At 72.2% G+C, this 53,087-nt stretch carries 69 protein-coding genes (1 of these 69 only partly in view); 30 read left to right on the top strand and 39 right to left on the bottom strand.

What is annotated here, in order from left to right; all coding sequences use genetic code 11:
* The 21 genes from ACZ7MY_RS36395 to ACZ7MY_RS36295 all read right to left on the bottom strand — a co-directional run.
* Positions 1-340 carry the 5' portion of a hypothetical protein gene (locus ACZ7MY_RS36395; protein ID WP_499608816.1) on the bottom strand. The gene continues 290 nt to the left of window position 1, outside the view, so only the first 340 of its 630 coding nucleotides appear in the window; its start codon is at positions 338-340; the stop codon falls past the left edge of the window.
* Positions 341-424: 84 nt separating this feature from the next.
* Positions 425-955: a hypothetical protein gene (locus ACZ7MY_RS36390; RefSeq protein WP_499608813.1), complete on the bottom strand. Its 531-nt coding sequence runs from the start codon at positions 953-955 to the stop codon at positions 425-427.
* A 257-nt stretch (positions 956-1,212) separates the two neighbouring features.
* Positions 1,213-1,440, bottom strand: a complete 228-nt coding sequence (locus ACZ7MY_RS36385; RefSeq protein ID WP_499608811.1) for a hypothetical protein — start codon at positions 1,438-1,440, stop codon at positions 1,213-1,215.
* A gap of 55 nt (positions 1,441-1,495) precedes the next feature.
* Positions 1,496-1,732 carry a hypothetical protein gene (locus ACZ7MY_RS36380; protein WP_499608808.1) on the bottom strand — a complete coding sequence of 79 codons (237 nt, stop codon included), beginning with the start codon at positions 1,730-1,732 and terminating at the stop codon, positions 1,496-1,498.
* Between the two features lie 77 nt (positions 1,733-1,809).
* A complete protein-coding gene (locus tag ACZ7MY_RS36375) occupies positions 1,810-2,040 on the bottom strand; it encodes a hypothetical protein (protein WP_499608805.1) in 231 nt (76 codons plus the stop codon).
* A 133-nt stretch (positions 2,041-2,173) separates the two neighbouring features.
* Entirely contained in the window at positions 2,174-2,914 is a 741-nt protein-coding gene (locus ACZ7MY_RS36370) for a hypothetical protein (protein WP_499608802.1), read from the bottom strand.
* A gap of 100 nt (positions 2,915-3,014) precedes the next feature.
* Complete coding sequence (locus ACZ7MY_RS36365) at positions 3,015-3,356, bottom strand: hypothetical protein (RefSeq protein ID WP_499608800.1); 342 nt, start codon at positions 3,354-3,356, stop codon at positions 3,015-3,017.
* 131 nt (positions 3,357-3,487) lie between these two features.
* Positions 3,488-4,390 (bottom strand): hypothetical protein, encoded by a 903-nt coding sequence (locus tag ACZ7MY_RS36360; protein WP_499608797.1) that lies wholly within the window; start codon positions 4,388-4,390, stop codon positions 3,488-3,490.
* Between the two features lie 91 nt (positions 4,391-4,481).
* A complete protein-coding gene (locus tag ACZ7MY_RS36355; protein WP_499608794.1) occupies positions 4,482-4,796 on the bottom strand; it encodes a hypothetical protein in 315 nt (104 codons plus the stop codon).
* An 85-nt stretch (positions 4,797-4,881) separates the two neighbouring features.
* The gene (locus ACZ7MY_RS36350) at positions 4,882-5,268 is read right to left on the bottom strand and encodes a hypothetical protein (protein ID WP_499608792.1); all 387 of its coding nucleotides are present in this window, start codon (positions 5,266-5,268) and stop codon (positions 4,882-4,884) included.
* Positions 5,269-5,353: 85 nt separating this feature from the next.
* Positions 5,354-5,722, bottom strand: a complete 369-nt coding sequence (locus tag ACZ7MY_RS36345; protein ID WP_499608789.1) for a hypothetical protein — start codon at positions 5,720-5,722, stop codon at positions 5,354-5,356.
* A gap of 82 nt (positions 5,723-5,804) precedes the next feature.
* Positions 5,805-6,821 carry a hypothetical protein gene (locus tag ACZ7MY_RS36340; RefSeq protein WP_499608787.1) on the bottom strand — a complete coding sequence of 339 codons (1,017 nt, stop codon included), beginning with the start codon at positions 6,819-6,821 and terminating at the stop codon, positions 5,805-5,807.
* Positions 6,822-6,913: 92 nt separating this feature from the next.
* Complete coding sequence (locus ACZ7MY_RS36335) at positions 6,914-8,191, bottom strand: hypothetical protein (RefSeq protein WP_499608784.1); 1,278 nt, start codon at positions 8,189-8,191, stop codon at positions 6,914-6,916.
* Positions 8,192-8,413: 222 nt separating this feature from the next.
* Complete coding sequence (locus ACZ7MY_RS36330; RefSeq protein WP_499608781.1) at positions 8,414-8,713, bottom strand: hypothetical protein; 300 nt, start codon at positions 8,711-8,713, stop codon at positions 8,414-8,416.
* Between the two features lie 66 nt (positions 8,714-8,779).
* The gene (locus ACZ7MY_RS36325; protein ID WP_499608778.1) at positions 8,780-9,232 is read right to left on the bottom strand and encodes a hypothetical protein; all 453 of its coding nucleotides are present in this window, start codon (positions 9,230-9,232) and stop codon (positions 8,780-8,782) included.
* 93 nt (positions 9,233-9,325) lie between these two features.
* Positions 9,326-9,736, bottom strand: a complete 411-nt coding sequence (locus ACZ7MY_RS36320; RefSeq protein WP_499608775.1) for a hypothetical protein — start codon at positions 9,734-9,736, stop codon at positions 9,326-9,328.
* A gap of 66 nt (positions 9,737-9,802) precedes the next feature.
* Positions 9,803-10,471 (bottom strand): hypothetical protein, encoded by a 669-nt coding sequence (locus ACZ7MY_RS36315; RefSeq protein ID WP_499608772.1) that lies wholly within the window; start codon positions 10,469-10,471, stop codon positions 9,803-9,805.
* A gap of 104 nt (positions 10,472-10,575) precedes the next feature.
* Positions 10,576-11,295, bottom strand: a complete 720-nt coding sequence (locus tag ACZ7MY_RS36310; protein WP_499608769.1) for a hypothetical protein — start codon at positions 11,293-11,295, stop codon at positions 10,576-10,578.
* 77 nt (positions 11,296-11,372) lie between these two features.
* The gene (locus ACZ7MY_RS36305; protein WP_499608766.1) at positions 11,373-11,846 is read right to left on the bottom strand and encodes a hypothetical protein; all 474 of its coding nucleotides are present in this window, start codon (positions 11,844-11,846) and stop codon (positions 11,373-11,375) included.
* Between the two features lie 70 nt (positions 11,847-11,916).
* Positions 11,917-12,444, bottom strand: coding sequence for a hypothetical protein (locus ACZ7MY_RS36300; protein ID WP_499608764.1), 528 nt, complete (start codon positions 12,442-12,444; stop codon positions 11,917-11,919).
* A gap of 74 nt (positions 12,445-12,518) precedes the next feature.
* On the bottom strand, positions 12,519-12,881 hold the full coding sequence (locus ACZ7MY_RS36295) for a hypothetical protein (RefSeq protein WP_499608761.1): 363 nt from the start codon (positions 12,879-12,881) through the stop codon (positions 12,519-12,521).
* Positions 12,882-13,090: 209 nt separating this feature from the next.
* Here ACZ7MY_RS36295 and ACZ7MY_RS36290 point away from each other — a divergent pair, with 209 nt between their 5' ends.
* The 13 genes from ACZ7MY_RS36290 (at position 13,091) to ACZ7MY_RS36230 (ending at position 21,980) form a co-directional block, all read left to right on the top strand.
* Positions 13,091-13,522 carry a hypothetical protein gene (locus ACZ7MY_RS36290; protein WP_499608759.1) on the top strand — a complete coding sequence of 144 codons (432 nt, stop codon included), beginning with the start codon at positions 13,091-13,093 and terminating at the stop codon, positions 13,520-13,522.
* Between the two features lie 136 nt (positions 13,523-13,658).
* Positions 13,659-14,021, top strand: coding sequence for a hypothetical protein (locus ACZ7MY_RS36285; protein ID WP_499608757.1), 363 nt, complete (start codon positions 13,659-13,661; stop codon positions 14,019-14,021).
* Between the two features lie 84 nt (positions 14,022-14,105).
* A complete protein-coding gene (locus tag ACZ7MY_RS36280; protein WP_499608753.1) occupies positions 14,106-14,846 on the top strand; it encodes a hypothetical protein in 741 nt (246 codons plus the stop codon).
* A 128-nt stretch (positions 14,847-14,974) separates the two neighbouring features.
* Positions 14,975-15,670, top strand: a complete 696-nt coding sequence (locus ACZ7MY_RS36275; RefSeq protein WP_499608751.1) for a hypothetical protein — start codon at positions 14,975-14,977, stop codon at positions 15,668-15,670.
* A gap of 86 nt (positions 15,671-15,756) precedes the next feature.
* The gene (locus ACZ7MY_RS36270; protein WP_499608749.1) at positions 15,757-16,521 is read left to right on the top strand and encodes a DUF2786 domain-containing protein; all 765 of its coding nucleotides are present in this window, start codon (positions 15,757-15,759) and stop codon (positions 16,519-16,521) included.
* Positions 16,522-16,604: 83 nt separating this feature from the next.
* Positions 16,605-17,594 (top strand): phosphoadenosine phosphosulfate reductase domain-containing protein, encoded by a 990-nt coding sequence (locus tag ACZ7MY_RS36265; RefSeq protein WP_499608746.1) that lies wholly within the window; start codon positions 16,605-16,607, stop codon positions 17,592-17,594.
* A complete protein-coding gene (locus ACZ7MY_RS36260; RefSeq protein WP_499608743.1) occupies positions 17,591-18,277 on the top strand; it encodes a DUF6884 domain-containing protein in 687 nt (228 codons plus the stop codon). The genes ACZ7MY_RS36265 and ACZ7MY_RS36260 overlap by 4 nt, the downstream gene beginning before the upstream one ends.
* 87 nt (positions 18,278-18,364) lie before the next feature.
* Positions 18,365-18,649: a hypothetical protein gene (locus tag ACZ7MY_RS36255; RefSeq protein WP_499608740.1), complete on the top strand. Its 285-nt coding sequence runs from the start codon at positions 18,365-18,367 to the stop codon at positions 18,647-18,649.
* Between the two features lie 72 nt (positions 18,650-18,721).
* Positions 18,722-19,108 carry a hypothetical protein gene (locus ACZ7MY_RS36250; protein WP_499608738.1) on the top strand — a complete coding sequence of 129 codons (387 nt, stop codon included), beginning with the start codon at positions 18,722-18,724 and terminating at the stop codon, positions 19,106-19,108.
* A gap of 221 nt (positions 19,109-19,329) precedes the next feature.
* Positions 19,330-19,809, top strand: a complete 480-nt coding sequence (locus ACZ7MY_RS36245; protein WP_499608736.1) for a hypothetical protein — start codon at positions 19,330-19,332, stop codon at positions 19,807-19,809.
* An 8-nt stretch (positions 19,810-19,817) separates the two neighbouring features.
* Positions 19,818-20,426: a DUF262 domain-containing protein gene (locus ACZ7MY_RS36240; protein WP_499608733.1), complete on the top strand. Its 609-nt coding sequence runs from the start codon at positions 19,818-19,820 to the stop codon at positions 20,424-20,426.
* Positions 20,423-20,983, top strand: coding sequence for a hypothetical protein (locus ACZ7MY_RS36235; protein WP_499608731.1), 561 nt, complete (start codon positions 20,423-20,425; stop codon positions 20,981-20,983). Before ACZ7MY_RS36240 ends, ACZ7MY_RS36235 begins: the two co-directional genes overlap by 4 nt.
* Positions 20,984-21,086: 103 nt before the next feature.
* On the top strand, positions 21,087-21,980 hold the full coding sequence (locus ACZ7MY_RS36230) for a hypothetical protein (protein WP_499608729.1): 894 nt from the start codon (positions 21,087-21,089) through the stop codon (positions 21,978-21,980).
* Positions 21,981-22,311: 331 nt separating this feature from the next.
* On the opposite strand, the gene ACZ7MY_RS36225 is transcribed toward ACZ7MY_RS36230, so the two are convergent.
* Together ACZ7MY_RS36225 and ACZ7MY_RS36220 are read right to left on the bottom strand one after the other, a co-directional pair.
* Entirely contained in the window at positions 22,312-22,791 is a 480-nt protein-coding gene (locus tag ACZ7MY_RS36225; RefSeq protein WP_499608727.1) for an SAM-dependent methyltransferase, read from the bottom strand.
* A 19-nt stretch (positions 22,792-22,810) separates the two neighbouring features.
* Positions 22,811-24,202, bottom strand: coding sequence for an NsdA family TPR-like regulatory protein (locus ACZ7MY_RS36220; RefSeq protein ID WP_499608724.1), 1,392 nt, complete (start codon positions 24,200-24,202; stop codon positions 22,811-22,813).
* Positions 24,203-24,410: 208 nt separating this feature from the next.
* Between ACZ7MY_RS36220 and ACZ7MY_RS36215 the strand changes: the two genes are divergently transcribed.
* The 4 genes from ACZ7MY_RS36215 to ACZ7MY_RS36200 all read left to right on the top strand — a co-directional run bounded on the left by ACZ7MY_RS36215 (position 24,411) and on the right by ACZ7MY_RS36200 (position 26,599).
* Positions 24,411-24,878, top strand: a complete 468-nt coding sequence (locus ACZ7MY_RS36215) for a hypothetical protein (protein WP_499608722.1) — start codon at positions 24,411-24,413, stop codon at positions 24,876-24,878.
* Positions 24,875-25,123, top strand: coding sequence for a hypothetical protein (locus tag ACZ7MY_RS36210; RefSeq protein ID WP_499608719.1), 249 nt, complete (start codon positions 24,875-24,877; stop codon positions 25,121-25,123). Before ACZ7MY_RS36215 ends, ACZ7MY_RS36210 begins: the two co-directional genes overlap by 4 nt.
* Positions 25,124-25,273: 150 nt before the next feature.
* Positions 25,274-25,411: a hypothetical protein gene (locus tag ACZ7MY_RS36205; RefSeq protein WP_499608716.1), complete on the top strand. Its 138-nt coding sequence runs from the start codon at positions 25,274-25,276 to the stop codon at positions 25,409-25,411.
* A 3-nt stretch (positions 25,412-25,414) separates the two neighbouring features.
* Positions 25,415-26,599, top strand: a complete 1,185-nt coding sequence (locus ACZ7MY_RS36200) for a methyltransferase domain-containing protein (protein ID WP_499608715.1) — start codon at positions 25,415-25,417, stop codon at positions 26,597-26,599.
* Positions 26,600-26,705: 106 nt separating this feature from the next.
* Here the strand turns inward: ACZ7MY_RS36200 and ACZ7MY_RS36195 are convergent, their stop codons facing one another.
* Positions 26,706-27,608 (bottom strand): hypothetical protein, encoded by a 903-nt coding sequence (locus ACZ7MY_RS36195; RefSeq protein ID WP_499608713.1) that lies wholly within the window; start codon positions 27,606-27,608, stop codon positions 26,706-26,708.
* A 333-nt stretch (positions 27,609-27,941) separates the two neighbouring features.
* Between ACZ7MY_RS36195 and ACZ7MY_RS36190 the strand changes: the two genes are divergently transcribed.
* The 4 genes from ACZ7MY_RS36190 to ACZ7MY_RS36175 all read left to right on the top strand — a co-directional run bounded on the left by ACZ7MY_RS36190 (position 27,942) and on the right by ACZ7MY_RS36175 (position 31,424).
* Complete coding sequence (locus ACZ7MY_RS36190; protein ID WP_499608710.1) at positions 27,942-28,142, top strand: hypothetical protein; 201 nt, start codon at positions 27,942-27,944, stop codon at positions 28,140-28,142.
* Positions 28,143-28,768: 626 nt separating this feature from the next.
* Positions 28,769-29,446 carry an RNA polymerase sigma factor gene (locus ACZ7MY_RS36185; protein ID WP_499608707.1) on the top strand — a complete coding sequence of 226 codons (678 nt, stop codon included), beginning with the start codon at positions 28,769-28,771 and terminating at the stop codon, positions 29,444-29,446.
* A 74-nt stretch (positions 29,447-29,520) separates the two neighbouring features.
* Positions 29,521-29,829, top strand: coding sequence for a hypothetical protein (locus tag ACZ7MY_RS36180; RefSeq protein ID WP_499608704.1), 309 nt, complete (start codon positions 29,521-29,523; stop codon positions 29,827-29,829).
* Positions 29,830-29,912: 83 nt separating this feature from the next.
* Entirely contained in the window at positions 29,913-31,424 is a 1,512-nt protein-coding gene (locus ACZ7MY_RS36175) for a hypothetical protein (RefSeq protein WP_499608702.1), read from the top strand.
* A 48-nt stretch (positions 31,425-31,472) separates the two neighbouring features.
* On the opposite strand, the gene ACZ7MY_RS36170 is transcribed toward ACZ7MY_RS36175, so the two are convergent.
* From ACZ7MY_RS36170 to ACZ7MY_RS36155, 4 genes are all read right to left on the bottom strand, one after another.
* Positions 31,473-31,964: a single-stranded DNA-binding protein gene (locus ACZ7MY_RS36170; RefSeq protein WP_499608700.1), complete on the bottom strand. Its 492-nt coding sequence runs from the start codon at positions 31,962-31,964 to the stop codon at positions 31,473-31,475.
* Positions 31,965-32,021: 57 nt separating this feature from the next.
* The gene (locus tag ACZ7MY_RS36165) at positions 32,022-33,143 is read right to left on the bottom strand and encodes a peptidoglycan-binding protein (RefSeq protein ID WP_499608698.1); all 1,122 of its coding nucleotides are present in this window, start codon (positions 33,141-33,143) and stop codon (positions 32,022-32,024) included.
* 73 nt (positions 33,144-33,216) lie between these two features.
* Entirely contained in the window at positions 33,217-33,768 is a 552-nt protein-coding gene (locus tag ACZ7MY_RS36160; RefSeq protein WP_499608696.1) for a hypothetical protein, read from the bottom strand.
* 77 nt (positions 33,769-33,845) lie between these two features.
* Positions 33,846-34,442 (bottom strand): ParB N-terminal domain-containing protein, encoded by a 597-nt coding sequence (locus ACZ7MY_RS36155; protein ID WP_499608693.1) that lies wholly within the window; start codon positions 34,440-34,442, stop codon positions 33,846-33,848.
* Between the two features lie 510 nt (positions 34,443-34,952).
* Between ACZ7MY_RS36155 and ACZ7MY_RS36150 the strand changes: the two genes are divergently transcribed.
* The 6 genes from ACZ7MY_RS36150 (at position 34,953) to ACZ7MY_RS36125 (ending at position 38,568) form a co-directional block, all read left to right on the top strand.
* Entirely contained in the window at positions 34,953-35,828 is an 876-nt protein-coding gene (locus ACZ7MY_RS36150) for a hypothetical protein (protein ID WP_499608692.1), read from the top strand.
* Entirely contained in the window at positions 35,825-36,127 is a 303-nt protein-coding gene (locus ACZ7MY_RS36145; RefSeq protein ID WP_499608690.1) for a WhiB family transcriptional regulator, read from the top strand. Before ACZ7MY_RS36150 ends, ACZ7MY_RS36145 begins: the two co-directional genes overlap by 4 nt.
* Before the next feature lie 80 nt (positions 36,128-36,207).
* Positions 36,208-36,504 (top strand): hypothetical protein, encoded by a 297-nt coding sequence (locus tag ACZ7MY_RS36140; RefSeq protein ID WP_499608688.1) that lies wholly within the window; start codon positions 36,208-36,210, stop codon positions 36,502-36,504.
* Positions 36,501-37,529, top strand: a complete 1,029-nt coding sequence (locus tag ACZ7MY_RS36135) for a hypothetical protein (protein WP_499608685.1) — start codon at positions 36,501-36,503, stop codon at positions 37,527-37,529. Before ACZ7MY_RS36140 ends, ACZ7MY_RS36135 begins: the two co-directional genes overlap by 4 nt.
* Positions 37,530-37,540: 11 nt before the next feature.
* Positions 37,541-38,377, top strand: a complete 837-nt coding sequence (locus tag ACZ7MY_RS36130) for a P-loop NTPase family protein (protein WP_499608683.1) — start codon at positions 37,541-37,543, stop codon at positions 38,375-38,377.
* Entirely contained in the window at positions 38,374-38,568 is a 195-nt protein-coding gene (locus ACZ7MY_RS36125) for a hypothetical protein (RefSeq protein ID WP_499608680.1), read from the top strand. Before ACZ7MY_RS36130 ends, ACZ7MY_RS36125 begins: the two co-directional genes overlap by 4 nt.
* Before the next feature lie 86 nt (positions 38,569-38,654).
* Here the strand turns inward: ACZ7MY_RS36125 and ACZ7MY_RS36120 are convergent, their stop codons facing one another.
* Genes ACZ7MY_RS36120 through ACZ7MY_RS36110 form a run of 3 tightly spaced genes read right to left on the bottom strand, consistent with a single transcriptional unit; the run spans position 38,655 to position 41,604 of the window.
* Positions 38,655-39,494, bottom strand: coding sequence for a hypothetical protein (locus ACZ7MY_RS36120; protein WP_499608677.1), 840 nt, complete (start codon positions 39,492-39,494; stop codon positions 38,655-38,657).
* Positions 39,491-40,393, bottom strand: a complete 903-nt coding sequence (locus tag ACZ7MY_RS36115) for a ParA family protein (RefSeq protein WP_499608675.1) — start codon at positions 40,391-40,393, stop codon at positions 39,491-39,493. The genes ACZ7MY_RS36120 and ACZ7MY_RS36115 overlap by 4 nt, the downstream gene beginning before the upstream one ends.
* Positions 40,394-40,413: 20 nt before the next feature.
* On the bottom strand, positions 40,414-41,604 hold the full coding sequence (locus ACZ7MY_RS36110) for a ParB/RepB/Spo0J family partition protein (RefSeq protein WP_499608673.1): 1,191 nt from the start codon (positions 41,602-41,604) through the stop codon (positions 40,414-40,416).
* 95 nt (positions 41,605-41,699) lie between these two features.
* On the opposite strand from ACZ7MY_RS36110, the gene ACZ7MY_RS36105 reads away from it, so the two are divergent.
* Both ACZ7MY_RS36105 and ACZ7MY_RS36100 read left to right on the top strand, forming a co-directional pair.
* On the top strand, positions 41,700-42,161 hold the full coding sequence (locus tag ACZ7MY_RS36105; protein WP_499608670.1) for a hypothetical protein: 462 nt from the start codon (positions 41,700-41,702) through the stop codon (positions 42,159-42,161).
* 111 nt (positions 42,162-42,272) lie between these two features.
* Positions 42,273-43,496 (top strand): ERF family protein, encoded by a 1,224-nt coding sequence (locus ACZ7MY_RS36100; protein ID WP_499608668.1) that lies wholly within the window; start codon positions 42,273-42,275, stop codon positions 43,494-43,496.
* Between the two features lie 74 nt (positions 43,497-43,570).
* On the opposite strand, the gene ACZ7MY_RS36095 is transcribed toward ACZ7MY_RS36100, so the two are convergent.
* From ACZ7MY_RS36095 to ACZ7MY_RS36075, 5 genes are all read right to left on the bottom strand, one after another.
* Complete coding sequence (locus ACZ7MY_RS36095) at positions 43,571-44,041, bottom strand: hypothetical protein (RefSeq protein ID WP_499608666.1); 471 nt, start codon at positions 44,039-44,041, stop codon at positions 43,571-43,573.
* A 287-nt stretch (positions 44,042-44,328) separates the two neighbouring features.
* Positions 44,329-44,745 (bottom strand): hypothetical protein, encoded by a 417-nt coding sequence (locus ACZ7MY_RS36090; RefSeq protein WP_499608664.1) that lies wholly within the window; start codon positions 44,743-44,745, stop codon positions 44,329-44,331.
* Positions 44,742-45,218 (bottom strand): hypothetical protein, encoded by a 477-nt coding sequence (locus ACZ7MY_RS36085; protein ID WP_499608661.1) that lies wholly within the window; start codon positions 45,216-45,218, stop codon positions 44,742-44,744. The genes ACZ7MY_RS36090 and ACZ7MY_RS36085 overlap by 4 nt, the downstream gene beginning before the upstream one ends.
* A 151-nt stretch (positions 45,219-45,369) precedes the next feature.
* Positions 45,370-45,696 carry a hypothetical protein gene (locus ACZ7MY_RS36080; RefSeq protein ID WP_499608658.1) on the bottom strand — a complete coding sequence of 109 codons (327 nt, stop codon included), beginning with the start codon at positions 45,694-45,696 and terminating at the stop codon, positions 45,370-45,372.
* 45 nt (positions 45,697-45,741) lie between these two features.
* Positions 45,742-48,756 carry a carbohydrate binding domain-containing protein gene (locus ACZ7MY_RS36075; protein WP_499608656.1) on the bottom strand — a complete coding sequence of 1,005 codons (3,015 nt, stop codon included), beginning with the start codon at positions 48,754-48,756 and terminating at the stop codon, positions 45,742-45,744.
* Between the two features lie 143 nt (positions 48,757-48,899).
* Here ACZ7MY_RS36075 and ACZ7MY_RS36070 point away from each other — a divergent pair, with 143 nt between their 5' ends.
* Complete coding sequence (locus ACZ7MY_RS36070; protein WP_499608654.1) at positions 48,900-49,157, top strand: DUF6372 family protein; 258 nt, start codon at positions 48,900-48,902, stop codon at positions 49,155-49,157.
* 96 nt (positions 49,158-49,253) lie between these two features.
* Here the strand turns inward: ACZ7MY_RS36070 and ACZ7MY_RS36065 are convergent, their stop codons facing one another.
* The 3 genes from ACZ7MY_RS36065 to ACZ7MY_RS36055 all read right to left on the bottom strand — a co-directional run bounded on the left by ACZ7MY_RS36065 (position 49,254) and on the right by ACZ7MY_RS36055 (position 52,885).
* The gene (locus ACZ7MY_RS36065) at positions 49,254-50,456 is read right to left on the bottom strand and encodes a hypothetical protein (RefSeq protein ID WP_499608652.1); all 1,203 of its coding nucleotides are present in this window, start codon (positions 50,454-50,456) and stop codon (positions 49,254-49,256) included.
* The gene (locus tag ACZ7MY_RS36060) at positions 50,456-51,418 is read right to left on the bottom strand and encodes a hypothetical protein (protein ID WP_499608649.1); all 963 of its coding nucleotides are present in this window, start codon (positions 51,416-51,418) and stop codon (positions 50,456-50,458) included. The genes ACZ7MY_RS36065 and ACZ7MY_RS36060 overlap by 1 nt, the downstream gene beginning before the upstream one ends.
* Positions 51,419-51,493: 75 nt before the next feature.
* Entirely contained in the window at positions 51,494-52,885 is a 1,392-nt protein-coding gene (locus ACZ7MY_RS36055; protein WP_499608646.1) for a hypothetical protein, read from the bottom strand.
* Positions 52,886-53,087 lie beyond the last annotated feature (202 nt).

The raw sequence follows: 53,087 nt of genomic DNA, 5'->3' as shown, positions 1-53,087 counted from the left end.
CGTCGTCGTCCTCGTCGGCCTGGTCGTCGCCGTCGGCGGGCGCGGCCGCCTTCCCCTCCGGGGCCTCGTCGTCCTCCCAGCCGGGCACGTCGTCCTCGGCGGTCTCCCCGTGGTCGATCAGGCAGTCACCGGCCGTCTGGTGCTCCTCCACCCACATGCGGGCCGCGTCGGCGCCGTCGAACGCGTCGAGCACAGCGGCCAGGGCCTCCACCTCCGTGCACGTCAGGTTCGGCGCGACGTGCATGGCGGTCATCGAGTCGGCGAACGCGCTGGCGAACTCGTGGGCGAGCATCGACGGCACGGTCAGCGTGGGCACGTAGATCGGATGAGAGTGCGGCATGGGGGTGGTTCTCCTGGGGCGGTGCGGGCGGTGCTGGCGTAGCGGGCCCGAAGGTTGCCGGCCACTGCGCACTACGTCGCGTGCTCACCCCACGGGCGCGTGCGCCGCCTGCTCCTTGCGCAGGTCGTTGTAGTACCCGCCGAACGGAAGGCCCGGATGCTGGTCGGCGGGGCCGTCCAGCTCCTCGACGTCGTCGGCCTCCTGCTCCCGCCACTCCACGAACGACGGGAGCTCTTGCAGGCGGGCCCGGGCGTCGGCCAGGTCGGCACCCACGACGACCCACAGGTACGGGGCCTCACCGTCGTGCCGCTCCCGCCCGGCCCACGTGAGCGTGAACGTCCGCCCGCACAGCGGCGAGCCGTACACCTCGGTCAGCCCGCGCATCACCTCGCCGAGCATCGTTTCGGCCTCCGCCGACTGCTCCGTGCGCACCTGGTCGAACGCCACCAGGGCGCCCTGCCGGATCGACCCCCCGTCCTCGGTCAGCAGGGGCGCGAGCTCACCCTTGTGGCGGGCGGTCATGGCCTGCCATCCGGTGATCAGGTCCCACGCGAGCGCGGTCGGGTCGGAAGCGAACAGGGGCGGGGCGGTGTTTTCGGCGGTGCTGGTGCTCATGGCGCCGCACCCTGCGGGCCCCGGTGGTCTTACGTCCCGCACTGCCCGGACACGGAAGCGCCCCGCCGACACGGGGGTTAGTCGGCGGGGCGCAGCTTGGGGGCGGCCCAGGGTTCGACCCATCCCGGGAGCACGGGGATCGCGCGGGCCGCCATGGAACGACCGGTGTTCCTCCGGCCGCTGCTCCATCGCGCACCCATCGTAGGCGCGCCCACGGAGAGCCGGGCCCACGCGGAGGCCGGCCCGCCCCCTCGGCGTCAGCCCTCGTACTGGTCGGTGTACTCCGGGCCGCCCGGCTCGGTCTCGCACCCCTCGTACTGGTCGGGCGTGCCGTGGCTGAGGACCAGGCCGTACGACTGGGGGACCAGGTCGCAGCCCTTGCCCGCCCACTGGTTGGCGAGGAACGTCCATGCGATGAGCGCCACGACTACGGCCGTGTACTTGGCCTGGCGGCTGATGCGGGGCTGTCTGGCGGTGTCGGTCATGCCGTGATTCTCGGGGCGCCACCCGGCTGGCATGGGCGGCGTGATGGGACCGTGATCATGAAACCGGCCCCTCGTCGTCGGCCTGGTCGTCGGTGGAGAGCGTGCCGGAGAAGGTGACCACGAACCCGGTGCCGTCGTCGGCCTGCCGGAAGTGCGTGCCCCACAGCAGGGGCGCGGCGCCGATCTGCACGGCGACCTGCTCCGCGATGGCTGTCAGCGCGGCCAGGGCGGTCACCGGGATCTCTCCGGGGGTGCGGAACTCGACGCTGACGGGGTGACCTTGGGACGGCACTGGGGCTTCCTCTCGGGGGTGATGGCGGGCGGGCGGGGAACGCGTGTCTCACTGTGAGACACGCGTCCGGGGCGGGCTCAGGCGGGCCACAGGAACACGGCAGGGACGGCGTCCCGGGGCGCCGCCATCCGGTCCTCCGGGCTGTAGTGCTCGCCCGTGTGAGCGTCCTCGGCGAGGTACAGGCCGAACGCAACGTCGTCGGCGGGCGCGTACCGGTTCCCCTCGGCGTCGGACGACAGGACCACCGGGGTTTCCCCGGGCAGGTCGGTCGACGCGGCGAGGAACGCGCGCAGGTCGGCGAGGTTCACGGGCGGGGCCTTCCCTGGCACTCGGCGCGGTGCTGCGCCACCAGCCGGGCGAACTCGACAGGGTCGGAGCTCTCCACGGGATAGTCGCAGCGGCCGCAGCGGAATCCGGCGCGGTCCCAACCGGGCGCGGCGCTCACTCGTCGTCCGTCTCGGCCAGGGCCTCCGCCGGGGTGATCTCCCCAACGCACAGGCGGCGGATCGCGTCGGCCATGTGCCAGTTGTCGCCGGGCAGTGCGTCCCCGAGCGCGGCCGCGAGCTGCGCGGCGACCGCCAGGCGCTCGGCCGCATCCGCCGGGGCCGGGGCGGGCTGCTCCAGGCGGCGCGTGATGGCGGCCGCCACCTGCCCGATCAGGGGCGCTCCCGTGCCCCCGCGGCGCCGGTACTCGGACTGCGCGGACAGGCGCATCCCCTCACCGACCGGGGTGTCGGAGCCGAACGCGTGCCGGATGGGCTCCGGGGCCTCGGCGAGCTCGCGCGCCAGGGCCACGATGATCGGGTCCTTGTCCAGGTCGGCATCCACCTGCGGGCCGGACAGGAGGGTGATGGGCTGGTTGTCGGCGAGCAGGTTGGCGCGGTCGAAGTCGCGGCACGGGCAGTCGCCCGGGCACGGGGCGAGGTCCAGGGGGATCCGGCCGCCCTGGTCCGCCGGGGTCACCTCGTAGGCGCGGATGTCGGCCGTGCCGTCCCGGTGCCGGGTGACCGTGACGACGCGGGCCATGTCGGCAGGCGGCGGCAGCTCCGGGAACACGTTGGCGCGCCAGTAGTCGCCGATGAGCTCCCGGGCTTCGTCCACGTCGATGCCGTCGCCGGTCATCGCCTCCACCAGGCGCTCATTCGCCCGGTGCTGTGCGGGGGTGATGGGGGTGCGGGTCATGCGGGGGTGTCTCCGTTCGGGGGGTGGCCGGCTGCCTGCCTCACCGGGAGGCAAGCAGCCGGACGGGCACAACGTCAGGCGGTGGAATCCGCGGGGGTGGTCAGTCGCAGGCTCCGGCGGCGCGGGCCTCGGCAACCTCGCCGACGGTCAGGTACCGGCCGGTGTCGATGAAGTGCTGGCGGGAGACGCTGGACTCCTTGTCGGCGTGGTCGTCGGTGGTGTTGCCGAACCGGGCGGGGTCGAGCAACCGGATCGCGGACGCCACGGCGGCGTTCCACTCCGTCCGCCAGGGCCCGTTGGCGATCAGGTAGTCCAGCGCTTCCGGCTCGGGCAGGTCGTCGGCCTGGTCGTCGCTGACGCGGGCGGTCTCGGCCCGGATGAAGCCGAACAGGTCGTCGGCGGTCTGCTCTCGCCGGGTGCGGAAGGTGTCGCTGCTGCTCACGGGGCGTTCTCCGTTCGGTGTGGATGGGGCCAGGAGCGGCCGTAGGCGGCCGCAGGGGCGCCGTAGGGGGCGCGGGGGCCCCGATGCCCGCCCGGCGGTCGCACAGGCGGGCACAGGGGCGTGTGGGGCCGTCAGAGCACGTCGAAGTCGCGGCTCGTGTGGTGCAGCACGGCCCCGGTGGTCAGGTCCACGGTCACGACGGACCACTCACCCAAGGTGTGCAGCTCGGACAGCTCCGTCAGCTCGTCCTTCGCGCCGGGGAAGTCCTCGCGGGAGACCGTGCCGTCGGCGTGGAACAGGCGGGCCCCGTCGTCGTCGTAGAACCGGCCGTTGTCCCACGTCGTGGTGTCGAACCGGACGTGCGTCACGGGCGCGGTGGACGCCAGTTCTCCGGCGGGGATCTCGGCCAGTCCCTCGCGGACGGCCTCCACCAACGAGGCCTGCTCCATGGGCTCCACGGCGGCCTCGCACGCTCCGATCACGTCGTGCAGCCGGAAGGCGTCCATGCCCGGCAGCGCGGCCTCAAGGGCGGCGGAGTCGGTCAGCAGCGCGGCAAGGAGCTGCGCGCGCTGCTCCGTCGGGAGCTTGCCCAGATCGACGGGCAACGGCCGGTCGCGCAGCGGCCCGTTCACCTCCTCCGGGGTGTTCAGGTCGATCTCCACGGCGCGGCTCGTCCCGTCGTGCAAGGACACGTCGAAGACGCACGCGATGCTGCCCGGGTCGCGGTGGACCGCCAGGGCCTGCCGGGCGGCGTCCTCCGGACTGTCGGCGTGCAGCTCCATCGCCCACGCCACGTGGTACTCCCCGGGGCCCGTCGGGGCCGGGCGGGCGTCCTCCCACTCCCCGCCAGGCATGCGGGACACAGGGATCAGGTGCGGGTACTTCTCCGCGTGCCACATGGCGGACTCACGGCTGAACGACGCGTCCATGACGTGCGTCTCGCGCGGCCGCATGGACCACAGCCGGAACTCCTCGGAGTCGTGCTCTGCGCAGGGGACGGCGGTGGCGGTGGTGCGGGGCTCGGGGGTGCTCATGCGGGGTGCTCTCCGTTCGGGTGGGGCCGCCGCGCATCGTGGGGTGCGGGGCGCGGCGGCCGGGGTGTTGGGGGCGGGCCGGCTGCTGCGCTCAGCGGCGGACGGCGGCGGGGACGGGCACGCAGTCCGGGCACACTCCGCTGGCGTTGAGCTCCTTCGGGAGGAAGTGCCAGCCGCAGTCTTCGCACGGGACGAAGTCCTCATCGCGGGGCGCCTTGAAGCCGAACGCGGTCATGACGTCCTGGATCGAGTCGAACAGGTCGTTGTCGGTGAGGTCCGGGTGCCCGATGCGGTACATCACGGCGGCCACGGCGCGGTGCGGGTCGGGCAGGCCGGACAGGCGGGCGAGGAAGGCGGCGGCGCGCATCAGGGCGCGGCGGGCGGCGGCGGTGATCCGGTGCAGCATGGCGGGTGTCTTTCGGTTCGGAGTGCGGGTCTTGGGGGCGGGGGCCCGCCCGGTTGCTGGCCGGGCGGGCAGGGGCGCGGCAGGGTCAGAACGGCAGGTCGTTGCTGTCCTCAAGGCGCTGGTAGCGGTCCACGATGAGCGCGGCCGCCCGGGCGTTGCCCTTGTCGCCCCGGTGCAGCCGGTCGACGTAGATGTCCAGGTCGGGGATCAGCCCGGGCACCGTGGCGTCCTCGACGGCGACGGCCTGCATGAGCCGGTTGGCGCGCCGGGTCAGGGATGCGGCGATCCGCTCGGTGGCGGCGGCCTGGTCGTGGACGTACGCGGCGTCACTCTGGAGCTTCCAGGTGTCCAGGTGGGCGCGGACGGTCGCGGCGGCCGTGGCCAGGGTCAGTGCCATGCGGCGTGCGCGGCGGATGACGCGTCGGGCTTCGGCGAGCTGGTACGGGCTGGGGGCGGTGGCGGTGGCGCTCATGGGGTGTGACCTTCCTCGGTGTTCGGGGTGCGGGGGGTGCCCGGCCCGCGCGGTGCTGGCGTGCGGGCCGGGCCGGAGCGGGGTGTCAGGCGACGGTGAGGGCGCGCCCGTCGGCGGTGCGCACGATGTGCTCGGCAGCGTGGTCGCGCTGGTAGCGGGCGACCGCGTCGGAGTGGGAGCGCCACGCCAGGTCGGCCCACCACTGGGCGTCGTCCTTGGCGGCGCGGGCGCTGTTCTCGGCGACGGCGGCCGCCCGGAAGCGGTCGGCGGCCTCGGTGGTGCCGGTGGAGCGCCACGCGGCGAACGCGTCGATCGTGGCTTCCTCGGCGGCCGCGAACCGTTCGGCGGCGACGGCCAGGGCCTCAACGGTGAAGCCCCATCGGGTCGCCAGAGAGACGACGTACGAGTCACGCATGGCGGCGGCGATCAGCGCGTCTCGGTCGACGTAGATCACGTCAGGTGCCTTTCTGCGGGGCTGTGCGGGGTGGTTGGGGGTGTCGGGGCCGCCCGGTGCTGCCGGGCGGCCCCAGGGGGCGTCAGGCGCCGCGCAGGGCGTCCGTGCGGGCAGCCGCGGGGACGATCAGCACGCGGTCGGCGGCCGCCCACGGGTCGCAGGCCTCCCACGGGTTGTGCGGCGTGTCCGGGGTGACCAGCCGCACGCCGCGCCCGACCTGGCGGCAGATGGCGCAGCACTCGGGGTCGAGCGGCGCGGGCGCGGCCGGGTAGGCGTTGACGAACCAGTCCGGGCCGTCCGACGTCCAGGACGCGAGCACCAGATCCCCGGGCTTCACCTCGTCGGCGCGCACGATCTGCTGCGTGCGCGGCATGTAGGCGACGGGCTCCCAGTCGGGGCCGGTCGGGCGGGGCGGGATGTCGGCGAGCCGGGCGCACTCCCCATCGGTGCAGCGCTGCGCGGCCTCGCACATCCGGAGCATGCCCCGCTCGAACGCCACGGCGGGGCGCAGCGTGTCGGTGTCGACGCTCCCTTCCTCGTTGGAGTCGAACGCGACGCGGGTCCGGTCCCGGTCAGGGTTGGTGGGGTGCGGCAGGTCGGCGACGACCGTGCCGGACTCGCCGTGAATCACGGAGATGACGCGCTGCCCGACGCCGTACGCGACCCGGGCGACGGAGGCCGGCGCGCTGCTCCCCATGGCGATGTTCGTCATCTCCGCGAGGGTCAGCGTGCAGTCGCGCCCGGCGTGGCGGCGAGCGTGGTGCAGGGCGTCGCGCGCCTTCTCCTCACTCAGCCCCTTGCCGACGGCGTCGGCGAGCATCCCCGCTTCCGTGGCGCGGTTGATGGCGACGTACCCGGCAAGGGTGAGCTCCCAGACGTGCCGGTCGTAGGTGACGCGGTCGGTGCGGATGGCGCGGGTGCCGGGGGTGATCTTCCGGCGGGCGATCCATCCCCAGCGGGCAAGAGACCGCTCGGTGCCGCCGTGAATGGTGAGGTAACCGTGCTCTCCGCGCAGCGTGGCGATGACGCGGCCGGGGTTGTCGGCGATCAGGAGGAGTGCGACCGCCTGAGCGGTGGAGGGCTTCGGAGTGCGGGTCACGGCAGGTGCCTTTCTGCGGGCCGTTGCGGGTGGTGGTGGGGTGTGGGGGCCGCCCGGTGCTGGCGGGCGGCCCCACGGGCTGTCAGGGGGCGTCAGTGGACGACGGGCAGGGAGGGGGCGGCGTCCAGAAGTTCGCGCTCCCACTCGGTCAGTTCGATCGGGCGCTCCACGGACCAGGTGGCGTACTCGTTGCCCTGCACGGCCCAGTAGTCCTCACGGTCGGTCACCCAGCCGCGCCCATCGGCCCACTTCTGCGTGCGCAGGAACGACGCGGGCACACGGCCGTAGGCGAGCGCTTCGGCGACGTTGGTGACCGTGCCTTCCCAGTGCCACACGCCAGGGGTCTTGGACGTCTCGGCGTCGAGCCGCACGCGCATGCCGTATTCGAGCACCACGTCCCCGGCGCGCAGCTCGGACGTGTTCAGGTGCAGCCTCTCGACCGGCACGGCGGGCGGCTGCGCGATCGGCTCGGCGGGCTGCTCCTCCTCCGCCGGGGCGGGCGGCAGAGCGAACACCACGCGGGAGACCCGGTCGTGCATGACCGTCCACCCGGCGGCGCGCATGTCGGCCGCGTACGTGGCGAGCTGGGAGCGCCACGGGCCACGGTCCGGGGTCTGGTACTGCCCCTTGACCAGGTGGGAGATGACGACCCGCCCATCCGAGCGCTGCCCGATCAGGAAGCCGGTCGCAGTCGAGATCTCCGGGTTGTAGTTGGCGTCGAGCTCCCCGGAGTCCTCGCGGTCGTTGCCCTTGAGGATCGCGGCGGCGGCCGCCGGGGCGTCGCCCTGCTCCAGCAGCTCGGCCACCTCTTCGGCCAGGGCGGCGGCGCGCTCCTCGGCGGCCAGGTCGGCCATGACCTGGCGGGCGTCCTCGGTGCTCGCGCCCCGGTCGATGGCGTTGTAGGCGGCCTGGAGCATCGTGGCGGTGGTGCGGTCGTCGATGTCGGCGTACATGTTGAACGTGCCGTCAAGGCTGGTCCACTGTGCCTGCCGGGTGATCGGGTCGTCGTTGTGCTCGCCCCGCTCGATCTCCAGCGCGGTCATGTCGCGGTTCTCGTCGGAGGCGGTGAACGCGTGCTCTGCGGCGTTGCACACCTGGGAGAAGGCGAACAGCTTCTTCCAGGCGGCCTCTTCGCGGGCGGCCTCCAGCTCGGCGGCCTTCTCGGCGGCGTAGGTGGCCTTGGCTTCCCGCCAGCGGGCGGCGTTCTCGGTGTCGCCCTTGATCTCCGACTGCCGGATCAGGCCGTCGATGGTGTGCGTGCCCTCGGGGGTCATGAGGCCAAGGCGGACGAGCACGGCCAGGGTGGCGGGGCGGACCTTGCCGCCGTCGCGGACGGCACGGGTCTGAGCGGGGGTCAGGCGGAGCGTCATCGGGTGCTGCCTTTCGTCGGTGTGCGGGGCCCGGGGTGGCTTGCTGGTTCCCTCCCGGGAGCTCAAACACTACACCATCGGAAGTGACACGCAACAGGGGGTGTCCGGGGGGTCGCCCGGGGTGCCGCCGCGCCACACTCCGGGCCGGTCGGCGACCCGCGCGCCCGCGCGATTGAGCACGGTCCCGAAAGTCCCGTCGAGCGTGCGGGCCGGCCACCTCACTCAGGCTGTGTGCGCAAGGTCGGGGAGCTCGTACAGGCGGGAGCGGGCGGCGGCGGTGGCTTCGAGCGCGGCTAGCAGCTCCCGGTGCTCGTCCGCGTCGAAGGTGTCGACGGCGTGGTCTGCCAGCAGGTCGGAAGCGCGTGCCATCACCAGGTGCAGCGCCGTCACTCCCAGGTCTGCGGCGTGCTGGGCGGTGGCGGCGACCGCACGGACAGCGGCGGCGGCCTCGCGGGCTTCCCGGGGGCCGGTGGCCTTCAACAGGGCGACGCTGGCAGTGCGCAGGGCGGCGGGGTCGATCACGGTCTCTCCAGTGGGCAACGGGCCGCGCCCCGGCGGGATGGCCGGGGCGCGGGAGGGATGGGGCGGTCAGGCGGACGCGATGCCGACGCCGTGCCACCACGGGGCGGGGCCTCCGTCGAGCGGCTTGCCGGTGGACAGGATCAGGGAGCGGCCCGGGGCGGCGGTGAAGGGAAGCGCCCCTTCGTCCAGGGCGACGGACAGCATCGCGGTGGCCACGCGGCGGGTCACGGTCGCGGTGTCGGTGCTGCCCCACTCGCCGACGGCCAGGTTGTCCCCCTCGGGGAGCATGCAGGCGGCGCGGAGCAGGCTCGCCAGGTCGTCCCCGGCGGCGTGCTTCACCTGCGGCCAGGTCAGCAGCGGCGGGGAGGTGACGGGGATCGGGTTGTCCGCGCCTGCCTCGATCGCGCGCATCGCGGCGACCTTGCGCTGTTCGGCGCGGCGGACGTAGTCGGCCATGAGCTTCGGGGTGTTGCTGACGTAGACGGCTCGGTCGGGGGCGGGGGTGGTGGTTGCGTCCATGGGTGGTGCCTTTCGTGTGCGAGGGGCCGCGGGGCCCCGTAGGTGGGGAACGTCGGAGCGGTGTGGGCTGTGACAGCGCGCAGGCCGGCGCGCTCAGCGGGCGGGGAGCGCGAGGGACGCGGCGGGAATGATGAGCACCGGGTCGTTGCGGAACCAGAACTCGCAGTTGCCGTCCTCATCGCGGGCGACCATCACGTACCGGGCGGCCGCGTCGACCTCGTCCTCTTCCACGTTGCGCTCGCAGTCCGGGCAGTCGCAGAACTCGGTGTACGGACGGGGCTCGGCAAGGCGCAGGAACTCGTAGTGCTCGGCTTCGCGGGGGCCCTGGTCGCCGTCGGCGAAGCCCGCGAGCAGCAGGTCATCCGCCTTCACCTCGTGGGCGAGCACCACCACGGCGTGGGCCAGGTCGACGCCTTCCCACATGGGGTCGTACGGGTCTCCGGTGGGCCGCTCGGTGATGACCAGCGGGGCCAGGACGGCGGGGTGATGGACGGTGCGGCGCATGGGGTGGTCTCCCGTTCGGTGGCGGGGCCCGCGCGGTGTGCTGCCACGCGGGCCCCGGAGGGGCGGTCAGGCGGCGGGCGTGGTTAGCGCGTCCAGGAGCGCGGCAAGTCCCTTGTGCACGGCCTCGGCGGGCAGGGCGGCCGCGCTGATGGCGGCCATGCCGTTGGGGTAGACCGTGACGGTGTCGCCGGTCTCGCTGCCGTACACGTCTTCCAGGCGGTGCCGTCCAGGCGCGGCGGCGGTCAGGTCTTCGGTGCGGCCACCCTCGGCGGCCATGAGCGGCGCCAGCTCCACGTGGGAGTAGGCGGCGTCGATGAACGCGCGGGCGGCGGCCGTCGGCAGCTTGGCTTCCACCAGCACTTCGGAAGCGGTGGCCATCAGGTACAGGCGGTGGCCGGCCGGGGCGTCCGCCCACGACACGTCGGCGCGGCCCCGGATCTGTCCGGGCAGGGCGAGGGGGCGCAGTCCGGGGAACGCGGCGGCGAGCATGCGGGCGGCGGCGACGGCGGCCGCGGTGGTGGCGGACTGCCAGGCGGTGACCGGGTCGACGGCCAGGGCGTCCGGCTCGTGGTCGATGTCGATGCCGAGACCGGTCAGCCACTCGCCGACAACTTCCATGGCGACCCAGGCGTCCCAGCCCTGCCCGCTCTGCGCGTCGCGCCACATGCGGGAGTACAGGCCGGTGATGGCGACGCCTTCGGGCGAGGTCACGTCGAACACGGGGGCGTGCGTCATGGTGGGATCTCCGATCTAAGTTACTTGCGGGTATGGGTGCGACCTGCGGTTTTCCCGCACTCCGGCCGCGCCGTGCGGGGGCGCGGCCGGGGTGCGAGGGGCTGTCAGCGGTCGCGGATGACGCGGAGCGCTTCGATCTCGGCCAGCAGGTCGGGCGTGATCGCGTCCGTGTTGGCCGAGGCGTAGTCGTCCCAGGGCCACCAACCGGCGATGTCGTACAGGCCGTCGGCGTCGGGGGTGATCACCCTGTCGCCCGACTCCGGCTCGTAACTGGCGTCCCAGGACATCACGATGGTGTCCCCGCGCCACTCGGCGGTCAGGCCGTACTCGCAGGCGACCAGGTCGCGGACGATGTCCTCGGCGGTGGCGCGGGTGAAGCGGAAGCCGCTGCCCTCGGTGCCCACCCATATGTGCGGGGTCAGCGCCGGGTACGGGCCGTCTCCGCCCCCGTCGACCACCACGAACGCCAGGGCTTCACGGACGGGGTCCGGGGTGTGGCCAAGGCAGTCCGAGGTGGTGCAGGTGCGGCCGCTGCCCTCCCAGTAGGCGCGGTGCGCGGCGAACCCGGGGGCCTCCCAGTCGTCCCCGGCGGTGTACTCCGGGCGCACTTCGGCCCAGTACCCGAACGCCTTGCGCAGGCTCGGGCGGCCGTACTGCTCGTTGTGCCCGTGCATCTTGATGTGGTCGATCCAGGACTCCCGGACGCGGTCGTAGCCGTTGCGGGACAGGTCGTAGCCGGTGCCCGGCTCGATGTCGGCCGGGTCGACTCCGGCGGCCAGGCACGCGGCGGTGCGGCGGGCCACCATCTCGGGGGTGTGGGACATGGGTGCTGCTCCTGTCTGCGGGTTGGGGTGGGCGGGCCGGCCGCCGCACAGTGCTGGTGTGCGGCGGCCGCCCCGGGTCAGAACTGGGGGGTCAAGCCCTGGTTGGTGGCGCGGTAGCGGAAGCGGCGCAGCGTCACGGCGGTGCGCGGGGTGTCCTGGTCGATGCCGAAGAACACGGGGTGCAAGCCGTAGTCCCGGACCTCGTGCGCCAGCGTGTGAAGGGCGTACACGTCGCCGGGCGTTGCGTCCGGTGCGGCGGCGGCCGCCCGTGCCTCCAGCGCCAGGCGGAGCAGGCCGAACACGCGGGGGGTGGAGTGCGTCCGCAGGTCGGCGATGCGCTCCCGGACCAGGGCCGTTTCCGAACGCCGGGTGATGGCGGGCCGGTCGGCGATGGCTTCGGCCTCCTGGAGCACGGACGGCATCAGCGCGACCGCTTCATCCAGCTCGGCCATGGTCAGCTCGTAGCGGCGCAGGATGACTGCCATGCGGTAGGCGGGGGCGAGGGTGAGGCGCAGCCGCTCGTGGTCGCTGACGATTCCGGTGGTGGGCATGGGGGGGTTCTCCGTTCGGTGTGCGGGCCGGCCGCCGCGTCGTGCTGGGGCGCGGCGGCCGTTGGGCGGGTCAGCAGTCGGGGAAGTCCAAGCCCCACCGCTCGGCGCGCTGACGGAAGTGGGCGACCTTCGCGCGGGCCCGCTTGGTCGGTCCGTCGATGCCGTAGAACTTCGGGTGCAGGGCGTGGTGCAGGGCGTCCCACGCGATGTCTTCGCACGCAAGCGCGGCGTCGGACGCGTGGTTGCGGGGCGAGGGCTGGCCGTCGAGTACGGCGGCGGCCTCGAATGCGTTCGCGGCGAGGACGCGCAGCGCCAGGGTGCGGGGGGACAGCCGCGTCCCGTAGCGGGCGAGCTCTCGCCGGGCGGTGCGGCCGCTGACTCGCTCGGAAATCTCGGGGCGGGTGGCGATGCGCTCGGCTGCGGCCATGGCGCGGCAAGCGGCGTGGGAGATCAGGGCGGCGCGGGCCGGGGTCATCTCGTAGTCGGAGATGCGGTTGGCCAGGCTGCGCAGGATCTTGACCAGGGCCCACAGGCGGGCCATGTCGCGGTCCGTCGGGTGGGCGGGGGCGGGCGGGTTGGGGAGGGTGAGAGGGAGCACGGTGGTTCTCCGTTCGGTGTGCGGGCCCGGGGCGGCCGAGTGCTGGTCGGCCGCCCCGGGAAGTCCGGGGGGTATCAGGCGGCGAGGGAGTAGCGCAGCGCGTCGAGCGCGGCCACGTACTCGGGCTTGCGCGGGTTGTAGGCGTTCACCAGGGCGGGGAGCTGCGCGCGGCTGTAGTGGCCGACGGGGCTCCACTTGCGGAAGCGGTGACCGTCCACGGTGCGCAGGGTCCGGCCGTGGCGGACGGGGGCGATCCCGATGCGCTTGGCGGCGGCGGACAGTCCGCTCGCGGCGCCCTTGATGGCCTTGACGTCGTCCACTCCGGCGGCGAGGAAGTGCGTCGCCAGTGCGCGGCCCCGGAGCAGGGACGCTTCAAAGCGGGTCTCGGCGGAGCGGCGGCGGAGTGCGGCGCGGGCGTCGCGGGCGCGCTTGTTCATCGGCGGGGGGTGCCTTTCGTGCGGGCCGTTCCCGGCGGGAACAGCGGGTGCGGGGCCGGTCGGTGCGGTTGCTGGCCGCTCCGGTCGGTGCACTGGCAACGCTAGTCGATCAACCCCCGAACGCACAACCCACGGAATTGACACGGATGGTGTACCGTGCCGGACCGGCGGTCAGCACCCGCCGACTCCCGCACCCGAAAGGCGCGCTCATGTCCTCTTCTCTGCCTGCTCCCTTCGCTGCCGTTGTGGCGGACCTGGTGGCCAACACCCCCGCGGCCGTCGGTGCCGCCTACGCCACGAACGCCACCGACGGGCCGTTCCCGGCGGGAACGCTCGTCCGCTACTCCGGCTCCCAGGTGCGTCACCACGGCGTCTACCGGGCCTTCCCCTGCATCTGCCGTGACTGCCTCTTCCACGTGACCGGGTTCGACAGCGCGGGGGCCGGCGCGTGCCCGAAGTGCGCGACGGGCCGGGCGGATGAGTGCCGCGCGATGATCGGCGAGCCGCTGCGGTACATGCTGCTGCCGCCGGAGCAGCAGCCGGTGATGCCGTTCGAGGGCGTGGCGCTGCGGTGCGTACGTCCGTCGTCCCTCGCGTCCGCCGAGCCGGAGACGAACGGGAGCGCGGGGCCGGCCACCTGACGCGGGGCCGGATTCTTCGGAGACCTGTTGCGTGTCACTTCCGGTCGTGTAGTGTCTGGGGTGTCGGAAGGGGTCAGCAACCCCGACCGGCACCCGCAGCGCTGGCATCCCGCCACGCCCCGAAGGAAGGCATCACGTGCCCGTTTCCCTGCACAAGCTCACCGCGACCGTTCCCACCACGGCCGTTTCCCTGCTCAAGCCGTCCGCGACCGAGTTCAGCATCCGCGACCTGACCGAGCACGCGGCGCAGATGCTCGGCGCCGGTTGGGAGCCGTCCACCCCCACGCACTGGATGGCGGCCGGTGAGGAGCACCTGTTCGCCCCGAACGGCGCGTACATCGTCCTCCAGGTCGCCCCGGACGAGGTGATCGAGATGCACGCGGTGGCCGACGACATGTGCGGTGACGAGGAGTACATCGCCCCCCTGCCCGGCGCGACGCTGCACGAGGTGGCCACCACCCTGGCCGCGTCCGCCCGCTGGATGATCGCCAGCCTGTAACACCCCCGCCGGGCCGCTCACCAGCACTGAGCGGCCCGGCCCCCGCACCCCGCCCCGCACCACCAATCGAACCGGAGTAACCCCGTGTCCGTGCTCGTCGCCCCCGTCTGCAAGGTCCCGCCCACCACTGCCACCCTCGCCGCTCTCGCCGACGCCGAAGAGATGATCCGCAGGGCCCTCCCCGTGAAGTTCCCGCAGCGCAGCGGCCGCACCAAGGACTCCAGCATCATCGCGTGGGAGTGGCGCGGCACCCGTGGGCACGTGCTGATCGCCCCGAACGAGCACGGGCGGATCGTCGCCCGCGTCGTCGTCTACGACCTGCCCACCGACTACGCGCTCCGCGCGGCGGCCGCGTACGGCCAGGCGACCGGCGACCGGCCGCTCGTCGTGATGCGCAACGGTCACGACACCCTGATCCGCAAGGGCCGCTCGGTCGTGCTGCACGAAGCCTTCGGGACGTCCATCAGCCCGTGGACGCTGACGAGCGGATTCGTGACGCCGCGGGAGGCCGTGGTGCTGCTCCTCGCGTACGGTGCCGCCCCCCTGACGATGAACGGTCCGACGGCGCCCGCGTACCTCCTGCGCATCCTGCTGCGGTCGGCCGGCCTGCGGGCCGACGTGCGCACCACGGACAGGGGCGTGCGGTACGTGGTGGCCCGCACCGAGTCCGGGCACGGCGTCACGGTCGAAGCGGCGGGCCCCGCCCGGCGCCCCCACGTCGGGTGGGTCGCGTGCTACCGGGGCGATGAGATCAGCACCGACTGCAAGACCCTCCTCGCCGACTCGCTGCTCATCGTGAATTGGCTGCTCCTGAACGCGGTGTGAGCCCCCGGCGGCCGCCTGTGCCGCCCGGTGTCGCCCGCACACAGCGGCGCGGCCCCGGACGGCGCGGAGAACCGCCGGAGGCCTCCACGGCTCACCCCCGAACACCCGACGAATGAACGGAGCACCCCGTGTCCGCACCATCCCCCGCAGCCGACAACGCCGAGACCGCGACCGGCATCCTCACGGAAGCCGGGTTCACGCCCGCCACCGACGACCGGCAGGGCTTCCGCGTCGAGCCGATCGGCTCCAGCGACTTGGGCGCCCTGCTGATCGCTCACGGCCCGGACTTCCCCGGCGAGCGCGCCAACCGCCGGGCGATGGTGGACCAGTACGCGGCCGCGCTTCCCTCCGCCGACTGGAACACGGTCCGTCTCGCGGACAGCGTGCTGTGGGCGCAGCCCAAGACCCTGGCGGACCGTGTGGCCGACGTGCTGCGCGGCCGCTTCCCCCAGCACGTGCCGGGGAAGCGGGCCGGCTGGGTCGTCCTGGAGCGCAACGGCCGCTGGTTCGTCGCGTGGGACCTGGCCAAGAAGGTCGACGCCGACACCCCCCGGCAGGCGTCCAAGCGGCGGCAGCTCGCGGCCGCCCTGGACGCGGCCGGGTTCGCGCTCGCCATCACGCCCGAGTTCTTCGGCGTGTGGGTCGGCTACCGGGGCGACGCTCCCCGGTACACCGTGGCGGACAGCGGCCTCCCGTTCGGAGGCGGCTTCCTGGTGGTCGACACGTGGACCCGCGTCGATGTGCGCGCCCTGGATGAGCGCGAGTTCGCCGACGAGATGGCCGCGCGCATGAACGAGGAGCAGGACACGGCCGCCGGCCACTGACGACCACCCCCGACATCCCCCCGCCGGGGCGGGCCAGCAACCCGCCCCGGCACCACCAACCCGCACACAGGAAGGCACCAACGACCATGAGCACCCCCAGCCCCGAGAGCGCCCTGAACCGTGCCCGCGCCCTGCTCGCCAAGGCCCAGGCGACCAACTTCCCGCACGAGGCCGAAGCGCTGACCGCGAAAGCGGCCCTGATCCTGTCGAAGTACGGCCTGGACGCCGCGGCGCTCCACGACTCCGGCGTGCGCCAGGACGTGCCGGAAGACGAGATCGTGACCATCACGGTGGCGTGGTCGTACGTGCAGGGTGAGCTGCTCTACCGGATCGCCGAGGCGTACGGCTGCCGCCCGCTGATGCTCGGACGGGAGACGGAGACGGGAGCGGACGGCAAGAGCCACACGGTGGTGCGCGTGCACCTGGTGGGCTTCCGGGCCGACATCGAGCGGGCCAAGATCATGTTCGCGTCCCTGCAGATGCAGATGATCACCGCCGTCAACCTGGAGCGGATCAAGGGCAAGAACGCGCAGGCCCGTAAGCGGGCGTGGATGCTCGGCTACATCGACACGGTGAAGAAGCGTCTTGAGCTGATCGAGCGCCGCGCGAAGGAGCAGGCCTCGTGGGGGGCGTCCGGCCCGCAGGGCAGCGGCCGGCCCGGGACGGATCTGGTGATCGCCGAGCGGGCGTCGCTGGTGCGGCGCCGCTTCAACGAGCTGTTCCCGCGCACCCGCAACGCGCGCGGCTCGGCGAACGCCGGGGCGTACTACGCGGGCGGACGCGCGGGGTACGGCGCCGACCTGGGGCAGACCCGTACCGGCTCCAGCGGCCCCCGCGCCCTGACCCGCTGACCGCACCACCCGCACCCTGCCGTCCCCGCCCGCCAGCATCGGGCGGGGCGGCCCCCTCACCCGCACTGAGAGAGGCCTCCGCCGTGTCTCGCACCACCCTTCCCCGCACCCGCCTGGCGGCCGGAATTCCGACCAAGGCCCTGCGCCTGGTCCAGTGGGCCGACGTGATCCTTGTGTCGTCATCGGCCGGTAAGGACTCCCTGGCGCTCCTGTGGCACGTCTATCTGCTGGCCAAGGCGGCCGGGGTGACGGATCGCATCCTGGTCGTCCACTGCGACCTGGGCCGCGTCGAGTGGGGCAGCACACGGGAGCTCGCGGAGCGCCAGGCCCGGGCGCTCGGGCTGGACTTCATCGCGGTGCGCCGGGACGGCGGGGATCTCCTGCAGCAGGTCCGCGACAGGTACGCGCGGCTGGTGGCCAAGACGGCTGAGGAGGAGGAGAAGCAGGGGCTCGCGGCCGGCGCGCTGCCAGTGCCCCCGGCGTGGTTTTCGAGCGCGGCGCGCTACTGCACGTCGAACAACAAGCGCGACGTCGTGGCCGCGCTGATGGCCGCTCTGCAGCAGGAACACCGCGACCTTGGGCGGCCGCTGCGGATCCTCAACTGCATGGGCCAGAGGGCCGCCGAGTCCAAGGCCCGGGCGAAGAAGCTCCCGCTCGTCATCGACAAGCGGGCGAGCACCAAGGGCCGCACGGTCGTGACGTGGATGCCCGTACACCACCTGACCGACGCCGCGGTGTGGCGGATGATCCACGCGTCGGGCCTGCCGTACAGCGCCGTCTATGACACCGGGATGCGCCGCCTGAGCTGCGTTTTCTGCATGATGGCGACCTTCGATGACCTGGTGTTGGCCGCGCGCCAGGACCCCGAGTTGGCGGCCGAGTACGTGGCGGTCGAGCAGGAGACCGGGAGCACGTTCAAGCGGGGGCTGTCCATGGCGACGGTGCTGGCGCGCGCCCTGGAGCTCAACGCCACCGAAGGCCCGGTGCAGGTGGCGCGCGGCGCGGCGATGGCCGAACACCTGGGCTGGGACGCGACGCGCCTGTACCTGGCGGGTCTGGAGCTGGCGGCATGAGCGCGCTGGGGAAGGTCGCGCGATCCGCGCTGCTGGGCGCGGCCGCGCACCCGGACGGGCTGCTGACCGACGTGCATCAGCGCACGGCAATCGCCCTGGAGGAGCGCGGGTTCGTCGGGCTGTGGCCGCTGCTGCCGGGCAGGGAGCCCACCCGCATCGCGGACCTGCCGACGTGGCCGCTCGATGTGCCGATCACTCCGGCCGGGCGGGCGGAGGCTGAGCGGCTAGGCGCGGCGCCGGCACCCTCGCGGCTCCTGGTGATCCCGTGCGGGGGCGCTAAGCGTACGGAGTGGCGGTCGTGGCCTGCGGGTGAGCTTTACGTGGGCTCGTATCACCGGGCGTGCCGCGCGGCCGCCGATCGGCTGGCGGCGGACACGGGGGCGCGGGTGGTGATCCTGTCGGCCTGGTACGGGCTGGTGTCCCTGCAGCGGCCGCTGTGGACGTACAACGTCACGGTCGGCGACCCGCGCACGGTGAAGCCCGAGACGATCCGGCGCCAGGCCGAAGCGATGGGCGTCCTCGGTGCGGACGTGACGGTGCTCGCGGGCAGCCGGTACGTGGCGCTGGCGCGGGAGGTGTTCCCGGACGCTGCCGCGCCGCTGGCAGGGACGCGCGGCATCGGTGAGCAGCTCGCGCGGCTCAAGGCGATCCGCGAGAACGGGCCGCAGGCCCTGGCGGCTTGACCGCCCCCCCTTGAACTTCGGCGTCCGCCCTCCGTGCTGGGCCGGGCGGGCGCCGACATCCCCCTTACCGAGACTGGAGCAACCCCCGTGGCCGTCCCCGACACGACTCACATCCGGACGTGGATCGGCCCGCGCCCGCCGGCCCGCCCGAAGGACGTCCGCACGTTCATCTGGTCCAAGTGCGACCGGTGCGGGTGGACCTGCTGCTACCTCGAAGACCGCCACTCGATGCGGCACACGTGCGACGTGTTTGACCACGCCCGGCAGGGTTGCGGCCCCGCCGAGGAGCCCGCCGAGGACGACGGCGGCCCCGCCGGACAGGTCGCACTCTTCGCCAGCGACCCCGCCGGACAGCTCGCCCTCTTCGGCTGAGCCACCCCCAGACTTCCTGCCCTGGCGCCGTGCCGGGCGGGCCCCACCTGCAAGACACACGAGGAGAAACCCATGGGAACGACGTTGACGGACCTGGCCCTGACCGCCGAGCGGGAGGCGTGGGAGGCGTCGGGTGCGGCCGAGGCCGCGAGCCGTGCGGCGTGGCCGGCGTACGCCTCCGGATTCGCCAAGCGGACGCTGGGCGAGGAGGCGGCCGCGGAATTGACGTTCACGGCGAACGTGCTGCGGTCCGAGGGCGTGGAGGCGGAGGCGGACGCGCCCGTGCCCGGGTCGCCGGGCCTGATCCTGCGGTGGTCCGGCGGCGGCGGCGACGAGGAGGCGCTGACGCTGATCGCCCCGTGCGAGAGCTGCAAGCAGGATCGGAAGGTTGGCGGAGTCCTCGACCTGGCCCAGTTGGGCCGGATGCTGCTGAGAGAGCGTTCGTACCCGCAGGCCTGAGCGCGGTGCAGCGCCCCGCCCTGGACTCGTTCCGGGCGGGGCGTTCTGCTGTGCGGCCCCTGGTTCGCTGGGTTCTGCTGGTGTAGTGTCTGGGGCGCTGGAGGTCAGCAACCCCCGGCGCCCGCACACCCCTTCGGCAGTCCGCTGCCTGACCCTACGCCCGGCCGGTACGGTGCTGGCCGGGCGTCCCCGAACGACCCACACACGGAAGGACACCCCACATGATCCATGCGACCTTGATGTTCCCCCACGTGGACTACCAGGTGCAGTTGCCCGCGCTTCCCCGGCAGGGAGAGACGGTCTTCTGGCAGGAAGACGAGACCGACGCGACGACCGACGAGCCGCCCGGCGAGTGGATCGTGACCCGCGTCGACTGGAGCGGGAACCCCCGCGAGGGCATCACCGCAATCAACGTGATCCTGGACCCCGCAGACGAGCGGACCAAGCTCCGCATGGAGGCTTCCGAGGCGGAGCGCAAGGCCACGGTGCACGCCTTCCCGAAGACGGAGGGGCGTCTCCTCGCGGCCGCGCCCGAGACGACCGACGCGGACGAGGACGAGTGCGAGTGCGTCGAGTTCTGCGACCAGGACCCCGGCACCGGGTGCTCCCTGTCGGGGATCCGGCACGTTCACCCGAAGATCGGGCCCAACGGCCCGTACGGGCCGTGCCCGGTCCACCCGGACGCCCCGGGCGACCTGTGATGGCGGCCGTGCCGACGCTGCAGACCGCGTCACCCCTGGATCACCTGAGCCTGAACCCGTCGTTCATGACCGCCGCGGAGCTGGTGAAGTGGATCGAGCGGGGGGAACTGACCCTTGACCCGCCGTACCAGCGCGGCAGCGTGTGGGAGCTGGACCAGCGGCGGGCGCTCGTCCACACGTGGCTGCGCGGCCTGCCTGCCGGCGTGGTCATCCTCGCCGACCGGTGCGCCCCCGCGTGGGCGGAGGCCCACCCCGACACCGACCCGAACACGCACACCGATGAGGCGTGGTGGGCGTGCGTGGACGGCAAGCAGCGTCTCACCACGGCCGTCGAGTGGGTGGCGGGGAAGTTCGCGGTGCCCGCGTCGTGGTTCCCTGCCGACCACGTCGACACCACCGAGGAGACCGACGACGGCCCGTACGTCCGGTACCCGGGCCTGTCCGACATGGGGCGCCGGTTCATGGACCGGTACGCGTCGCTGCTCGTCGCCAAGGTGAAGGACTGCGCCACCCTTGCGGATGAGGCGGCGTTCTACCTGGTGGTCAACGGCGGCGGCACGCCGCAGTCCGCAGCGGACATGGGCAACGCGGCCCGGATCGCAGGGGGGTCCGCATGAGCGGCGACGTCCAGGAGCAGCCGGAGGCGGTGCGGGCCCTGGTGGGACAGACCATCACGGTGACGGAAGTCCTGTCGGGCAGGCCGAACGCCCGCCCGTACCGGCTCCGGGTGACCGAGGCCAACATGGCGTCCGACCCGGCTTCCGGGATCGTGCACGTGACCGGAGACCGGTTCCGCATGGACGGCCGGCCCGCCATCCGCAAGCACGGCCCCGTCGTGGGAACCACCGTGTGGCTGCTGGAGGGCTGGACGACGGTCCTGGGCCTGCCCGACCTTCCGTCGCGGGAGTGGAAGCTGGAGGCCTGCGGGGCGCTGGTCTACTCCGAGCACCAGCGCGCCGGGATCGCGGCTCAGGTAGTCGACGTGGGCGCGGCGTACCGCGTCGGGGGTGTCGGCGAGGACCAGGCCGTGCCCGGGGACCAGGTGGCGCGGCAGGTGGCCGATGCGCTCGCCGAGCACGGGATGCGGGTGGACCGGCACGCGGACGGCGTGACGCTGCGGCTGCGCCGAGGCGATGGATCCCACGTGGTGCTGCGCCCGGTAGCGGGCGAGTAGGTCCGGAAGGCCGCCGCGCGCGGTGGCCAGTGAGCAAGGATGAGAGCGGGCGGGGCCGAGGCGAATTCGGCCCCGCCCGCACCGACTGTAGGAGGACACCGGCATGACTGCCACACCCGACCCCGCTGACCTGATCGACCGCTTCGGCCTGGGGCAGCTACCGGGGCACCCGTACCCGGGTGAGCTGCCTGCGGACATCGCGCCGTGGCACCTGTACCTGCTCGATGGCGGGCACTCCCTGTTGGTCGCGCTCGGGTCGCTCTACGACGCGGGTGTCGACCCGGGGGCGTTCGTGGTGCCCGCCCCGGTGAAGGCCGTGTTGCGGGCCGGGTACACCTTCCGGGACGGCTACCCCGTGGCCGATCTGCCCTATGACCCGACGCTGGGCCTGGTGACCGACCCGGGCGACGACGAGTTCGACAGCGGGGAGCCGGCGGCCGCGCTGCACCGGCTCGCGGTGGGCGAGCCGTACAACGCGCGCATCACCCAGTGGCCCGGGGGCATGGGGCAGCTTCGCCTGACCCCGTCGGGGGCGGAGTTCGTTCTGCCGATCGACGCTCCGGCCCGGCATGAGGTGAAGGCGTTCGGGCAGGGCACGGCCGAGTTCGGCATCGTGCCGTTCGACCGGTTCGCCATGCTGCTGTACCGCTTCACTGACCCGCGCGACAGCAACCCGAAGCACGGTCTGCCGTGGTCGGATGCGGCGTGGGAGTACCACCGGCAGGCCATCGCGGAGCCGGTCGAGCTCCCGGCCGCAGGGGTGTTCCCGCTGCGCCTGGTCCTGGTCGACGCGAACACGGGCAAGGTGGAGGCTCTGCGCGTGGTGACCCCGCCGCAGGAGTTCTGCGACGCTCTGCGGGCGGCGGTCGCGCGGCAGCAGGGCGTCTTGCGCGACGACGCGCGGGCCGGGCAGGAGATCCGGGCCCTGTACGCCCGGCACACCAGCGTGGATCTGCTGCTGCAGGCGGAGGCCCGGTTCGAGGCGCTGCGCGACTGAGCAGCGGGAAAGCGAACGCCCCGCCCTGGATTCCCCGGGGCGGGGCGTTCGTCGTCTCCGGGGGCATCTCGCCCCGCACGGTGGGGATCCCCTGGGTGGGCACCGAGTAGCGGGAGGGTCCAGTCACCTGGTCCCTGCCTGGTCCCGGCAGACGGTCGACGGGGGCGGCGGCCGTCACCGCCAGGTGTCCCGGGAGCTTCCCGGGGATCATTGCCGCCCCATGATCAGTGTGGCAGCTCGCGGACGCGACGGAGGCCCCGCCCGATCTCATCCATCGGTCAGGGCCTCCGTCGGCTCATTGTGCCTCAGCGCGCGGGCGCGGCTCCAGGGTTCAGCGTCCCTGCGTCGCCCAGTAGTCGGCGAGCATCTCGCCGGGCCACTCCGGCTCTTGGATCGGCCCCTGCGGGCCCATGGCGCCGAAGAATGGGGACAGGTCGATCACGGGCGTGCCGTCGACCGCGTCCAGGTCGGTGACGTGGATGTCGCGGCCGTCGACCTTGAGCAGCCGCGGGAACGAGGTGGCGAGCTGGTTCGGCCGGCGGTGGTTGCGGTGCACGAACGTGCCCGTGGCGGGCCAGGCCGGATTGCCTCGGGGGCTGCGAACGTGGAGCGCGACGTCGTCGGGCGAGGCCAGGTGGAAGTGCCAGGTGACGACCAGGTGGGAGAACGCGTCGAGCCCCTGCAGGGTCTCGGCGGGGAACCGGTCGTCCAGGCGGATGATGGACTGGACGCCTCCCCAGTAGTCGTCTGCGACTTCGGTGCGGCCGCCCACCACGGTGGCGATGGTCTGCACCTCGAACGGACCGGGCATGGTTTCCTCTCGTCGGCGGTCAGGCGGCGTCGGCCAGGAACGCGGCCGCGCGGGCGTCGGTGTCGGTCACGGCGCGCACGCCGCGCTGCCGGTACGGGGACAGGGCGGACCGCATGGTGACGGCGGTCTGCCGGGCTCGGCCGGAGTGGACTCCGTCCATGGCGTCCAGGGCCCGGTTCCAGGTGGCGCAGGCCTCTTCGATGGCGCCTTGGCGGGCCTGCACGGCGCCGTAGTACCCGAGGGTCACGGCGTGGGTGCGGGTGAACGCCGCGGCCTGGCGGGTGCGGACGCTTCGCCGGAACTGGGCGAGGGCGCCAGCAAGGTCTCCGCTGTCGCGCAGGGTGCACGCGGTCTCGTGCGCAAGGGAGGCTTCGGTGAAGAAGAAGACGCGCGCGGGCTCGTCGGTGCCGTCGGCGGCGCGCAGCTCGTCCTCGGCGCGCAGCAGCGCCGCGGCGGCCGCGCCGAGTTCGCCGGCGGCGGCCAGGGCGCGGGCGTGGACGACGCCGAGCAGGGACCGCTCGCGGGGGCTGGCCAGGGTGTAGCGGCGCCCGTCGACCGACGCGGCCGCCAGGTCCAGGGCGTGGCCGGGGTGGCCCAGGTCGACGGCCTGGTGCGCCATGGCGCGCAGGATGTGGGCGGCCATCGGCGGATCGTCGGCTTCGGCGGCCAACTTCACGGCGTCGGTGAAGTGGCGCTGCGCCGTCGCGTGCTCGGAGTTGTCGAAGGCCATCCACCCGGCGAGGTAGGCCAGTTCTGCAGCGGCCGACAGCATGTCGCGGCGGGTGCGTTCGTCGGCGTAGCGGCCGCGCAGGAGCCGGGTCACGTCCCACGTGAGGTACTGGACGACGGCGGTGCGGGCGTGCCCCCCGCCATGTTTCTGGTCGATCCTCGAGAACATGGAGGCCATGTCTCGGACTGCTTCCAGGTCCCCGCGGCCGACGGCGCCCGGTCCACTGGTGCGGTGGACGGCTCCACGCTCGGCCATCTGCGACCACCAGGAGCTGCCGGGTAAGGCGAGCGCGGCCACGGAGTAGGCAGCTGCTCCCAGAGCACGGCGGCGGTCCAGGTCCACGTTGGATCTCCCCAGGTCGGTCAGCGCCGACAGGGTATCCGTGTCCCATGCGGGGGCTGTGCGTTGGGGAGTTGACGCGGGGGTGAGGCCGATGTCGTCGGCGGTGAGGGTGCGGCCGAGCCTGCGGGACAGTGCCTCGCGCAGGTAGTCGGGGCCGCGGCCGGATGGGGCGTGGCCGGCGACCCATTTCGAGACGTGGGAGCGGCCGACGCTGGCGAACTGGCCAGCGCCGTTCTCCGAGGCCACGCGGACGAACGCGGCCGCGGCATCGGTGTGCGTCCACCCAGCCTCGGCAAGGAGGGCCGCAAGGCGCTCGTTGCGCTGCCGCTGGTCAGCCATGGGATCGCCCCCGTCGTCCGCGATCTTTCACCGGTTTCACCGCGTTCCCCACCCGGCGGCCGTTCCGACGGGGCGTCACTTGCGGTTCGCTCAACGTAGCGTTTCTGGCCCGGTCAGGGGACACATTCGGCGGCGGCTTCGCTCTGCCGGAGGCCTCGCCCGGTGCCGGTTCGCTGCGACATCAGCCCTACTCATCCTAGGGACGGCCATGAATGGATCACTGCCTGCTGCGGCAGGTTCACCACCGGACTCGGACGAGTTTCGGGAGCTCGCGGAGCTCGTGCGCGCCCTGGTCACCGGGGCCGACTGCACGCTGCAGGCGGCCGGCGACGCGTGGGACGTGGTTCTCACCACCTACGGCGACTGCGGCACGCGGGCCGTGGGCTGGATGGAGCGGTATCACGTCGGGGGCTGCGGCCCCGTCATCGCACACGGCGACTCGCTGATGTGGCTTGTCCCCGTGGGCACGAGCCGCAATTGGGAGCACGAGCGGGGCCTGTGCTTCGGCGGCCCCTTCCAGATTCCGGTGCCGCCGAAGGGCGCGTGGCGCGAGCCCGGCCCGCACTGGCGGGTGCGCCCGCTGGCCAACGGCACCCTGGTGCACCCGATGCTGCTGCGGCACGCCCTGGACCGGTTCGAGCTGGCGCCGCCTCAGCCAGTGCTGGCGCGGCCGTGACGGCGGCCGCCGCGGTGGTCCTGGACGACGAGGAAGCGGAGCTGCTCGACGCCCGCCCGTGGGCGCCCGGGTCGTGCCTGCTCTGTCTGGTCGACGGCGTGCCGATCACCCCGGTGGTCGCGGTGTACCCGGCAGGGCTGGCGGTGCCGCGCGGGAAGTGCCGCGCCTGCATGGCGGACGGGCTGCGTCGGCAGCGCGCCACGGCGGAGGCCCTGCACCGCCCCTACGCCCCGTCCCTCCCTTAGACGGCCGTCTCCCGTGCTGACTGGGGTTCGCACAGGAGACGGCGACCCACTCCCGTTCCGGCCGGAGGTCAGCCGGCCGGAACGGGCCCCGCAAGGCGCACGACCCGCGCGAGGATGGCCCTCGCGCGGACCGACCCGAGGAGGTTCCAGATGGACGAGATCACCCCCGAGCTGCACACCGGCATCGTCGCGGCCGACGGCGGAGAGGACGACTCCGACAGCGGCAACGACCACGGCGGGAAGGGTGGCAGCGAGGACGGCGGCCACTCCGACAGCAGCGGCCGGTAGTCGATGAGCGATCAGCACCAGCCGGAGGCCAGCCGTACGCGGCTGGCCTCCGCGCTCATCGAGGCCGGGGACCTTCCGGCGGAGTGGCTGCCCGCACTGTCGGCAGCTCCCCGCGACCTGTTCATCCCGCCGCAGGCGTGGGCCAGGGCGGACGGAGGCAAGGGCGCGCACAGGCGCATCGACCGCGACGCCGACCCGGAAACCTGGTGGTCGGCCGTCGGCGAGGACAGCCCGATCACGACGCAGTTCTCCGGAGGGGCGGCCGCCGAGGGCGACGAACCCAGCGGGTGGCCGTCCTCCTCCAACAGCATGCCTGCCATGGTCTTCCGCATGCTGACGGCGCTGCACCTCGAGGACGGCGACCGCGTCTTGGAGATCGGTACGGGCACCGGGTGGAACGCCGCGCTGATGGCGGCGCGGCTCGGGCCGGACCAGGTCGTCAGCGTCGAGTACGACGAGACCGTTGCGGCGGCCGCCGCGCAAGCCTTGAAGGCGGCCGGGGCGGCCCGGGTGACGACGGTGGTGGGCGACGGCACGGTCGGGTACGCGGCCGGCGGCCCGTACGACCGGGTCATCGCCACGTGCTCGGTGACCACGGTGCCGCCCGCGTGGATCGAGCAGACCCGGCCCGGCGGTCTGGTCCTGGCGCCGCTCGGCCCGGACTACGGCGGGGAGGGCATCGCCCGCCTGACGGTGCGCGAGGACGGCTCGGCGACGGGCCTGTTCGTCACGTCGTCGGCGTTCATGCGGCTGCGGCAGCAGCGGCCGGAGCAGCGGCCGCCGATCGAGTACCTGGGCGGGAAGAAGTGGCCGGGCGACGGTGACCGGTCGACCACGGGCGTGCCCGTGGACGAGCTGCTGCCGTGGATCGCACAGTTCGCGGTCGGTCTGCAGGTGCCGACCGTGGCCCTGGAGGTCGAGCGGTACAGCGGCGGGAAGTTCACGCTGTGGCTGACCGACACGGCGGGCGACTCGTGGGCGACCGCGGACCACGTGCCCGGCAAGCCGGTCAGTCACGTCGTGGAGTACGGGCCGCGGCGCCTCTGGGACGAGGTCGCCGCGGCGTGGGCCTGGTGGGACGCGCACCAGCGTCCGGACTTCGACCGGTTCGGCCTGACGGTCTCCCCGGGCGGGGTGCACCGGTACTGGCTGGACACCCCCGAGTACCCGCTACCCGTCACCGGGTAGCCCTGCAGCTCCCCTCAACCCCCGGAGGGGACCGCCCCCAGCGCCGACGTAGGGGGCAGCGGCCCGCAGCGATGAGCGGGCCGTGCACGATCTCGCCGCGCGTCCCTCATGCACTCTTGGGGCGCGCGGCGAGCGTCGTTGCACGGCCCTCTATGGCGGCCAGGTATGCGGCGCGGTCCGGGGAGGTCATCCACCAGGCGATCAAGCCGCCCTTGGTCTTGAAGCCCAACTGCAGGCGCAACTTCGTCATGCGCGCGGAGATCAGGCGCTCCTGGCGGTGGAGGCGGTCGGCGATCCAGGCCTGCGTCTTGTCCTGCTCGGTGAAGAGGAGGATGCACAGGTCGAGCTCGTCGGTGACTCGGATGGTGGTGCCGGCCTCGTTGCGGCCGGGCAGGAAGCGGTCGGTGCCGTCCCACGGGAGGGCCGCATTCCACCATCGCTGGTACTCGGCGCCGAGCCACGCCACCATGCGCGGCTCCCTCACGTGGAGGGCGCTGCTGGGGTCTCCGTCCAGGTAGTCCTCAATGAAGGCCTCGCCGGTCGGCAGGCCCGGATCCACGATCTTCACCTTGCAGAACATCGCGGCGGGCAGCGTCCGAACCTGCTCGCTCTGCTGCTCGGTGACGCGTCGCACCCAGGCCTGCATGGGCTCGGCGGTGCGGTACTCGTCCGCGTAGAGGCTGTACATGGGGCGGCCCGACTGCCGGAACTCGACGTCGTGCGCCTCCAGTCGGGCGAGCTCCGCAGCCGGGCGCATGTTCGGGTTGGAGGTCCAGACGCCGACGGTGCACGCGTCCGCCGCCCGCGCGATGGCGGCGGTGACGCGGTCACGGTCGCCCCGCATGAGGGTGATGCCGTGGTCGGCGGTGTTGCCGGTGGGCCGGTAGGTGCGGCGGAGCGCGTCCATCACGTGACTCACGCGTTCGAGGGCGGTCAGCGCCCCGGTGAGGGACTGGACAGCGTTGTCGCGGTAGACCTCCGGTATCCGTTCGATCTCCCTGGGGACCACCCGATCAGGGTTGGTCGGGTCCGGGATTGCTAGTTCCCATTCGAGGAGATTTGCCCGCTCTTGCTGGTCGAGATACAGGCCTTCTCTCGCCTTGGCATAGGCCTTGAGGACGTCATCCTCAAACATCGTGTGACGTACATCACTGTCCGAAACGTCGATTTTTCCCCGCATCACACACGCCCACTTTTTACACACGTCAATTCTTGCGGCCATTCCGGTTGATCGTACCTGTGGCGTAGACCATGGTTGGCCGCAAGATCACTCTGTGGTTACAAACCGGAGCAGATCGTCCCGGGACCTGACCTGTCCCGGGCCACACCCCAAGGAGTCCTTATGTCTCGCACCCTCGCCATGGTGGCCGTGGCCATCGCCGCAACTGCCATGACCACGCTGCTCAGCAGCACCGCTTCGGCCGCCGAGCCGACGACCGCAGTGACGGCCCCCGTCACCGCCACCCCGCAGGGCGACCTCGGCTGGGCCGTGGCTCCCGCGCCCAACGGCGGGATGCACACCGACGGCGATCTCGGCTGGTAATCACACCCGCGTCATTCCACTTCGGTCGAACGAATAGTGGGGTGAAGTAAGGGTTGCTTTACCCGAGCCGGGAATTTTGCTTTACCGGCTAGTAATTTGCTTTACCCCTCCATGCGCCTGCCCCCTCTGGTGCATGGAGGGGACACCGACCACCGCAGTCGCATCAGAGTGGAAGAGGCACCCACCTCCGCACGCGCATCAGCGTGGAAGGGGATGCCTCTTTCGCAGCGGACTGTCAGGCGGGTCGGCGAACCAGGAAGCGGCCCACGCCGTCGGTGATGACGGCGCCTGTACGGCGGCCACATCGCACGGCGGATCGCAGCGGAACCCCGTCGATGTGCAGGTCGTCCGATGGGCCAGTCACGCTGCGGCCGGCTCGGCGCGCAGCATCGGCAGCCTCATCGTGGGTCAGCCACCGTCCGGCTTCGACGGTGGCCAGCAGGTCACGTGCGGGGGACGGGGAGGACACGGCGGCGGCCTTTCGCTGCGGGCTTTCCGGGCAGCTACGCCCGGCGTGCCCCGCACCGTAACGCTAAACCCACCGACCTGCAACGTATCGCATGTGTGTTCGAATACAGCATGGGGGGCATGGCGCCCCGGATTCGTTCCCTCCGAAGGGGTTAGTTGTGCGTATCACCTACACCCGCCGGCCTTCGCAGCCTCCGGCACCCGACCCGGAGCTGGAAGCGCTGGCCGTGGCCGCCCGCGAGGGCGACGCACAGAAGGAGGCCGCCCTGACCGGGCTGTACTCCGCGCTGTGGCAGAAGGTGTACCGCGACGTACAGCGCTATGTGCGCGACCCCGAGGCCGTCGCGGAAGTCACCCAGGAAGTCTGGGTCAAGGTCGTCCGCTCGATCGGCAACTACCGCCTGGCCAGCGATGGCGGAATCACCAGTTGGGTGATGTCCATTGCCCGCAACACCGCCATCGACTGGTCCCGCGCCCGCGGCCGCCGCACGTGGGAGGTGCCGTGCGCGGACATGATCGCCGTGGACACTCCGGCGGCGCAGCCCGGGCCGGAGCAGGTCGCCGAACAGAACGAAATGGCGGAGGCCGTCGTCCGTGAGGTGGGCCGGATGCGGCGCATCGACCGAGAAATTCTGACCCTGATCGACTACGTCGGCGTCAACGCCGCTGAAGCTGCTGAGGTGTTGGGAATTTCGCACGCCACGGCGCGCGCCCGTCACGCTCGGGCCAGGGCCAAGCTGCGGGCCGCGGTTCCCCAGGAAAGTAGGATCGCGGAGTATCGGTTTGCCCTGCAGGCCGTGGACGCGAACCCTGTTCCCGTTGGGGGGCAGGGGTGATGAGGGTGGGTTTGATGGGTGGGACGGGCAGGCACAGGCGCGTACGACAGCCGGAGCCTCCCCAGGTCGGTGCAGTGTGCCCGCCGCTACTGCTGCCGCGTGAGGCGCCGCCGGAGTCGGTGCGCCTGGCCGGCTTGGCGGCCATTCACCGCACCCTGGCCGAGGAGCGCGCCGAACGCGTCGGCATACGCCCCGACGCGGGTTCGCGCGACAGCCACACGGCCGAAGCGCGCTTCGCAGCCCGGGTCACCTCCGACGACGGCGGCACAGAGGTCATCGCCACCGGCAAGGAGCGGATCGGCGCCATCGAGGCGCAGGAGATCCTGGAGCACGCCGCCGAGCTGCTGGACGAGCAGGCAGCCAAGGACGGCAGTGCGAAGTGACTACCGCTGCACAACCGCCGCTGCCTCTGGTCCTGGTCAGCGGGAAACTTCGCTCTGACGCTGCGCTGATCAAGCGCGGAGCCATGCGCGTCCTGGCGCTCAACCCTGCCCAGACTCTCGCCTCGGCGGTGCGGGCCGCGCAGGAAGCGCTCAGGGACGACTACCCGATGCTGCACCCGGACCAGATCCAGGAGCTCATCCGGCCGGCGATGCCGCAGGCCCTGTCCCTGGATGAGATCTTCGGCCCCGGCATAGACGCGCCACCGCCGGCACCGGCACGCCCGACCGTGCTCGCGCAGGCCCCGACGCCTATTCGACGCCGCATGGGGCGGACGGCGCTCGTTGCCGCGGTCGCGGCCACCAGCGTCGGCCTCGGCTACGCGGTGTCCAACGTCCAGTTCCGGCACGATGGCGACCTCGCTGTGGGGGCGTTCGAGAAGGACCCGCAGTTCCAGGAGTTCGCCCAGGCCGGTCACGAGGAGTGCTCCACGATCGCGGCGTTCAGGGCGCGATGCGTAGATGACGACGGGCACGTGATGCTGGCCTCGGCTGGAGTCGATGCCACCAGCGCCACGTACTACTTCGAGTACGACGACGAGCGGGTCATCCTGCGAATCTTCCCGAGTGACCAGGCCGCGGAGACGTGGGCCAGGTCGCTGGGGGTCCGGCACAGCACCGTGAACCTGCGGCGCGAGGGAAGGTTCGTGCTGTTCGGGTCGGACCCCGAGCGCATCACCGAGTACGGGGATCTGCTCGCCGAGCAGGTGGCCAACACGCTGCCCGGGGAAGTCCCCAAGCTCCCGAAGCGCCTGGCCGCGCTCGCACTGGGCACGCTCGGGGTCACTCCGGGGCAGCCCGTTGTGGGCGATGCGAGGCGTGTGGCCAGTGCGCTGGTAATGGGCGATGTCGGCTACTTCGACCCGAACGCCACCCCGTTTGACCTGGACCCGCCGGTCGTACTGCCCACTCCGCCGGTCACGTTCCCGGTCACGCCCCCAACCCCGCCGATCATGCCCCCAACCCCGCCGGTTTCGACGCCTACTCTGCCGGTCACGACCCCGGACGCTCCGGCGACGACCCCGACCGCGCCCGTCACCACCCCGACGGCGCCGGTCACCACTCCGGCCACGCCTCCGACCACGACACCCACGCCGCCGACGACGCCGCCTTCACCGCCGGTCGAGACCGTTCCCACTCAGCCGACCGTACCGACGCTGCCCGTCGAGCCGCCGACCAGCGGGCCGACAGTGCCGGTCGAGCCGCCGCCGGCCGAACCGACCGAGCCGCCCACGGACCCGACCGAGCCCACCGAGCCCACCGAGCCGACGGATCCGACGCAGCCCACGGACCCGCCGACGGATCCGACGCAGCCGACCGACCCCACGGACCCGACGCAGCCCACGGACCCCACCACCGATCCGACGCAGCCCACGGACCCCGCCACGGACCCCGCCACGGACCCGACTACGGCCGATCCCGCGCAGTCGACGGGCAGGCACGCCGCAAGGTCCGTGCACAGTGCGCATGGTGCGCACCACGGCGGACACGGCAAGCACCGCAAGCCCAGCGGCAAGCACCGCAAGGCGCATGCATAGGAACGGCCCCGGCAATGCCGGGGCCGTCTTCTTTGCTCGCCCAGTCGCCTAGAACGCGGGCTCGTCCTGCGGCGTGCCGCTCGCCCACGGGTCGTCATCCGGACGGCCGGCGGGCGCACCGCCGGAGCCGCCCCAGCCGCCGCCTTGGCCGCCCTGCTGCTGGCGGCCGCCGCCGCCATTGGCCCGGGTGACCTTGGCGGTGGCGCTGCGCAGGCTGGCGCCCACCTCGTCCACGTCGAGCTCGTAGACGGTGCGCTTCACGCCCTCACGGTCGTCGTACGACCGCTGCTTGAGGCGGCCCTGCACGATGACGCGCATGCCCTTCTGCAGGGACTCGGCCACGTTCTCCGCGGCCTGCCGCCAGACCGAGCACGTCAGGAACAGGCTCTCCCCGTCCTTCCACTCGTTGGTCTGCCGGTCGAAGGTGCGCGGCGTGGAGGCCACGCGGAACTTCGTGACTGCGGCGCCGGACGGTGTGAAGCGCAGCTCGGGGTCGTCAACGAGATTGCCGACGACCGTGATGACGGTCTCGCCTGCCACAGGGTGCCTTTCGAGAGGGTGGGGCCGACCCGCGCGTTGCGGGCCGACCCGCGGGGGTCAGGAGAACAGCAGCTTCCAGGTCAGCGGGCCGGGGATGCCGTCCGCGTCGCCCCGAAGCTGGGGGTGGGCGAGCTGGAACGCGCGGACGTTGAGCCGGTCGGCTTCGCCCCACGACGGGCCGGGGCCCTTGCTGTAGTGCTTGCCGAACCCCCGCTTGACCAGCTGCTTGCCGAGCTGGGTGACGTAGACGTTCGACTTGCCCGGGCCGAACTTACCCGCTCCCGGGTACTTCGGGGCCGCGGGCGGCTTGGGCTTCACGGGCGGCTTGACCGGAGGCTTGACCGGGGGCTTCACGGGCGGCTTGGCGGGCGGGGTGACGCCGTGGGCGTTGTCGGGCAGGTTCAGAGGCTGGCCCGGCTTGATGTGGTTCAGGTCCGTGCCGGGGTTCACCGCGGCGAGCGCGGCCAGGGTGATCCCGGCGAGCGCCGCAATGGCGGTCGCGGTCGTCCCGGCCCACACGATGACGCGCTTGTGCGCCGGAGGCTTGGCGCCGGCCGCGGCCTTCGCGGCGGCGAGGATCGCGGCGAAGGGGATGTGCCCAGGATCCCCGTGCAGGTTCTCCGTCACGTGCATGTGGCCGCACCAACCGCGGAAAGTCGACCACTTGCTGCCGGAGAAGCGCACGCCGTTGTGCGCGCCGTACGACGCCGGGTAGGCGGGCCACTCGCCCGCGCCCGGGCCGGACAGCGGGATGCCGTTCTTGAGGTACTGCCAGGCCATGAACGCTGCCAGGTCGCGGATCGCCCACGATGGCGCCTCGGGCCAGTAGATGTGCTGGATGCCGCGCTTCGCCCAGGCCTTGTGGGTGGCCGGATCGCACGTGCCCACGAGCTCGATCTGCACCGCGTCGGCCGTGTTGGTCTCGACGCCGCCGGGGGCGTTGACGAGCGCCCGGGCGGACCGGTCGAACGGCAGGTGCTGGCGGAACACGAGCCGCTTGCGGGCGAAGTCGGGGCCGCCGGTGATGTGCGGGGCGCTGGCGCCTCCCGCGTAGTCCGTGAAGCCGGTGCCCTCGGTGGTGTGCAGGATGCCGCGCTTGGGCTTGATCTTGTCGCCGGGGTACTTCTTGCCGAACCAGTTCTTGGTCCGGTCCGCGCCGGGGTACAGGGTGGCGGTCATCGCTGGCGTGCCTTCCGGGTCGGATGCGGGAAGGTCGGCAGCGTGGCGGGCCGGTACGGCTTGCGTCGCGGCCTCAGTTGGCGTCGTCGCCCTGGTCGTCGCCGTCGTCGGGGTACGTGAGGGCGTGCAGGGTGATGCCCAGGCGCTCGGCGAGGGCATCCGCGTCGGTGGTCTCCACGGCCACGGGGCCGCCCTGCGGGCCGGTGATCTCCAGCACCGTGGCGTCCTTGCCCCACTCCGCCCGGTGCGCGCGCTCCAGGTACCAGGAGATCGCGCGGAAGTCCGGCCCGGCACGGTCGACGGTGGTCTCTTCCACGATTTGGCCGGTCTCCGGGTCGCGCAGCTTCCGGGTGACCTCCTTGACGACGAACCCGCCGTTGATGAGCCGGCGGAGCTGCAGGACGGCCCCGGCGTGGGCGAGCTCGCGGGCGTGGGCGATCTTCTCCAGCAGCGTCACAAAGGGTTCTTCGGCCGGATCGGGCTCGAGGCCGTCAGCTTGCCGGGCGGCTTCGTCGCGGCCGCGGGCGAGCCACGTCATGAACGTGGTCCGGCCGATGCCGGCCACCGCCGCGGCGGTCTGCACGGGCGCGCCCTGGCGGGTGGCGTCGATGAGCTTGTTCTCCACGTCTGGGCTGAGCAGGCGTGGGCGGTGGGCTGGGAGTGCCCCGCTCGGGTGTCGGGGCTTGCGGCGTGCCACGGTGGTCAGCCGTCGATCGGGCGGCCGCAGGCGTGGCACGTGCCGTCGGGGCTGTTCCCGCCGGGAACGCCGAGCTCGCCTTGTCCGGGCGGGGTGTCGGCGTCGTCTTCGTCGTCGCCGAGGTGCAGCAGGGGCACGGCCTGGTCCTCCTCGCCGAGCGATGCGGCGGGGGCCGCGCGCAGCAGCTCGTCCATCTCCTCGTCGGACATGGCCAGGCTGTCGAACAGGTCCGGCTCCTCCGTGACCAGGTCTTCGAGCATGGCGGCGAGTACCCGTTCGTCCCAGCCTCCGGCAGCCGTGAGCCGGTTGAGCTGGATGATCAGCGCTTCGGCCTCACGGTCGTTGCGGGAGGCCCAACCACGGGTGATGGGCACCAGCCATCCGCCGTCTTCGTCCAGGATCAGCCCGCCGGGCATGGACTCGCCGTCGGCGTACATGTCGATCAGAGCTTCGCGGCGGCCGTGGCCGCCGATGATGCGGCCGGTGCGTTCGTCGGCGATCGGCATGTCGACGAACCCGTGGTCGCGGATGGACGCCTTGATGCGGGCGAGTTCGTGCTTCTTCGGGTTGCGGGCGGCCGGGGTGAGGGCTTCCAGAGGCATGTAGGCCGTCCAGCGTGGGGCGACAACGCTCGGGGGGGTCGTCACGCTCGGGCCTCGTCTTCCTTCCGGTGCAGGTGGGGCCGGACGGGCAGGGTGCAGGCCAGCGAGTGCCGCGGGTTCCAATCCGCGCACCCCGCTCGCTGTGCGGGGCAACCAGGAGGACGTCGCCCGCACCTTGCCCGTCCGGGTGGTGCTTCCGTCCGGCCCCTGGTTTCCCGGGTAGGGGCCGGCCGGGGCCCGCCCGGGTGGCGCCGATGGTGCGCGGCCGGTGGCGCCGGGGCAGGCCGGGGCGCACGGTAGGGCCGCTGTTGGGTTGTGTCGCGTGCTGACATTGCGCCAGGGGGGCAGTGTTGACTTCCAGTTGTGCGGGTGTAATGTTCTGGGTGGCGGGTTGAGGTAGCTCTCAGCCCCCGGGGGCCTGTCACACCTGCGGCAACTCCGCCGTTCCCTATAGGTGTGGCGCCGCAAAGGTCCCGCCCCCGTTACCGCACTACGGAAGGCACGTCCGTCATGACCGACGACACGGGTACGAACCCGAGCGACCCCACCACCGGCATGGACCCCGAGGCCGTCATCGACAGCTTCATCAGCAAGGGGCACACGGTGTTCGACGCGCTTCGCGCCAACCCCCTCACCATGGACCTGGGCTACAAGGGCCCGCTCGGCGCCGCCGACACCATCCCCGGGGACAAGGGCGTCACGGAGCAGACCAGCACGGAGGGCACCACGGGCCTGTCCGAGGAGGCCATACAGGCCTCGTTCGACAAGGCCGTCAACGAGCTGCTGGTGACCGGCGCCATCTCCCACCCCGACGAGCTGGACGACCCGTCGGCCACGACGGCGCGGGCGAAGGCCGCTGAGCCGTCCCTGACCGAACTGGCCGACGATGTCACGGCGTTCTGGGTGATCTCCATGCGCGCGAAGCAGTTGAAGGAGCAGCGGGAAGCCGTCCTGCGCTTCCGGATGCTGCAGCAGTTCGAGAAGGACAAGGTCGACCGCATCGGTGTCTACATGGACGATGTCCAGACGGTGAGCTGGTCCGTGACCAAGCCCACCCCGGGGCCGAGGATCACCAAGCCGGACGCCTTCACGAGCTTCATCGGCGTGAACTACCCCGACCAGGTCCAGATGGTCTTCAAGGTCCTCGACGGGTTCCAGAAGGCTCTGTTCAAGCGCCTTGAGCGGGTGCCGGGCACGGACGCGATGGTGGACCCGCTGACGGGGCTGATCGTGGAGGGCGTCGAGTGGCAGGCGCCGAAGCCCTCCAGCATCTCCCCGAGCTGGAAGGACGACGGCAAGGACCGGCACCTGGAGAACATCTCCGCCGACGACATCGCCCGCATGTTCGCCACCGTCTTCCAGCACGGTTGGGAGGACGAGGCGTGATCGACGTATCCCGCATGCCGACCTTCCGCCGCGGGGTGTGCGTCACGGCCTCCGACGTGAAGCCCGACGACATGTACCCGAACCCCGCGGACGTGGAGGGCATCGCCTTCGCCAAGTCCGTGTGTGAGTTCTGCAGCGTCAAGACGCAGTGCCTGGAACGCGCGATGTCCCTGGCTGGCAAGAGCGACGAGGGGGTGCGCGGCGGCACGACCGCAGAGGAGCGGCGTGCGCTCCGCAAGCGCGCCCGCAGGCTCGCGCGAGAGGCGGCCAAGCGCACCGCCGACGCGGCCGCCGCCTGACCTTCCGCCCGCCACCGGCACCGGGGCCGCCCACGCACCTGCAAGGGCGGCCCCCGGCCACCTGCACAAGGACTCTCCCTGTGACCACCACGCAACAGGCTTGCCCGGAGCCGTGCCGCGCACTGCGCGCGGCCCACGCGGCACGCCTCACCCCTCGCGCGTTCGTCCTCTACACCGCGCTGGTCCTCGACAGCCCGCACGAGTACGTGTCCTGCGCGGACGCCGCCACCATGGCGCGCCTGACGCCGCACGAGACCCGGCACTTCGCCGGGGAGCTGATCCGCCGTGGCCTGCTCTCCCGCCGCAAGCGCCACATGGCCGGCGGGAAGCACATGCCTGTCACCTACCGCCCCATCCTGGAAGGCGCCGCCGCATGACCGCCCGTGACACCGTGGATGACGAGCTGGAGGTGCGCGCCGGGCGCCGCGCCCCCTTCACCATGGTCGGCGACTGGGTGCTGCTGTCTGGCGTCAAGCCCGCGGCGCACACCCTGTACTGGGCTCTGTCCGCGCACGTGTCGATGACGCGTGGCGACGCCGATGTGTGGCCGACGCAAGAGGTGTTGGCTCAGATCTGCGGGTTCTCGCGGACTCAGTCGCTGACCCCGTACCTCGATCAGCTCGTTGAGATCGGGGCCATCGAGATGGAGCTGATCCGCTACGCGGGCAACTCCCGCCAGCGGTACCGGTACACCGTCCACGAGAACCCCCCGGAGGGCTACACCGGCCCGACGTCCTTCAAGGACTTCTACGAGGCCCGCGGTGACGCTGAGGACGGCGTGGTCATCGTCCCGAAGGAGGGGCGGCAGGGCCAGGCCGGAGGAGAGGCCACGGCGGCCGCTCAGGCGGCCGCTGACGCCCCGAAAAAGCCCCGCAGCAGGGCCAAGGCCAAGCCGGGCGCCACGGAGGCTCCTGCAGCCCCCAAGCCCCTCACGGAGCGGCAGAAGACGGTCGCCGCCGCCCGGGCGAAGAAGGCTGAGGAGAGGGAGCGCGCCGCGGAGGAGAAGGCCAAGGACAAGGAGCGCGCGGCGGAGGAGGAGAAGGTTCTCGTGAGCCGCGCGCAGACGGCCGCGAACTGGTGGCTCAAGGACGAGGGCCCGAAGGTCATCGGCGCGCCGTACGCGGGGAACACCCGGTCGGCGTTCTTCGCCCTGCGAGGGATGATCCGCGACGCCCTGGCCGCCGGATACACCAACCGCGAGATCGGGGCCGTGCTGCGCGCTGGGCGCGACTACAAGCCGCAGCCCGACCGGTTCCGAAACGCTCTGGCCGCCGGGCGGTCCGGACGCCCCGCGACCGTGCCTAGCGGCCGCGCGCCGATGTACGACGACACGATCCACACGCGGAGCTCCGGCCCCGCCCACAAGCCCACGGCGGCCGAGATCGCCGCCGCACTCGACTGAGGGAGGTTCCTGTGTCTGCGCCCACCATGGCGTTCGCCGCACCCGCGAAGGTCGACGGCGAAGGCCTCGCCCGTCACGTGGCGGCTGTACGCAAGCTCATCGCCGCCGGAGTGGCCGAACAGCGCGACCGGGGCCGCCCCGTGGTCGAGCCTGCGCCGGAGCACGAGACCGCCACGGTGGACGAGCACCAGCGCGTGATCTTCGCGCAGGCCTGGCGCAACTCCTTGGTTCGCGCCCGTCACACCGCCTACGCGGGCTGGCGCCTCGACAAGCAGGCGCTCGCCGAGGACCCGACGGACTTCCGGCTCCCCGGTGGTGACCTGCCGCTGCTGGACGACCACCAGCACCCGGACATGCTGCGCGGGTGGCTGGACCGGCTTGTGGCCGGCACCGGCAAGAAGCGTCACGTCATCGGGTGGGGCGGCGTCGGCTCGGGCAAGTCGACGGGGCTGATCGCGCTCGGCAGCGCGGCGGTTCGGGCGGGCATCATGACCCGCTACGTGCGCCACGGGGACTACCTGCGGTGGACCCGGCCGGACGGTGCCCCGCCGGGCATGACCGCGCTGCAGGTCCGCGAATTCCACGACCGGGCAGGGCTGCTCATCCTGGACGAGCTGTGCGGGGAGATGGACGGCCAGGCGACCGAGTTCGCGCGGCGTGAGACCGCCGACCTGATCGACGCGCGGTCCGCGTCGGGGCTGCCGACGGCGTTCGGCACGAACGTGACGTTCGACCACGTTGCCGCGGTGCTGGGTTCGCGGTTCGCGTCCCGGATCGGGCAGAACGCTCTGGTGCTGGAGTTCCAGGCGCCTGACCGCCGGGCCCCGGTGCGTTGGGGTCGCTCGTGAGCTCCGGCCGCTTCGACGTCCGCGTGTTCTCCAGCGCCCCTGAGTTCAGGCCGCGCCGTGGCGTGGTGTGCATCCAGGTCGCGCAGGACGCGGACGAGGCTCGCCGATACATCGCGGAGGCGACGGCCGACGGGTACACCGCCGCGGCCTTCGAGCCGGACACGGCGCTCCGCGTCGCCCTGGACGGCTGACCCCCGAGACAGACCGATGCCCCCTGCCGGACTCCGGCGGGGGGCATCGTTGTTGCCGTGTCTCACGTGTGAGACACGGGCCCGTGTCACATCTCAAGGATGGCAACCAGCTCCTTGAGGTGGGCCGCGACTTCCTTCGCACGCTGCGGGTTCTCCTTGGCCAGGAGAAGCGCGGCGTTGGCGTCCACCCGGCTCAGCGCCTTGTCCACGCGGGCGATAGCCGACGACGGCGTGGAGCTCGGGGGCGCTGCGAGCTCGGGACTCTTGCTGTACCCGAGTAGGTCGCGGGCCTTGCGCAGTTCGTCCGGCGTGGGCTTCCCGGCCGCTTCGGCCTTCTCCCACACCTCGCGGACCGCTTCGGCGTCGTGGTCCTTCCACACCGGGTACAGCACCCCGACCTGGCGGGTGGACGGCTGCACGTCCGTGATCGGCGCCAGGGCCTCCCTGACCGGCTCGGAGTTGAGGATGCGGTAGCCCGCGGCCCGCGACAGGTTCCACCGGTCTTGCAGGTAGTCGGCGAACGTCGTGTACGGCTGCCCGCCGGGCCCGGCGAGCTCCAGGTACAGCTCCTCCTCATGGATCGAGCGGAGGGACGGGCCGGCGTCCTTGAGGAACGCCGCATCGGCCGCGCGGGCGGCGGCCGCGTGCGCGGTCTGCGCGTCGTGCACGCGGCGCTCGTAGAAGCTGAGTCGTTCGGCCCGGGTGGCATCGGCGGGCGGCTCGTCAGGCTCGTCGGCCTTCACCACGGCAGCCGGGGTGACCACCTCGGGGGCGGCCGCGGGCGCGGGCACGGCGGCCGCCGCGGCGGCGGGCGCGGCCTCGGTGGACGCTCCCGTGCCCGCCCGGTCGGCGAGGAGCTGGTCGCGGACGCTGGTGCCCGCAGGCTTCGCGGCCGGGACGGTCGTGGGTACGGCCCTGCGGCTCATGCGTCGTTCCTTCGGATCAGCAGGTCGGCGACCTGGTCGTAGTCGGAGGTGGCGGGGTTGGTCGGCTCCCATGCCCGGACCGGCACGGTGGCGGCAGGTGCTTCCCGGGCCCTCGGCGTGGCCCGTGCCACGCCGATGATCGACGTGGGGAATCCGCCGGCTACCTCGTCGGCGAGCTGCCGGGCATAGGCGCACTTGATCCAGTTGGCGAGGACGACCGCGCGGACGGTCAGCTCGGGGTTCTCCCGGCCCTGGATGGCGGTGATGGTCTCCGTGAGGGGCTGGAGCGCGCGGGAGTCCAGGCCGCTCACGTTGAGGGTGATGATGGCGTACTTGGCGGCGATGAGGCCGCCGATCGACAGCATGCCGAGGCCGGGGCCGCAGTCGATGAAGATGACGTCGAAGTGCTGCGTGAGTCCGGCGATCTCGTACTTGAGGGCCTGTTCGACGCCCGTGATCCGGGGGTCGGTCTCTGCGATCTCCAGCGCCTGGTCCGAGGGCACGATCCACAGGCCGTCGTACTCGGTGGCGACGAGGACCTTGTCCAGGCTGTGCGTGCGCCGGAACACGTCCAGGAGGGAGGGGTATCCGCCGTCGAAGAACTGCGGCATCAGCCAACTGGTGGCGGATGCGTCCTGGGGGTCCACGTCGATGATGAGGACTTTCAGGCCCGCCGCAGCGTAGGCCGCCGCGAGTTCGACGGTGGTGGTGGTCTTCCCTGCGCCGCCCTTCTGGTTGACCACCGCCATGACGACGGGGGCTTCCCCGACGATCGGCGGCAGTGTGGCGGGCAGCAGGATCTGGGGGCGCCATTGCTGGTACGGGGTTTCCGCGTCGAACGCGGAGACCACCTCCAGCTTGGGCCGGTCGGGGGCTAGAACAGCCAGGGCCGTGGACATCGGGGGCGTTTCCTTCCGGGCTACTTGTGAGAGGTCTTGAGCTGCTTGCGCTCCCAGGGCGTCTCCGGGACGTACCCGGCGTAGGCCTGGAGGGCTTTGACGTAGGCGAGGTCGCGCCCGTCCCACACGGGGCGGCGCTTGGATGCGGCGCGGAGCTCCGCGGCCGCCAGGGCGACGGCCAGCGCGGCACGCTGGTGCAGCTGCTCGTCGTCGCGTTCCAGGACGGTTTGGAAGTAGGCGGGGGCCGGCGTCACGTCGATGCCCTGCTGACCGGTGGCGCGCAGCCACGCCAGGGCGAGGGTGTGGGCCGTGTTCTGCTGCATGGGCGTCAGGAGCGCTGCGGCGAGGATCGGCGTGAGTCGCTCGGCGGGCGGCAGCTCCTTGGACAGCCAGTGCTTGCAGGCCTCTTGCCGGTCGGCGGCCGCGGCCTGGCGCTGCTTGTCCTCCCTGTCCCACGTGAGCGGGGCGGGCTTCTGCGCGGGGATGGCTGTCTCACTGTGAGACGCGGGGGCGGGCGTCTCACTGTGAGACGCGGGCGCGGCCGCCGCGGCGGGCCCCGCCAGGACCCGCGCTTTGGCCTCTTCGACGTGGATGCCCTCGGCTTCGATGAGGCGCCATGCGGCGGTCTGCTGCTCGGGGTCGTCCAGGTCGCGGAGCGCGCGGCCGGCGTCCGCGCCGAGCTGCCCGGCGTCGATGGCGCGCTGTACGTCGTAGGGCAGGGCGAGGAGGGCGATGCGGCGGGAGATGTGCGAGGGGGCGGTTGCCCACTCGGCGGCGATCTGCCGGTAGCTCATGCCGTCCTTGGCCTGGCGGGCGAACATCCGGGCTTCTTCGATCGGCGTGGCCTGCTTGCGGTGGAAGTTCTCCGCGAACTGGACGCGCTGCAGGTCGGTCGAGTCCGCCAGGTCGTCGCGGAGCAGGCACGGCAGTTCGCGCTGTCCGGCCATGAGGGAGGCGCGCCAGCGGCGCTCACCGAAGATGAGCACGTAGCGGCCGGTGATGAGCTCCCGGTGCTCGGGGTGTTCTGCGAGGTAGGCGGCGGCGGTGCACACCGTGGCGGGTTCGAGGACGCCGTCCCGGGTGATGCTCGCGGCCAGGCCTGCCAGGTCGCCCATGTCGCGCTCGTTGAAGGGGTTGGGCGCGATGTCGCCGAGCGGGATGTGGAGCACGTCTCCGTCGTCGTCGGGGGCCGCCGGGACGGCTTCGCTCATCGGGTGCTCCAGGGGGCGGGGGGCTGTGTCAGATGTGAGGGTAGTCTGCGCGGGGGGCTGTTCCCGACGGGAACACCAGATGAGGGGGGTGGCCGGTGGGCATTGACGTCCGTCCGGAGGATCGCGCGCTGGTGGCGGCCGCCGTCTCGGCGTGGGAAATCTCGGACTACGCCCGCGCCTTGGTGGGTGCTGCAGGGATGCCGCAGTCGGTTGAGACTCGCATCCAAGCCGCGCGCCAGCTACGGGTGTTGGCGCTGGAGCTGCTAGACCGCACGGCGATTGCCGCAGTGCTGGGCGGGGCGGACTGGGAGACCCTGGCGGACGCCTTGGGGCTGTCGCCGGAGACCGCGCAGGGCCGGTACGAGGAGGCGGCGCGGATCTGGGCGAGTCCGGAAGAGGCCACATGGACGGCCCCCGGGCAGGCCGGCGACCGGGACGTGGAGGGCACCGCGGCAAGTCTGGATGCCTGGTACGTACGACACCGGGACGGTACGGACATGCTGGATGAAAACGTGTCCGATCCTGTGTCACGAATCCTGCTACAGGATGGCCGTTGACAAGTCTGCGGGTGTAGTATTTGGGGCAGCGCGGGAGGTTAGCACCTTCGGCCGCGCATCCTCACCCGGACGATGAATCCGGGTACGCCCGCACACTGGAAGGCCGCTTCGATGACTGCCGCCACCGTTGAGAACACCCCCGACGCCCCCGCCGAGAACGAGCCGCCCAAGACGGTGCTGCAGGCCCTCGTGGCGGTGATGCGCGACATCGGCGCCGTGGGCAAGAACCGGGAGAACCGGCAGCAGAACTTCAAGTTCCGCGGCATTGACGACTTGGTCAACGCGGTGGCCGGTCCGATGCGCACCCACAGCGTGCTGATGTTCCCCGAGGTGGTGGAGCACGGCTACGAGATCCGCAGCGGCAAGAACGGCCACTACACGGTTGCCACGGTGAAGGTGAAGTACACCTTCGTCGGCCCGGACGGCGGCGAGCGGTCCGCCACGATCGTCGGCGAGGCGGCCGACCAGTACGACAAGGCCACCAACAAGGCGATGAGCGCGGCCCTCAAGTACGCGCTCTTGCAGGTCTTCATGATCCCCACGGACTGGATGGACGACTCCGACAAGCACAGTCCGCAGGCCGTGGCGTCGCCCATCGACTACTACATCCACCAGCTCCAGCAGCCGGAAGTCTGGTACAGCACCAAGAGGCTGGCCGGCCTGTTCGAGAAGGCGAAGGCCGCGAACCTCCTCGCCCACCCGGTGGACGACGGATACGGCGGGACCACGACCCTCGGCGAGCTGATCGGCGGCCGCGGCGCGGGGCTGGAGGCGGCGGAGCTGGAGCGGCAGGCCCGGCTCGCCAAGGAGAAGGAGGACGCGCAGCGGCAGGTCATGGCGGAGCACCCGGACCCCGACCCCGACCAGTGGGCCACCCCGGCCCCCGGGCAGCAGGCGGCCGCCACCGCGGCAGCCGCGCCCGTGTCTCACAGTGAGACGCCCGCCCCCGCCACGCCCGCGAAGGCCCCCACGGAGGCGAAGCAGCCGCCCGCGAAGCGGAGCGCCGACAGGCCCAAGCCCGCTCCGCCGAAGCTGCCGCCGTCGCCGCAGGAGATGGCGCACGCCGAGTTGCTGGCCCACGCGACCGCACAGGCGAAGATCCTCGGTGTCAGCCTGAACAAGCACCTCGGCCTCGCCGACGGCGTCGACCCTGCCACGGCCAAGGCGCCGCGCCTGTCGTCCGTCACCAGCGGCGCCCGCAACAAGGTGATCGAAGCGCTCCAGCAGCAGGGCCGCGCCACGACCGCCGAGGCCTACGCCAACGTCCGGAAGGGCTCGGTGTTCGGCCTGGCGAAGATCCTGGAGGAGACCCCGGAGGAGGCCGCCGGCCACTGACCGGACCCCGAAACGCCGAAGGGCGCACCCCGTGCGGGGGTGCGCCCTTCTCGTGTCTCACATGTGAGACGCGGCTACTCCTCGGGCTGCAGACCGGCCGCGTGGCGCTCCTCGCGCTTGAGCTCGATGAACCGCTGCGGGTGCTCGGCCGCCAGGCGCAGCAGGGCGCGGCGGACGGGGTTGCGGTCGGTGGTGATGCGGCCCTGGCGGGCCCTGTCGCCGTCCACGATCCGCGTGGCAAGGCGCAGCTCGAACTCCAGGTTCCGGCGGATGCCGTCCGTCCGGCGCTTGTACGCCTTGCGGGTCTCGCCCTCTTCCATGTCCACCAGGGGCCCATGGTTGCGGAGCAGCCGGTCTGCCTCCTGCTCGGTGCGGGCGACGATGTCGGGGTGCCGGAAGGCGACCGTGCGGGCTGCGTCGCGCTGACGGACGTGGAGCGCCACGTGCTCGATCAGCTCCACGGCGAACATTTCGCGGTCCGCCTGCTTGAGGAAGTCGACTTCTTCGGCGACCTTCTCCGGGTCCACCTCGGTCTGCCGGGCCATGGCGCCTGCCTCTCGTGTGCGGGCGGCCCGTGTGCTGGACGGGCCTGCATGTGGTGGTGGCCGCCTGGGCGTCGGTGCCTTCCGTGTACCGGATCCTCGCTCGGCAGGCTCCCCGGTCCCGGCGCACGCCCGTGGGGCGCTGCCGGTGGTCTCGGAACGGATGTGGTGCCGGCCCGCACTCCGAAAGGCAGAATGATCCGGCACCCGTCGTCCCTCAACGGAAGGCACCGGCGGCCAGGCGGCCACCGGTGCTCCCAGAGTAGCGCCCCCTCGGGCGCCTGCGGCCCCTACTCGCGGGAGGCCTCCCCGGCGCACGGCTCCAGGCACAGCCCGCCAGCGGCCCGGGTGGCGCACTGGCCTCCGCAGTCCACCGTCTTGAGTGCCGGAGACGTGGCGACCTCGAGGGCCTGGGCGATACCGAAGCGGTGCCACAGGGCGCTGTACGCGGCCTCGCATGCGGCGATGATGGCGAAGCCGGTGAGGCCGCCCTGCGCGATGAGCTCCGCGAGGGTGGTGGCGTCGGTGAAGGCGCCCGTGGCGGCGACGGTGGCGAGTCCCGCGATGATGGCCAGGACGACGACGATGCCCTGCTTCACGCCCTTGGACCAGTGGGGGCGCAGGATGACCGCGGCGACGAGCGGCAGGACGGAGCCGACGGCGGCGCCGTACGCGGCGGAGTGGGCGAGAACGTTCGAGAAGGTCATGAGGTGGCCTCCAGGTGGTCGACGGCGGGGGTTGCCGTGCTGCGGGGGGCCGGCCCGTGCGTCGGGTCGGCGATGTCGTCGCTCAGTTCTTCGGGGACGGGCGGCGGAGTCTGGCCGCGCTCGACCAGGAGGGAGCGCAGGGCGCGGATGTAGCGGACGGCGGCGGTGATGCGGCGGCGGTCGGCGGCGCGGCCCTCTTCCAGGACGGCGATCTTTGCCCCCTGTTCGGAGGACCGTGCTTCCAGGGCCTGCACGCGCTCGCGTAGGTCATCGCGGACGGACCGGGACTCGGTGAGCAGGGCCGTGAAGCCCTCCACGACGGCTTCGACGCCCTTGGCGTCGGCGGCACGGTCGTCTTGCTCCTCGGTGCGGGCGGCGTTGCGGACGCCGAGGCGGTAGGTCAGGTAGGGGCCTGCGACTCCCACGGCGGCGACGCCGAGGGGGACCAGGGCGGCATAGGCACCGGTTGCCACGGTGGTTCCTCTCGCCGGCGGCTTGCGTGGGGTGGGTTGGTGCGCGCGGGCGAGGGGCCCCGGTGCACAAGGGACGTTGAGAGCTCCCTTGCCCGCGCGTTGTGCCGTACCGTGCACGCCCGTCGGCGCTACCGTCCCCTGCTGGCCCGGGTCATGCGGGGTGGACGTTGCCGGGCGACTGCCAGGCGGCGATGGTCGCGGCGGGGGCGCGCTGCAGGGCGGTGGCCCATGCGGTGCGTTGCACGGGAAGGCTGCCGTCGGTGGCGGCCGCGTCGGCGAGGGCCTGCCCGGCGGTGAGCAGGGAGCCGATCCACTCGGGTACGGGGACGGACGGGGCGGTGGTCCAGTGCAGATCCCAGGCCTGCAGGGCCTCGTCGCGGCTGAGCAGCGGGTCTTGTGCGGTGGCGCCGCACATGCCGCACGTCCAGCGGTATCCCACGGTGTCGCTGCCGATGATGGTGACCTGGCGCTCGGTCATGGGGTGGTGTGTCCTTTCGGGTGGTGGGGGGTGGCGGCGGCCGGGTCACGCCGTGGGGATGCCTTTGACTCCGCCGAGCATCACCCACGACACGGTGCCGGAGATGTCGTCGATGGTGACCTGTCCGTTGGTGCGCACGGTGATCGCGGCGGTGCCGTTGGTGGCGTTGGTGCGGCAGTCCCAGCGTTCCTGGAACGGCAGGGTGAACGGCAGCGTGAACAGGACGCCGCCGTTGACCGGGGTGAAGCTCGCAGCGGGCTTCATGGTGCCGCGCAGGTCGATCGTGCCGTCCGGCCGTTCCTGGTAGGCCGGTGACGCGTAGGGGGCGCCGAAGGGCACCCATTGCGCGCTGTTGAGAGTGGCCGCGTGCCAGGTGTCGACGGTCAGGCCCTTGCCCGTGAAGGTGAAGCTGGTGTTGTTGGCGCGGTCGGCGGTCTGCGCAAACAGCGTGATCGTGCCCGTGCCGCCGTCCATGTAGAGGTTCGGGTTCGGACGGCTGCCGTTCTGGCCCATGTAGAGCTCGATGTAGCCGTGGTCGGCGGCATTCGTGGGGGTGGCCAGGTTGAACAGGACGCTGCCCTGGCCGTACTCCACGCCTGCCAGGGTGAAGTACCCGAGGGATCCCGACGCGTGCATGGTGGCGGGGTCCGTCTCGCCTGCGGCGCCCGTGAAGAATCGCAGGACGGGGTCGTGCCGGGTAGATCCGTCGTCCGGCACCATCTCGATGCGGGTGCCCGTCGCCCCGGTGCGCAGGGTGGAGCCGTTGACGATGGCCCCGGTGACGGTGCCGCCCGTGATGGTCTTGCCGGTGATGGCGTCGGCGGCGAGCGCGGCCGCCTGGATCGCTCCGGCTTTGATGTTGGTGGCGTCGATGGTGTTGGCGGCGATCTTGTCGCCTGTGATGGCGAGACCCTGGATCTGCGCGGCTGTGATGGACGCGGCCACGATCTTGGAGGCGTCCAGGGAGTTCGCTGTGATCCGGTCGCCCGCGATCGAGTTGGCGACCATCTTCTGCGTGGTCACGGCGCCGTCGGCGATCTGCGTGCCGCCGACGACGGGCCGCACCGCGGCGTTGTCGAAGTTGACGGTGCCCGCGAGCGCGCTCTTGACCTCGACGTAGATGAAGCACTTGGTGGTGGCCGCGGGGGCGGTGACGGTGCCCGTGATGCGGCGCCACACCCCCGACGCGGGCGGGGCTTCCGCGACAACGCCGAAGCCGAGGACGCCGCCTGTGCCGTTCTCGAACCTTGCGTAGATCTGGGCGAGGGCGCCGGAGGTGAGGGTGGCCGACGCCAGGTAGTCGACCGCGAGGTAGAGCTGATCGCCGGGCGCCAGCGAGAACGAGGTGAGCTGCAGGTTCCGGGTGGTGGACGCCCCGGACGTCATGTCGATCTTGAGACTCTTCGGGCTGCCGTTGCCGGTGGCGTCGATCGTCAGGAACGAGGAGGCGCCCACCAGGGCTGCGGAGTATGCGCCCTCGAAGGACGGGTCGCTGAGGATGTTCGCGCCGCCGCTGACGGTCAGCTTGTCGGTGGTGATGGCGCCCGCGGCGATGGCGGCCGCGGTGACCGCGTTGGCGGCGATCTCGGATGCGCCGATGGCGCCGGCCAGGATCTCGCGCGCCGTGATCGCGTCGGCGGCGATCTTCCCTGCGGTGACCGAGTCCGTGGCGAGCGCCGCGGTGGTCACCGATCCGGCGACCAGGTTCGTGGAGTCGACCACACCCGTCTTGAGGGCTTCTACGGTGACGCAGTCGACCTGCATCACGCTGGTGGAGTTGGGTGTGGTCGCCGAGTTGTAGTTGAGCCATACGTACGGGCTGATGAAGCGGACGTTGGCGTGGACGAGTCCTGCCGCGCGCGGGTCGTTGTTGGGGCCGGCGGAACCGTTGGCGCCTGTGGCCGCGCGGTCCTTGAGGTAGCCGACGACCGTCACCCAGCCGTCGGTGGTGGTGAGGGGCTTGGCCGACGCGGCCACGTAGTAGTGCGAGGACGCGTTGTTGGCGCCGAGCCGGTTGACGAGGGTGGTCTTGTCGGCGCCGACGCCCAGGACCCCGACGTAGAAGGCTTCGTTGCCGGGCACGGGTGCGGTGAGCCGGACGCGGGCGCTGACCCGGTAGACGATGCCCGGCTCGTACGCGATCAGGGTGTTGCCCTGGATCCGGATGTACCCGTGGGCCTCGCCGACGGTCTGGCCCGTTGGGGCGTCCAGGACGCCCGACAGGTGGGCCCAGGTCGAGCCGGGCTGCGAGTCGGTGACCTGCCATGCGGCCGGGTCCGCCATCGCGTCCACGTAGCGCTGCGCGGCCAGGTCCGAGAGCGCGCCGCCGAGCGCGTTCATGGTGACCGCGCCGGGGCCGATCTTCCCGACGGTGACCGCCGCGGCGGCCAGCTTTTCCTCGAGGATCGCCCCGTCGGCGATGGCGGTGCTCTTGACCGCGCCGAGCGCGATCTTCCCATCGGTGACCGCTTCGTCCGCGAGCTTGAGATCGTCAATGATCCCGTTCAGCAGGTCGTCGCCGACGACCTTCCGCGCGGCCGCCGTCGCGGCCTCGGACGGCGCCCCGGGTACCCCCGCCTTGGTGACGGCGATGAGCCGCACGTACTGCGGGGTGTAGAGGTCGGTGGCGACGGCGACCGACGCCCCGGTGGCGGTCTCGATGGTGGCGGCCGGCGCCCCGGTGTCGACCGGGGCCTCGGCGGAGGGGAGCAGGTGGATCTGGATGCGGGCGAAGTCCGAGGGGGCGGTGCCCGCGTCGGTGAACAGGCCGTCCCACGTGACCTGGATGGCACCGATGACGCCCTCGGCGATGGGCGTGGTCGGCGTGGGCGGTGGCTCCGGCGAGTGGTAGACGACGGCGGCCGCGCCGTCGTCCTGGACGCCGATGGAGAGGGCCAGTTCCCCGTCGGCGTCGAACACGTCGAGCGTGCCGCCGTCGACGGAGGTGAAGCTGGCTTGCGCGGACCGCTCGATGGAGTCGAGTCGGCGGGAGAGCTGGTCGAGCTGCTGTGCGAAGCGCGTGACCCGTACCCGCGCGTTCAGCTCCTCGTTACTGATCACGGGGCGGAGGGTGCGAGCCCGCGGTGGCTAAGGTCGCGCCCTCACCGGGGCAGTTAGGGCTGCCTTACCTGTGATAAGTCCCAGAATCACAGGCAATTTTTGGGGGGTGTCGGCACCCCTCCCGGAGGCTGCAGACTGACCCCATGAGCACCGAGGCGCAGCATCCCGTCCTGACGATCCGGCTGCGCTTCTTCTTCGCGTGGGAGCAGCACCGCCCGGGCGGCTGCCGCTGCGTATGCCGGATGTACCACGCGGCGCCGGAGGGCGGCGTGTGCATGGAGGCCGCGGACCCGGGTCTGCTGATCCGGGTGGCGAGCGATTCCTTCAAGACCGAGGGGCCGGTGCCCGTGTGCCGGTCCTGCTACACCGCTCTCGGGCCGCTCGCCGAACCGGAGGCCTGAGCGGCACGGGCGGCCAGGCGCCGACGCATGTACTCGCCTGCCTCTGCAGACGGTGGTGTGCGAAGCGCCTTGGCGTAGGCCGCGGCGGCCGCCCGCTCAGGAGTTGACGGCATCGGCACGGGACAGGGTCAGGATCGCGGTGCCGGCCACGGGGTCGATCTCCTCCGCCATGACCCGGTGCCACACTGCGAGCTCCCCCACCCACGGCACGTCGACCTGGACGAGGATACGGTCGCCCATGGCCCACGAGCCCAGAGCCGCATTGGGGTGGTCGCATATGGCGATCTGCGGCACGGTGAGCAGCTGGCTGTGCTTGGCCAGCCAACTGTCGGCGGACTTGCGCAGGAGCGCTGCGTTGCTCGTGCCCTTGGACGTGATGACCCGGGCCCGGCGCAGCCGGTTGTCGCCGCCGCGGTGCACGGTCACCTTCGCCATCTTCCGGCCCGTGCCCTTGCCGAGGACGAGCAGCTCGTTGGCGTAGTCCTCGCCCTGGCCCTCGGGGTTGGCCATGGCGATGATGTTCTCGCCCTGCGCGAACCGCAAGTCGTTGCGGGTGCGGCCGAGGCGGCGCGTGCCGAGCAGCAGGCGGTGGCTGATCTTCTGCTGGGTGCCGTCCCAAGAGTGGTACTCGGCGAAGTCGGCGTGCGCCAGGCCCATCACCTGCCGGATGAGGTCCCCGCAGTCGGGGGCCTCCCACCACACCACCTCGTACGGGTCGTCACCGCTGGAGGCGCCCAGCAGGTAGCCGCTGTCGTGCTTGTCCACGACCAGGCCCAGGTTGCCGAACTTCTTGCTCTGCAGGTGGCTCCACACGGTGCGGACCATGTCGTACGCGTCGAGCCGCTTGGAGATCGTGAACTTCTCCTTGGGCATCTTCTTCTTCGGTTTGGATCCGTCGATGTAGCCGTCGTGGTTCTTGTCGACGTACTTGGTCTTGACGACCGTCTTGAGGCCGGAGTGGATCTCCGGGCCGGTGTACGCCATGCCGTTCGGGTACGCATTGAAGCCCGCGCACTCGACCTTGTACGACTGCCCCTCCCACGACATGTGCGTGACGATGCCTCCCCACCGGATGCGGCCGTGGAACTCGGCGTACAGGGCCGTCGACCACTCCTCCAGGACGCGCAGGCCGTCGGGCTTGGCCTGCAGGCGCACATACTCCGGGTTGATGCGGCCGATGAGCTGCCCGGGCCCGTTCAGCTCGCGCTTGGGCGCCTGGTCCAGGACGAGCGGCACGTCCCAGTCCAGGAACTGCCCTGTCGTGGCGCGTTGGGCAATGAACCGCCAGCCTGCGGTCATCAGTCGGCGCTCGGGGCCTGGACCCAGGTGACGGCGAGCTGCACGGTGGTGCCGATGTCGGCGTTGATCGGCTTGTCGAAGCCGGGCTTGCCGATCCCTTCGAGGGCGACGGGCTGCATGGTGCCGCGCAGCTCGGGCGCCACGGCCACCTCGCCCCCGGCGATGAGCGTGATGCGGCCGGCGGAGCTGGTGACGTAGTCGGCGACGACCGCCTGATCCCCCAGGCGGACGCGGAGCTGCCCGCGGGCCTCGGTGGCGTCCGGCTTGAGCAGCCCGGCCCACGTGCCTTCCAGGACGGCCCGGGTCGCCCAGCTCGGCACGCGCATGTTGACGGTGGCGTTGAGCGGGAATTCCTCCCACTCGTCGGTGATCGGGCCGACCGAGTCAGGAGTGGACCACTGCCCAGAGAGGGTGCTGACGGCGCGCCGCACGCGCGGCTGGGTGAGCTGCCGCAGATCGGTGACCATGGCCGCGGTGACCGAGGAGGTGTTCGCGGGCAGGTCGACGCGGGCGAGGGTGATCGCCGAGTCTTCCGGCCGCACCTCCTGGATGCTGGTGGTGCCGGTCGGGACTCCGCTGATCACGCGGGTGAACACGTACGGACCCACGGCCGGGTCTTCGGGGATCGGCCACTGGTCGTCCAGGTTCGGGTCCTCGATGCGGGCGACGATCAGGTCGGAGCGCGGGCCGGAAGAGTCCGTCGGCTCGATGTCGACCTGCTCCGCGGATGCCATGCGGGCGACGTAGCCCTCCGACGGCTGCCCGGCGAGCGGCAGGTGGATGACGGCCAGGCCTGGCGCGACGCTGACGGCATCGCTGGGAGCCGGGAGGGCACTCACCCGCAGGTCGGTCGCCTCCACCACTCCCTCGCTGCCGCCGGCCCCGGCCCACGCCAGAGCGCGCACGATCTCGTTGGGGGTCTCCGAGCCTTCGACGTACCAGGGCACACCGTCCCAGCTCACGGGCACTCTCCTCGCTGTGGCGTCTGTTGGGGACGCGGAGGAGGGTGCGCGGGCGGGGTGCCTTGCGTCGCGGCGTCACTGGGCGCCGTCCGGGGCGAGCCACGGCTTGCGCCAGGCGCCGGACGGCTCGGCGTCCGAAACACACCACTGGGCGAACGTGGCCGTGGCTCGGGCTTCTTCGGCGAGCCGGGCCGCGAGGGCGGCGAACGCGTCCTTGGCGGCGGCCCGGTCCTCCCACTCGTTGCGGGGCTTCGGCGGCTCCGGGACGGGGTACTCGTCGAGGTTGGTCGTGATGGCGGCCCGCGCGGCCTGGTTCGGGATGGTGCTGGCGGGGGCGCTTTCCCGGCAGGCCTGGCAGCGGCACGTCTCGTCGTCGGCGGGCAGCAGCTCGGGGCCGGCGGGGGCGAACATGCGGCGGATGCGGGCATGGAGGTACGCGGCCGGGTCGTCGGGCCGCCACGGGTGCCCGGTCGCGGCGTCGAGTCCCCAGCAGCGGGCCCACATGGCCAGCTCGATGGCGATGAGTGCCGGTTCCCACCCGCGATCGAGCAGCGGCCGCAGGGCAACTTCCAGGCGCCGCAAAGGGATGCGCTGAGCCCAGGTGACCAGGGGCCGGATCTGGGCGGCCACCTGCAGGCCTGCGCGGACCTGGTGCGGGCGGCGGCCCGGCCGGGTGTCTGCGGGGCGTCTGGCGGGCCTGCGGCGGGGGTTTTCCACAGGTGCTTCGATCTTTGGCTCCGGCTGAGCCGGGTCTTTCCTCTTCCCACCTACCTCAGCAGTACAGGACTCCTGTGGCTGAGACCGGAGGGAAGGGGTGCAACGCGGCTTGCGTCGGCGGGAGACGACGCGGGCTTCATCCACAGCCCGCGCCCGGCCCTCGGCGGTGTAGCCGCTGATGCGGGCGTAGTAGCCCTCTCCGGCGATGCGTCGCCCCATCGCTTCGTCCCAGATGCGGGGCACGGCCAGGGCGTAGATGGTGGCGGTAGCGGCGTACCCGTCCCGGCCGCGCCGCTTGCGCGCGTTGGCCCGGCTGCCGTGGGTGTGCCACACCAACAGCCCCAACTCCCGGAGGTAGCGGACATGGTCGGCGACACGGCGGCGGCTCAGCCCGACGCGGGCCGCGGTGCCGTCCCAGTCGTAGACGACCTGGCCGCGCCACCCGACACGGGCGGCGATGTCCTCGGCCACTCGAATGGTGGACGCGCCGGCCTTCGGATGCAGGCCTGCGCCGACGGCCCATACCGTCGCGCGCAGGAACTCGCGGGGGTCATGAATCGCCCGGGACGCGGTGGCGTTGAGCTGCTGCGATGCCTGATCGGCGACGAGCTCAGCGGCGGCCGCCGTCGCGGGTGGCGGCGGTGACGCGAGGCTGTTTTCGTGATGTTCCGCGCGACGCGCGACCCAGGGTGGGTGGCACTGCGCGAGGGCATGCGGCATTATTGCCGTGGCTCCCTTCGTGGAGAGCATGCGGAAGCCCCCCTTGGGGGGTCTGGCCCTTTTCGGGGCCGCTGCCTGGAGAAGCAGTGAAGTTCGGCCCGTGAGGGCCACGCCGCCGGGGGTGGAAGCCCGGTAGCGCTGACGTGAGGCCGTCAATCGGACTCAGGTGGGGTGGAAGCCACCAGAGGCCAGGACGGCGGGGTCGGGATGCAAGGGCCGGGGTGGAAGCCGG

The sequence above is a fragment of the Streptomyces sp. NPDC111520 genome (assembly GCF_055635295.1).
The sequence above is the reverse complement of the archived record's forward strand: the minus strand, read 5'-3'. Positions and strand labels throughout refer to the sequence as shown.

Coding starts and splice junctions, on each gene's coding strand:
- ACZ7MY_RS36260 (WP_499608743.1), top strand. CDS start 17,591: ATGAGCGCGCTGGGGAAGGTCGCGCGATCCGCGCTGCTGGGCGCGGCC.
- ACZ7MY_RS36175 (WP_499608702.1), top strand. CDS start 29,913: ATGCGCGTCCTGGCGCTCAACCCTGCCCAGACTCTCGCCTCGGCGGTG.
- ACZ7MY_RS36110 (WP_499608673.1), bottom strand. CDS start 41,604: ATGAGCGAAGCCGTCCCGGCGGCCCCCGACGACGACGGAGACGTGCTC.
- ACZ7MY_RS36095 (WP_499608666.1), bottom strand. CDS start 44,041: ATGGCCCGGCAGACCGAGGTGGACCCGGAGAAGGTCGCCGAAGAAGTC.
- ACZ7MY_RS36310 (WP_499608769.1), bottom strand. CDS start 11,295: ATGTCCCACACCCCCGAGATGGTGGCCCGCCGCACCGCCGCGTGCCTG.
- ACZ7MY_RS36225 (WP_499608727.1), bottom strand. CDS start 22,791: ATGCCCGGTCCGTTCGAGGTGCAGACCATCGCCACCGTGGTGGGCGGC.
- ACZ7MY_RS36320 (WP_499608775.1), bottom strand. CDS start 9,736: ATGCGCCGCACCGTCCATCACCCCGCCGTCCTGGCCCCGCTGGTCATC.
- ACZ7MY_RS36360 (WP_499608797.1), bottom strand. CDS start 4,390: ATGAGCACCCCCGAGCCCCGCACCACCGCCACCGCCGTCCCCTGCGCA.
- ACZ7MY_RS36220 (WP_499608724.1), bottom strand. CDS start 24,202: ATGGCTGACCAGCGGCAGCGCAACGAGCGCCTTGCGGCCCTCCTTGCC.
- ACZ7MY_RS36230 (WP_499608729.1), top strand. CDS start 21,087: ATGACTGCCACACCCGACCCCGCTGACCTGATCGACCGCTTCGGCCTG.
- ACZ7MY_RS36055 (WP_499608646.1), bottom strand. CDS start 52,885: ATGCTCTCCACGAAGGGAGCCACGGCAATAATGCCGCATGCCCTCGCG.
- ACZ7MY_RS36190 (WP_499608710.1), top strand. CDS start 27,942: ATGTCTCGCACCCTCGCCATGGTGGCCGTGGCCATCGCCGCAACTGCC.
- ACZ7MY_RS36270 (WP_499608749.1), top strand. CDS start 15,757: ATGAGCACCCCCAGCCCCGAGAGCGCCCTGAACCGTGCCCGCGCCCTG.
- ACZ7MY_RS36120 (WP_499608677.1), bottom strand. CDS start 39,494: ATGAGCCGCAGGGCCGTACCCACGACCGTCCCGGCCGCGAAGCCTGCG.
- ACZ7MY_RS36355 (WP_499608794.1), bottom strand. CDS start 4,796: ATGCTGCACCGGATCACCGCCGCCGCCCGCCGCGCCCTGATGCGCGCC.
- ACZ7MY_RS36325 (WP_499608778.1), bottom strand. CDS start 9,232: ATGGACGCAACCACCACCCCCGCCCCCGACCGAGCCGTCTACGTCAGC.
- ACZ7MY_RS36290 (WP_499608759.1), top strand. CDS start 13,091: ATGTCCTCTTCTCTGCCTGCTCCCTTCGCTGCCGTTGTGGCGGACCTG.
- ACZ7MY_RS36385 (WP_499608811.1), bottom strand. CDS start 1,440: ATGACCGACACCGCCAGACAGCCCCGCATCAGCCGCCAGGCCAAGTAC.
- ACZ7MY_RS36315 (WP_499608772.1), bottom strand. CDS start 10,471: ATGACGCACGCCCCCGTGTTCGACGTGACCTCGCCCGAAGGCGTCGCC.
- ACZ7MY_RS36215 (WP_499608722.1), top strand. CDS start 24,411: ATGAATGGATCACTGCCTGCTGCGGCAGGTTCACCACCGGACTCGGAC.
- ACZ7MY_RS36090 (WP_499608664.1), bottom strand. CDS start 44,745: ATGACCTTCTCGAACGTTCTCGCCCACTCCGCCGCGTACGGCGCCGCC.
- ACZ7MY_RS36155 (WP_499608693.1), bottom strand. CDS start 34,442: ATGCCTCTGGAAGCCCTCACCCCGGCCGCCCGCAACCCGAAGAAGCAC.
- ACZ7MY_RS36370 (WP_499608802.1), bottom strand. CDS start 2,914: ATGACCCGCACCCCCATCACCCCCGCACAGCACCGGGCGAATGAGCGC.
- ACZ7MY_RS36390 (WP_499608813.1), bottom strand. CDS start 955: ATGAGCACCAGCACCGCCGAAAACACCGCCCCGCCCCTGTTCGCTTCC.
- ACZ7MY_RS36135 (WP_499608685.1), top strand. CDS start 36,501: ATGACCGCCCGTGACACCGTGGATGACGAGCTGGAGGTGCGCGCCGGG.
- ACZ7MY_RS36250 (WP_499608738.1), top strand. CDS start 18,722: ATGGGAACGACGTTGACGGACCTGGCCCTGACCGCCGAGCGGGAGGCG.
- ACZ7MY_RS36065 (WP_499608652.1), bottom strand. CDS start 50,456: ATGACCGCAGGCTGGCGGTTCATTGCCCAACGCGCCACGACAGGGCAG.
- ACZ7MY_RS36350 (WP_499608792.1), bottom strand. CDS start 5,268: ATGAGCGCCACCGCCACCGCCCCCAGCCCGTACCAGCTCGCCGAAGCC.
- ACZ7MY_RS36205 (WP_499608716.1), top strand. CDS start 25,274: ATGGACGAGATCACCCCCGAGCTGCACACCGGCATCGTCGCGGCCGAC.
- ACZ7MY_RS36200 (WP_499608715.1), top strand. CDS start 25,415: ATGAGCGATCAGCACCAGCCGGAGGCCAGCCGTACGCGGCTGGCCTCC.
- ACZ7MY_RS36150 (WP_499608692.1), top strand. CDS start 34,953: ATGACCGACGACACGGGTACGAACCCGAGCGACCCCACCACCGGCATG.
- ACZ7MY_RS36165 (WP_499608698.1), bottom strand. CDS start 33,143: ATGACCGCCACCCTGTACCCCGGCGCGGACCGGACCAAGAACTGGTTC.
- ACZ7MY_RS36080 (WP_499608658.1), bottom strand. CDS start 45,696: ATGACCGAGCGCCAGGTCACCATCATCGGCAGCGACACCGTGGGATAC.
- ACZ7MY_RS36305 (WP_499608766.1), bottom strand. CDS start 11,846: ATGCCCACCACCGGAATCGTCAGCGACCACGAGCGGCTGCGCCTCACC.
- ACZ7MY_RS36335 (WP_499608784.1), bottom strand. CDS start 8,191: ATGACGCTCCGCCTGACCCCCGCTCAGACCCGTGCCGTCCGCGACGGC.
- ACZ7MY_RS36100 (WP_499608668.1), top strand. CDS start 42,273: ATGACTGCCGCCACCGTTGAGAACACCCCCGACGCCCCCGCCGAGAAC.
- ACZ7MY_RS36115 (WP_499608675.1), bottom strand. CDS start 40,393: ATGTCCACGGCCCTGGCTGTTCTAGCCCCCGACCGGCCCAAGCTGGAG.
- ACZ7MY_RS36245 (WP_499608736.1), top strand. CDS start 19,330: ATGATCCATGCGACCTTGATGTTCCCCCACGTGGACTACCAGGTGCAG.
- ACZ7MY_RS36295 (WP_499608761.1), bottom strand. CDS start 12,881: ATGAACAAGCGCGCCCGCGACGCCCGCGCCGCACTCCGCCGCCGCTCC.
- ACZ7MY_RS36070 (WP_499608654.1), top strand. CDS start 48,900: ATGAGCACCGAGGCGCAGCATCCCGTCCTGACGATCCGGCTGCGCTTC.
- ACZ7MY_RS36235 (WP_499608731.1), top strand. CDS start 20,423: ATGAGCGGCGACGTCCAGGAGCAGCCGGAGGCGGTGCGGGCCCTGGTG.